50 protein-coding genes (1 of these 50 cut by a window edge) are annotated in these 57,671 nt (G+C 45.9%); 41 read left to right on the top strand and 9 right to left on the bottom strand.

Translation table 11 applies throughout. From position 1 onward, the window contains the following. The 3 genes in view from T408_RS0109315 to mgtE are tightly spaced (at most 2 nt apart) and all read left to right on the top strand, a layout consistent with a single transcriptional unit that may run on beyond the window. Positions 1 to 374: the end of an NAD kinase gene (locus T408_RS0109315; RefSeq protein WP_028119672.1), read on the top strand. It extends 460 nt beyond the left edge of the window; only the last 374 of its 834 coding nucleotides appear in the window; its start codon lies off the left edge, out of view; its stop codon occupies positions 372 to 374. A 2-nt stretch (positions 375 to 376) separates the two neighbouring features. Continuing rightward, positions 377 to 1,276 carry an RluA family pseudouridine synthase gene (locus T408_RS0109310; RefSeq protein ID WP_028119671.1) on the top strand — a complete coding sequence of 300 codons (900 nt, stop codon included), beginning with the start codon at positions 377 to 379 and terminating at the stop codon, positions 1,274 to 1,276. Beyond that, the gene (mgtE, locus tag T408_RS0109305; RefSeq protein ID WP_028119670.1) at positions 1,277 to 2,647 is read left to right on the top strand and encodes a magnesium transporter; all 1,371 of its coding nucleotides are present in this window, start codon (positions 1,277 to 1,279) and stop codon (positions 2,645 to 2,647) included. A 159-nt stretch (positions 2,648 to 2,806) separates the two neighbouring features. Here mgtE and T408_RS0109300 read toward each other — a convergent pair whose 3' ends face one another. Next, the gene (locus T408_RS0109300; protein ID WP_028119669.1) at positions 2,807 to 3,007 is read right to left on the bottom strand and encodes a helix-turn-helix transcriptional regulator; all 201 of its coding nucleotides are present in this window, start codon (positions 3,005 to 3,007) and stop codon (positions 2,807 to 2,809) included. A 264-nt stretch (positions 3,008 to 3,271) separates the two neighbouring features. Here T408_RS0109300 and T408_RS11880 point away from each other — a divergent pair, with 264 nt between their 5' ends. The 6 genes from T408_RS11880 to T408_RS0109270 all read left to right on the top strand — a co-directional run bounded on the left by T408_RS11880 (position 3,272) and on the right by T408_RS0109270 (position 9,479). Continuing rightward, positions 3,272 to 3,952 carry a DivIVA domain-containing protein gene (locus T408_RS11880; RefSeq protein ID WP_051444870.1) on the top strand — a complete coding sequence of 227 codons (681 nt, stop codon included), beginning with the start codon at positions 3,272 to 3,274 and terminating at the stop codon, positions 3,950 to 3,952. Positions 3,953 to 4,031: 79 nt separating this feature from the next. Beyond that, positions 4,032 to 5,615 carry a peptide chain release factor 3 gene (locus T408_RS0109290; RefSeq protein WP_028119668.1) on the top strand — a complete coding sequence of 528 codons (1,584 nt, stop codon included), beginning with the start codon at positions 4,032 to 4,034 and terminating at the stop codon, positions 5,613 to 5,615. A gap of 133 nt (positions 5,616 to 5,748) precedes the next feature. Beyond that, a complete protein-coding gene (locus T408_RS0109285; RefSeq protein WP_028119667.1) occupies positions 5,749 to 6,015 on the top strand; it encodes a phosphocarrier protein HPr in 267 nt (88 codons plus the stop codon). Continuing rightward, positions 6,015 to 7,751, top strand: coding sequence for a phosphoenolpyruvate--protein phosphotransferase (ptsP, locus tag T408_RS0109280; protein WP_028119666.1), 1,737 nt, complete (start codon positions 6,015 to 6,017; stop codon positions 7,749 to 7,751). Before T408_RS0109285 ends, ptsP begins: the two co-directional genes overlap by 1 nt. Before the next feature lie 177 nt (positions 7,752 to 7,928). Further along, a complete protein-coding gene (locus tag T408_RS0109275; protein WP_028119665.1) occupies positions 7,929 to 9,155 on the top strand; it encodes a glycosyltransferase family 4 protein in 1,227 nt (408 codons plus the stop codon). Between the two features lie 96 nt (positions 9,156 to 9,251). Further along, positions 9,252 to 9,479, top strand: coding sequence for a YkuJ family protein (locus tag T408_RS0109270; RefSeq protein WP_028119664.1), 228 nt, complete (start codon positions 9,252 to 9,254; stop codon positions 9,477 to 9,479). Here the strand turns inward: T408_RS0109270 and T408_RS12300 are convergent. Then, on the bottom strand, positions 9,476 to 9,607 hold the full coding sequence (locus T408_RS12300) for a hypothetical protein (RefSeq protein ID WP_268870443.1): 132 nt from the start codon (positions 9,605 to 9,607) through the stop codon (positions 9,476 to 9,478). The genes T408_RS0109270 and T408_RS12300 overlap by 4 nt on opposite strands. A gap of 156 nt (positions 9,608 to 9,763) precedes the next feature. Here T408_RS12300 and T408_RS0109265 point away from each other — a divergent pair, with 156 nt between their 5' ends. The 17 genes from T408_RS0109265 (at position 9,764) to eno (ending at position 24,688) form a co-directional block, all read left to right on the top strand. Beyond that, complete coding sequence (locus tag T408_RS0109265) at positions 9,764 to 10,288, top strand: YqeG family HAD IIIA-type phosphatase (RefSeq protein WP_028119663.1); 525 nt, start codon at positions 9,764 to 9,766, stop codon at positions 10,286 to 10,288. Then, on the top strand, positions 10,281 to 11,387 hold the full coding sequence (gene yqeH, locus T408_RS0109260) for a ribosome biogenesis GTPase YqeH (protein ID WP_028119662.1): 1,107 nt from the start codon (positions 10,281 to 10,283) through the stop codon (positions 11,385 to 11,387). Before T408_RS0109265 ends, yqeH begins: the two co-directional genes overlap by 8 nt. 20 nt (positions 11,388 to 11,407) lie before the next feature. Then, on the top strand, positions 11,408 to 11,725 hold the full coding sequence (locus T408_RS0109255) for a YhbY family RNA-binding protein (protein ID WP_028119661.1): 318 nt from the start codon (positions 11,408 to 11,410) through the stop codon (positions 11,723 to 11,725). A 14-nt stretch (positions 11,726 to 11,739) separates the two neighbouring features. Beyond that, positions 11,740 to 12,417 carry a nicotinate-nucleotide adenylyltransferase gene (locus T408_RS0109250; RefSeq protein ID WP_028119660.1) on the top strand — a complete coding sequence of 226 codons (678 nt, stop codon included), beginning with the start codon at positions 11,740 to 11,742 and terminating at the stop codon, positions 12,415 to 12,417. 10 nt (positions 12,418 to 12,427) lie between these two features. Continuing rightward, the gene (gene yqeK, locus T408_RS0109245) at positions 12,428 to 13,039 is read left to right on the top strand and encodes a bis(5'-nucleosyl)-tetraphosphatase (symmetrical) YqeK (protein ID WP_028119659.1); all 612 of its coding nucleotides are present in this window, start codon (positions 12,428 to 12,430) and stop codon (positions 13,037 to 13,039) included. Next, a complete protein-coding gene (gene rsfS / locus T408_RS0109240) occupies positions 13,036 to 13,401 on the top strand; it encodes a ribosome silencing factor (protein ID WP_028119658.1) in 366 nt (121 codons plus the stop codon). Before yqeK ends, rsfS begins: the two co-directional genes overlap by 4 nt. Further along, a complete protein-coding gene (locus T408_RS0109235) occupies positions 13,398 to 14,156 on the top strand; it encodes a class I SAM-dependent methyltransferase (protein WP_028119657.1) in 759 nt (252 codons plus the stop codon). Before rsfS ends, T408_RS0109235 begins: the two co-directional genes overlap by 4 nt. A gap of 6 nt (positions 14,157 to 14,162) precedes the next feature. Beyond that, on the top strand, positions 14,163 to 15,362 hold the full coding sequence (locus T408_RS11875; RefSeq protein WP_084544025.1) for a nucleotidyltransferase family protein: 1,200 nt from the start codon (positions 14,163 to 14,165) through the stop codon (positions 15,360 to 15,362). 67 nt (positions 15,363 to 15,429) lie between these two features. Beyond that, positions 15,430 to 15,990, top strand: a complete 561-nt coding sequence (locus T408_RS0109225; protein ID WP_028119656.1) for a YceD family protein — start codon at positions 15,430 to 15,432, stop codon at positions 15,988 to 15,990. 24 nt (positions 15,991 to 16,014) lie between these two features. Then, complete coding sequence (gene rpmF, locus T408_RS0109220; protein WP_028119655.1) at positions 16,015 to 16,185, top strand: 50S ribosomal protein L32; 171 nt, start codon at positions 16,015 to 16,017, stop codon at positions 16,183 to 16,185. Positions 16,186 to 16,700: 515 nt separating this feature from the next. Next, complete coding sequence (clpP, locus tag T408_RS0109215; RefSeq protein ID WP_028119654.1) at positions 16,701 to 17,309, top strand: ATP-dependent Clp endopeptidase proteolytic subunit ClpP; 609 nt, start codon at positions 16,701 to 16,703, stop codon at positions 17,307 to 17,309. A gap of 313 nt (positions 17,310 to 17,622) precedes the next feature. Further along, positions 17,623 to 18,672, top strand: coding sequence for a sugar-binding transcriptional regulator (locus tag T408_RS0109210; RefSeq protein WP_028119653.1), 1,050 nt, complete (start codon positions 17,623 to 17,625; stop codon positions 18,670 to 18,672). Positions 18,673 to 18,707: 35 nt separating this feature from the next. Further along, the gene (gene gap, locus T408_RS0109205) at positions 18,708 to 19,709 is read left to right on the top strand and encodes a type I glyceraldehyde-3-phosphate dehydrogenase (protein WP_028119652.1); all 1,002 of its coding nucleotides are present in this window, start codon (positions 18,708 to 18,710) and stop codon (positions 19,707 to 19,709) included. Between the two features lie 88 nt (positions 19,710 to 19,797). Then, positions 19,798 to 20,988, top strand: coding sequence for a phosphoglycerate kinase (locus T408_RS0109200; RefSeq protein ID WP_028119651.1), 1,191 nt, complete (start codon positions 19,798 to 19,800; stop codon positions 20,986 to 20,988). Positions 20,989 to 21,022: 34 nt separating this feature from the next. After that, complete coding sequence (tpiA, locus tag T408_RS0109195) at positions 21,023 to 21,781, top strand: triose-phosphate isomerase (protein ID WP_028119650.1); 759 nt, start codon at positions 21,023 to 21,025, stop codon at positions 21,779 to 21,781. Continuing rightward, positions 21,781 to 23,310, top strand: coding sequence for a 2,3-bisphosphoglycerate-independent phosphoglycerate mutase (gpmI, locus tag T408_RS0109190; protein ID WP_028119649.1), 1,530 nt, complete (start codon positions 21,781 to 21,783; stop codon positions 23,308 to 23,310). The genes tpiA and gpmI overlap by 1 nt, the downstream gene beginning before the upstream one ends. A gap of 76 nt (positions 23,311 to 23,386) precedes the next feature. After that, positions 23,387 to 24,688: a phosphopyruvate hydratase gene (eno, locus tag T408_RS0109185; RefSeq protein WP_028119648.1), complete on the top strand. Its 1,302-nt coding sequence runs from the start codon at positions 23,387 to 23,389 to the stop codon at positions 24,686 to 24,688. Between the two features lie 56 nt (positions 24,689 to 24,744). Here eno and T408_RS0109180 read toward each other — a convergent pair whose 3' ends face one another. Continuing rightward, positions 24,745 to 26,280, bottom strand: coding sequence for a C69 family dipeptidase (locus tag T408_RS0109180; RefSeq protein WP_028119647.1), 1,536 nt, complete (start codon positions 26,278 to 26,280; stop codon positions 24,745 to 24,747). 241 nt (positions 26,281 to 26,521) lie between these two features. Between T408_RS0109180 and T408_RS11425 the strand changes: the two genes are divergently transcribed. From T408_RS11425 to treC, 4 genes are all read left to right on the top strand, one after another. Beyond that, the gene (locus T408_RS11425; RefSeq protein ID WP_035420563.1) at positions 26,522 to 27,640 is read left to right on the top strand and encodes an alpha/beta fold hydrolase; all 1,119 of its coding nucleotides are present in this window, start codon (positions 26,522 to 26,524) and stop codon (positions 27,638 to 27,640) included. Between the two features lie 443 nt (positions 27,641 to 28,083). Beyond that, entirely contained in the window at positions 28,084 to 29,589 is a 1,506-nt protein-coding gene (locus tag T408_RS0109170; RefSeq protein ID WP_028119646.1) for a helix-turn-helix domain-containing protein, read from the top strand. 136 nt (positions 29,590 to 29,725) lie between these two features. Continuing rightward, the gene (treP, locus tag T408_RS0109165; RefSeq protein ID WP_028119645.1) at positions 29,726 to 31,234 is read left to right on the top strand and encodes a PTS system trehalose-specific EIIBC component; all 1,509 of its coding nucleotides are present in this window, start codon (positions 29,726 to 29,728) and stop codon (positions 31,232 to 31,234) included. A gap of 74 nt (positions 31,235 to 31,308) precedes the next feature. Beyond that, the gene (treC, locus tag T408_RS0109160) at positions 31,309 to 32,970 is read left to right on the top strand and encodes an alpha,alpha-phosphotrehalase (protein ID WP_028119644.1); all 1,662 of its coding nucleotides are present in this window, start codon (positions 31,309 to 31,311) and stop codon (positions 32,968 to 32,970) included. Positions 32,971 to 33,144: 174 nt separating this feature from the next. Here treC and treR read toward each other — a convergent pair whose 3' ends face one another. The 5 genes from treR to malQ form a co-directional block, all read right to left on the bottom strand. Then, the gene (treR, locus tag T408_RS0109155; RefSeq protein ID WP_028119643.1) at positions 33,145 to 33,864 is read right to left on the bottom strand and encodes a trehalose operon repressor; all 720 of its coding nucleotides are present in this window, start codon (positions 33,862 to 33,864) and stop codon (positions 33,145 to 33,147) included. Between the two features lie 250 nt (positions 33,865 to 34,114). Beyond that, a complete protein-coding gene (locus T408_RS0109150; protein ID WP_028119642.1) occupies positions 34,115 to 34,795 on the bottom strand; it encodes an ABC transporter ATP-binding protein in 681 nt (226 codons plus the stop codon). A gap of 9 nt (positions 34,796 to 34,804) precedes the next feature. Continuing rightward, the gene (locus T408_RS0109145; protein WP_028119641.1) at positions 34,805 to 35,872 is read right to left on the bottom strand and encodes an ABC transporter permease; all 1,068 of its coding nucleotides are present in this window, start codon (positions 35,870 to 35,872) and stop codon (positions 34,805 to 34,807) included. A gap of 370 nt (positions 35,873 to 36,242) precedes the next feature. Then, entirely contained in the window at positions 36,243 to 38,510 is a 2,268-nt protein-coding gene (glgP, locus tag T408_RS0109140) for a glycogen/starch/alpha-glucan family phosphorylase (protein WP_028119640.1), read from the bottom strand. Positions 38,511 to 38,528: 18 nt separating this feature from the next. Beyond that, positions 38,529 to 40,046, bottom strand: a complete 1,518-nt coding sequence (malQ, locus tag T408_RS0109135) for a 4-alpha-glucanotransferase (RefSeq protein WP_157060793.1) — start codon at positions 40,044 to 40,046, stop codon at positions 38,529 to 38,531. A gap of 115 nt (positions 40,047 to 40,161) precedes the next feature. Here malQ and T408_RS0109130 point away from each other — a divergent pair, with 115 nt between their 5' ends. The 5 genes from T408_RS0109130 to T408_RS11415 all read left to right on the top strand — a co-directional run bounded on the left by T408_RS0109130 (position 40,162) and on the right by T408_RS11415 (position 45,369). Beyond that, the gene (locus T408_RS0109130; RefSeq protein ID WP_028119638.1) at positions 40,162 to 41,175 is read left to right on the top strand and encodes a LacI family DNA-binding transcriptional regulator; all 1,014 of its coding nucleotides are present in this window, start codon (positions 40,162 to 40,164) and stop codon (positions 41,173 to 41,175) included. A gap of 171 nt (positions 41,176 to 41,346) precedes the next feature. Beyond that, positions 41,347 to 43,041 (top strand): PTS transporter subunit IIBC, encoded by a 1,695-nt coding sequence (locus T408_RS11420; RefSeq protein ID WP_407635823.1) that lies wholly within the window; start codon positions 41,347 to 41,349, stop codon positions 43,039 to 43,041. 68 nt (positions 43,042 to 43,109) lie between these two features. Next, a complete protein-coding gene (locus T408_RS0109120; protein WP_028119637.1) occupies positions 43,110 to 43,916 on the top strand; it encodes an endonuclease/exonuclease/phosphatase family protein in 807 nt (268 codons plus the stop codon). A 150-nt stretch (positions 43,917 to 44,066) separates the two neighbouring features. Continuing rightward, positions 44,067 to 45,038 (top strand): Rpn family recombination-promoting nuclease/putative transposase, encoded by a 972-nt coding sequence (locus T408_RS0109115; RefSeq protein ID WP_028119636.1) that lies wholly within the window; start codon positions 44,067 to 44,069, stop codon positions 45,036 to 45,038. Positions 45,039 to 45,120: 82 nt separating this feature from the next. Further along, positions 45,121 to 45,369, top strand: a complete 249-nt coding sequence (locus T408_RS11415) for an RpnC/YadD family protein (RefSeq protein WP_051444867.1) — start codon at positions 45,121 to 45,123, stop codon at positions 45,367 to 45,369. A gap of 76 nt (positions 45,370 to 45,445) precedes the next feature. On the opposite strand, the gene T408_RS0109105 is transcribed toward T408_RS11415, so the two are convergent. After that, a complete protein-coding gene (locus T408_RS0109105; RefSeq protein ID WP_028119635.1) occupies positions 45,446 to 45,937 on the bottom strand; it encodes a PTS sugar transporter subunit IIA in 492 nt (163 codons plus the stop codon). A gap of 105 nt (positions 45,938 to 46,042) precedes the next feature. On the opposite strand from T408_RS0109105, the gene nadC reads away from it, so the two are divergent. The 6 genes from nadC to T408_RS12165 form a co-directional block, all read left to right on the top strand. Continuing rightward, the gene (nadC, locus tag T408_RS0109100; protein WP_028119634.1) at positions 46,043 to 46,888 is read left to right on the top strand and encodes a carboxylating nicotinate-nucleotide diphosphorylase; all 846 of its coding nucleotides are present in this window, start codon (positions 46,043 to 46,045) and stop codon (positions 46,886 to 46,888) included. Between the two features lie 645 nt (positions 46,889 to 47,533). Continuing rightward, entirely contained in the window at positions 47,534 to 49,078 is a 1,545-nt protein-coding gene (locus tag T408_RS0109095) for a helix-turn-helix domain-containing protein (RefSeq protein WP_028119633.1), read from the top strand. 242 nt (positions 49,079 to 49,320) lie between these two features. Then, complete coding sequence (locus T408_RS0109090) at positions 49,321 to 50,868, top strand: helix-turn-helix domain-containing protein (protein WP_028119632.1); 1,548 nt, start codon at positions 49,321 to 49,323, stop codon at positions 50,866 to 50,868. Positions 50,869 to 51,049: 181 nt separating this feature from the next. Then, positions 51,050 to 51,634 (top strand): helix-turn-helix domain-containing protein, encoded by a 585-nt coding sequence (locus T408_RS0109085; RefSeq protein WP_028119631.1) that lies wholly within the window; start codon positions 51,050 to 51,052, stop codon positions 51,632 to 51,634. Positions 51,635 to 51,706: 72 nt separating this feature from the next. Continuing rightward, positions 51,707 to 52,594 (top strand): hypothetical protein, encoded by an 888-nt coding sequence (locus T408_RS0109080; RefSeq protein ID WP_028119630.1) that lies wholly within the window; start codon positions 51,707 to 51,709, stop codon positions 52,592 to 52,594. 281 nt (positions 52,595 to 52,875) lie between these two features. After that, positions 52,876 to 57,671, top strand: a 4,796-nt coding sequence (locus T408_RS12165) for a collagen-flanked surface repeat-containing protein (RefSeq protein ID WP_051444866.1), incomplete at its 3' end; no start/stop codon positions are given.

Here is a 57,671-nt window from a genome sequence, read left to right as displayed (position 1 = left end):
ATGGCTTGTGTATTTCCACACCGACCGGGTCAACGGGACTCAATAAGTCTCACGGTGGGGCTGTCATTCACCCCCGGGTTGAAGCGATCCAGTTAACCAAGATGGGGGCGATTAATAACCGGGTTTACCGGTCGATGAATTCACCCATGGTCATTCCCCGGGATGAGTGGTTTGTGATCAAGCCTACAGACCGGACCCGCTATGTAACTCTAGCTGTGGATAACTTTGTGGACCATCAAGTAGAGATAGCTAGTATTCGCCTTCAAATAGCGAGTGAGCGGATTCAATTTGCTAGCTTCCGCCATATGCACTATTGGGACCGGGTGGAAAATGCCTTTATCGGCAACAAAAAAGATGAATTAAAGAGGGATTAACTTTGAGATTTGATTGGACTTATAGAGGAGCCGAACCGATTGAGATTCGGCGTTTTCTTTTGGATTTAGATTTGCCTCGACGCTTTGTCGCTAATGTGAAGGCTCATGGTGGGGTGCGCTTGAATGATCAGTTTGCGACCGTCCGCTACGCTATCCATCCGGGTGACCGCTTGACCTTACTGGCGCCCGATGAAGAAGGGCATGATACCGTTCCAGCTTCCGACTTACCGATTGAGGTGGTCTATGAAGACCGGGACTTGTTGGTTGTCAATAAGCCCAGCGATTGCGTCTCGATTCCCTCGGTTCAATGCCCGGATATTTCGATGGCAAATCGGGTAAAGGGCTACTACCAACGCCAAGGTTACGCCGACCAAGTCATTCATATTGTTACGCGACTAGACCGAGATACAAGTGGACTGATGCTTCTAGCCAAACACCGCTTGGCTCATGCCTTACTAGACCGCCAGTTACGGGCTGGTAGGATTCACAAGTTCTACCAGGCCATCTCTAGTCGAAGTGATTGGGAGGCTAGGGGCTTTATTGATGCGCCCATTGCCCGTAGTAAGGATTCCTTGATCACCCGCCGGGTTCATCCTAGTGGTAAGTCGGCCCAGACCGAGTGGTGGTTGGAAGAAAGCCTGAAAGAGTCGGCGCTCTTACGTCTGCAACTTCATACGGGTCGGACCCACCAGATTCGGGTCCACCTAGCCCATCAAGGCGGTCCCTTAGTAGGGGATGACTTGTATGGTGGGCCCTTGTATCCCAAGTTGAACCGCCAGGCCTTGCATTGTTGCCGCCTGGTTTTGGAACAGCCTTTTACTGGCCAAGCTATGGATATTCAACTATCATTACCAGAGGACATGCAAGCCTGGGTGGACCAGGATAGAATAAAGGAGAATTAGATGGAATATAAGGAACAATCTCATGAAGAAATCCTCGATTTGCTGGTCAAGGCTCTGGAAGCGGAGGACTTGGAAGGATTTCGTGAAGTCTTTTTGAGCTTACACTTCTACGACCAAGGTCAAGCCTTTATGGCTTTGAACCAGGAAGAACGCGACCAGGCCTACCGTTACCTGTCGGCCAAGGAAGTGGCCGATATGCTGGACACCATGGAAGAAGAGCATGAAGAAGCCCTGGAAGAATACTTGGAAGAGATGAATGACCAATATGCTGCTGACGTCTTGGATAGTATGTATGTCGATAATGCAGTCGACTTGATGAACCAGTTGGAAGATCCGGACCTAGTATCTAAGTACTTACACTTGATGCCGGTGGAATCCGGCCGTAAGATCAGCCAATTGATGAATTACTTGGATGAGACAGCCGGGTCGATTATGACTACTGAGTATGTTGCCGTCCAGGCCACTTGGACCCTGGCCCAGGCTTATGATTATATTCGTCAACAAGCCAAACTAGCTGAGACCATTTATTATGTCTATGTGGTGGATTCACTGAACCGACTCTTGGGTGTGATTTCCTTAAGGGACTTGATTGTTAATGCTGAAGACAAGTTAATTGAAGAGATCATGTCGCCACGGGTGATTACGGTTCATGTCAATGATGACCAAGAAGAAGTCGCGCAAAAGGTTCAAGATTATGACTTGCTGGCGCTGCCGGTTGTGGGTTTTGACCGGGAACTGCAGGGAATTATCACTGTTGATGATATCTTGGACGTCATGCAAGAAGAAGCTGAGAGTGACTATTCCGGGTTGGCGGCCGTTGACGTTAGTGAGAGTCACCACCACCCCTTGTCGGCTGCCAAGAGTCGCTTGCCTTGGTTGATTACCTTATTGTTTCTAGGGATGGGGACCTCAACCTTGATTAGTCAATACGGGCAACTTATTGAGGAAGTCTCTGTTTTGTCGGCTTTTGTTACCTTGATTACTGGAACAGCGGGGAATGCTGGTACCCAATCCTTGGCGGTAGCGGTCCGCAAGTTGACCAACAAGGACGAAGGAGATCACTTCTTTGATTCGGTTGGCTTTGAGTTGATTACGGGCTTGATTACCGGCTTGGTAGTGGGGCTGGCGGTCTTTGGGATTGTGATTGTCTGGCAGGGCAACATGATTCTAGGTTTTACGATTGGGATTGCGATGATGTCAGCCATTGTTGTCGCCAACTTGGCCGGATCCTTGATTCCCAAGCTGATGGACCGTTTGGGCTTTGACCCAGCGGTAGCTTCGGGGCCCTTTATCTCGACGCTATCTGATTTGACTTCTGTTTTTATTTATTTTTCGATTGCCCAGTTTTTCCTCTCGGCCTTGATTGGCTAGGGTTTGTGCTCTCCTTGGTGGAGGGCTTTTTTGCTGTTTAAGAGTTTTAGGCGACAAAAAAGCGCACCCGCCATCAGCTAGGTGCGCTCGGCTGGACGGAGCCAGCGAATAATCGATCAATAATTGCTTGTCTATAAAGTTCTTGAACCTTGTGGAAAACTATTTTGGTTGATTAATGGAAAAGAACAAGTCGTGGATGCTCTCGTTGAGGGCGTCCGCTACTTTTTGGCAAATGGTTGGTGAAGGTTGAAACTTTTGGGTTTCAATCAAGTTAATCATTTGCGGGTTCAATCCAGTTTTTCGAGCAAGGTCAAGTTGAGAGATTTGCGCGGATTGGCGCTTTTCTTTCACTTTATTCATCTAACATCACTCCATAAATCAAAATAACTTGAAGCTAGTGCTCCTTGAAATAACTATCGTCAATCAGACTAAGCCCGAAACGGTATCAACCGCGTCGGACTTAATTATAATCTTTCTGTGTATCGATGGCAAAGTTTTTGTCCATGAATACGTTTTATTGATCCAGAGGGTCTTTTTGTCAGTTTTAGTGGTGTCGTGTTTACATTTATGAATTTTTTAAGTATAATTTAAGGACAGGTGTAGAATAGATAGGCAGGTGAAAAAATGAGCCAAGATACACAATTAAGTTTGAGCTTGTTTGGTTATAATCGCGGACAAGTCCATGAGTGGATGAACCAACAACAGACCAAGTATAATGAATTGGAAGCCAAGCTCAAAGAATTGGAAGCTCAAAGTGAGGCCTTGAGTGATCAAGTGGCCCACTATCAAGCGATGGAAGAGACCTTGAAGCAAAGTATTATCGATGCCCACGTTACTGGGGAGCAAATCATCGAGAAGTCTAACTTGGAAGCGGAGACGATTATTGACCAAGCGCAAGTCCAAGCGGCTGAATATAAGGAGAACTTTGCTACTTCTAGTCGGGACCTAGCGACCAATGGGACGCTCTTGAAGAATAGCTTGAAGCAGATGAAGGCAGAGATGCAAGAAGTCTTAGACCAATATCAAGCCATTCTAGATGGAACTGACTTTGACAAGATCTACCCGCAAAAGCAGATCACCCGCATGATCCAGCAAGTCGATGATTATGAAAGTGATAAATTAATCGATGAAGACTTGGAATTGGCCGAGCCCTTAGCTGCCAACAGCCTGAGTGAAGCCGAGAAGCAAGAATTGGAACGCTTGATCCAAGAAGTGATGGCTAATGAAGGGGCAGCCAAGGCGGAGACCCCAGCTGATGAAAAGAGTAAATTAGTCGACTTCAAACAAGCCAACGCTAGCAATTAAACAAGACAAGGCCGGATAATAGGCAACTGATTGATCAGTGACAGCTATTATCCGGTTTTTTGCCGAGAAAGGATACAGGATGCAAGAAACATTAGCAGATAAGATTAATAAACGTCGCACCTTCGCGATTATCTCCCACCCGGATGCGGGTAAGACGACGATTACTGAGCAGTTGCTTCTATATAGTGGGGCGATTCGCCAGGCCGGAACCGTTAAGGCCAAGGGCAAAAAATCCAACAAGTTCGCCAAGTCCGACTGGATGGATGTAGAGAAGGAGCGGGGAATTTCGGTTACCAGTTCCGTGATGCAGGTAGATTATGATGGCTACCAGGTTAACATCGTCGATACCCCAGGTCACGAGGACTTCTCGGAAGATACTTACCGGACCTTGATGGCGGTGGATGCGGCAGTGATGGTAATCGATTCCGGTAAGGGGATTGAGCCTCAGACCAAGCGACTTTTTGAGGTGGCGAGTCACCGAGGAATTCCGATCTTTACCTTTATGAATAAGTTGGACCGGGACGGCTTGGAACCTTTGGACCTAGTGGCTGAATTGGAAGAGGTTCTAGGCATTGATGCTTACCCGATGAATTGGCCCATGGGGATGGGGATGAACTTACTGGGACTCTATGACCTCTACAACCAGCGGGTAGAGTTACGCGGTAAGGGTGAAGATGAGGCTGAGGTCTATATTGACTTGGATGAGAATGGGGAAGTTGCTGGGGATTATGACTTTAAAGAGTCATCGATTTATACCCAGGCGATGGAAGACGCCCAACTCTTACACGAGGCAGGTAACGACTTTGACCGCGAACGGATTGCGGCAGGTCAACTGACTCCGGTCTTCTTTGGTTCGGCCTTGACCGGCTTTGGTGTTCAGACCTTCTTGGATGCCTTTGTTGACTTGGCGCCAAGTCCGAAGCCAACCGTGACGGCGGATGACCGGTTGATTGAACCTACAGATGACCAGTTCACCGGCTTTGTCTTTAAGATTCAAGCCAATATGAATCCCGCTCACCGCGACCGGATTGCCTTTATCCGGATCTGCTCGGGCGAATTCGAGAAGGGGATGAATGTCACCTTGGACCGGACGGGCAAGACCTTACGTCTAGCCCATACCACCCAATTCATGGCTGATACTAGAGAAGAAGCCACTGAAGCGGTAGCTGGTGATATCATTGGCCTTTATGATACGGGGACCATTCAGATTGGGGACACAATCTACTCAGGCAAGCCAGCGGTGACCTTCCCGCCCCTGCCTCAGTTTACGCCGGAACTCTTTATGAAGGTGACGCCTAAGAACGTGATGAAGCAGAAGTCCTTCCATAAGGGGATGGCCCAACTGGTTCAAGAAGGGGCCATTCAAGTCTACCGGACCTACCATACCGAGGATTATATCTTGGGAGCGGTCGGCCAGCTCCAGTTCGAAATCTTCCAACACCGGCTCTTGCATGAATACAATGCCGAAGTGGAGATGACGCCGATGGGATCTAAGATTGCCCGTTGGATTGATCCAGAGGACTTGGATCCGAAGATGTCTTCCAGCCGTAACCTTTTGGTTAAAGACCTTGAAGACCGGCCTGTCTTCTTGTTTGAAAATACCTTTGCAGAGAACTGGTTCAAGGACAAACATCCAGACATTGAATTGACCAGTTTATTATAATCGCTTGAGAATTTTCTCACGTGAAAATGAAAATTGATAGCTAAAGTATTGTCGAATAATTAAAAAAATGGTATTCTTATTGGTGTAAGGGTTTGCCTTCAAACTCTAATATATATTAAAAGGGGAATGTCACATGGAAAAGAAAGATTTTAACATTATTGCAGAAACAGGAATTCACGCTCGTCCAGCTACTTTGTTAGTTCAAACAGCGAGCAAGTTCAACTCTGACCTTAACTTAGAATACAAAGGTAAGTCAGTTAACTTAAAATCTATCATGGGCGTTATGTCATTAGGTGTAGGCCAAGGTGCAGACGTAACAATCACTGCTGAAGGTGATGATGAGAAAGAAGCCATCGAAGCAGTAACTGAAACTATGCAAAAAGAAGGTCTTTCAGAATAATGTCAGACAACTTCATTAAAGGTATTGCGGCCAGTGATGGTATTGCGATTGCACCCGTGTACCTATTAACTGAGCCAGATCTATCATTCGAGAAGCAAACGATTGAAGATGTTGATGGCGAAGTCACTCGTTTGGATGCTGCCCTTCAACAAGCAACTGAAGAGATTACAGCTATCCGTGCGATTGCGGCTGAATCTTTAGGGGAAGAAGAAGCCCAAGTCTTTGATGCTCACTTAATGTTCTTAGAAGACCCTGAGTTTACTGGTCAAATTCGCGACGTTGTCAAGAATGACTCAGTGAACGCAGAAGCAGCGATGCGCCAAGTGTCTGATATGTTTATTGCTATGTTCTCTGCCATGGAAGACAACCCATATATGCAAGAACGGGCAGCAGATATCAAGGACGTGTCTGAACGTGTCTTAGCTGCTTTACTAGGTGTTAAATTACCAAGTCCTGCCACTATTTCTGAAGAAGTGATTGTGGTCGCTTATGACTTAACACCAAGTGATACTGCTCAATTAAACAAGAAGTATGTCAAGGCCTTTGCTACAGATATTGGTGGCCGGACTTCTCACTCTGCTATTATGGCTCGTTCTTTGGAAATTCCTGCCATTGTCGGAACCAAGGAGATCACTAGCCAGGTTAAAGACGGCGACTTGATCATTGTAGATGCCTTAGACGGTACCGTAGTTGTTAATCCTAGCCAAGAACAAGTGGCTGAATACGAAGCTAAGAAGGATGCTTTTGCTAAGCAACAAGCTGAATGGGCTGAGTTAAAGGATGCGGATACGGTAACCGCTGATGGTAAGCATATTGAACTCGCTGCTAACATCGGAACACCTAAAGACGTTGAAGGTGTCTTAAATAATGGCGCTGAAGCGGTCGGTCTATACCGGACAGAATTCCTCTATATGGATTCAACCGACTTCCCAACCGAAGATGAACAATACGAAGCTTATAAGACCGTATTGGAATCCATGGAAGGTAAGTCAGTAGTTGTTCGGACCATGGATATTGGTGGCGATAAGGAATTACCTTACTTAGAGTTACCTGAAGAGATGAACCCATTCTTGGGCTACCGGGCAATCCGTATTTGCTTGGACCGTCAAGATATGTTCAAGACTCAATTACGTGCCTTGCTACGTGCATCTGTTCATGGCCAATTAAAGATCATGTTTCCAATGATCGCGACCTTGCAAGAATTTCGTCAAGCTAAGGCTATCTTAGAGGAAGTTAAGCAAGACTTGTTGACTCAAGGTCAAGAAGTTAGCGACTCCATTGAAGTAGGTATTATGATTGAGATTCCAGCGGCAGCTGTCTTGGCAGACCAATTCGCCAAGGAAGTTGACTTCTTCTCAATTGGTACCAACGACTTGATCCAATACTCAATGGCTTCAGACCGGATGAACGAGCGCGTTTCTTACTTATACCAACCTTACAACCCATCGATCTTACGTTTAATCAAGAACGTTATTGATGCTTCACATGCTGAAGGTAAGTGGACAGGTATGTGTGGGGAAATGGCCGGAGACCAGACAGCCGTTCCACTATTAGTGGGTATGGGCTTGGATGAGTTCTCTATGAGTGCATCTAGCGTCTTGAAGACCCGTAGTCTCATGCGCAAGCTAGATTCCAAAGAAATGGAAGCCTTAGCAGACAAAGCCTTAAACGAATGCACAACTGCTGAAGAAGTAGTGGCATTGGTTGAAGAAGCCGTTGCTAAAGCCAATCAATAATCAACAATTTAGGACATTGTCCATTTTGACCTGAAGTCGCGTTAGCGAGCTTCAGGTTTTTTTGATTTTATGGTTTTTACTGGGATGGGCGCGGGATTTTAAATTTTCGTGTTTAAATTCTGGGCCGACTCCCTTATAATAGATAGGAGAATGGGAAATCCGTGAAAGGAGGCAGTCATGAAGATTGGAATGTTTACCGATACCTACTTCCCGCAAATCAGTGGGGTATCCAGCTCCATCCAAACGCTCAAGGAACAACTAGAAGCACGTGGTCACCAAGTGATTATCTTTACCACTACGGACCCGGAAGCTGACGTCCAAAATGGTTTGGTCCGTCTACCCAGTGTGCCTTTTGCTAGCTTTGAAGAGCGGCGGATTGCCTACAGCGGCTTGGACCGTAGCTTGAAGATTGCCCGTCAACACCACCTGGACTTGATTCATACTCATACCGAATTCTCCTTGGGTCTGGCGGGCAAGTATATTGCCTCTCGCTTGGGGATTCCCTTGGTTCATACCTATCACACCATGTATGAGAATTATACGCATTATATTATGGATGGGACCTTAATTAGCGGTCAGCATGTCCGGGTTCTGACTAAGATGTTCTGCAACCATGTGGATGCGGTAATTGCGCCTAGCCAGATGACTCAGGACAAGTTGCTGGAATATGGGTTGACTAGTCCGATCCATATTATCCCGACCGGTGTTGAAGTGCCTGATTGGGATGAAGCTAGCTACCAAGCCAACCGTCGGCAGATGCGGGCCCAGTACGGCTTAGAAGAAGTTGATCAAGTTCTCCTCTCCGTCTCGCGCCTATCTAAGGAAAAGCAGATCGACCAGATCATCCAGATGTTTAGCCACTTGCAAGATCAAAGTAATTGTCACTTAGTGATCGCAGGGGACGGCCCGGCTAAGGAAGAATTAGTAGACCAGGTCTCTAGTCTGGGTCTAGAGCGAGTTCTCTTTATTGGTGCGGTGGACCATGATCAAATCGATCGCCTTTATCAGATGGCGGACTTGTATGTTAATGCCAGTGAGTCGGAATCTCAGGGCTTGACCTATCTGGAAGCTCTGGTTAATCGTCTGCCAGTGATTGCTAAGCGCAATGAATTCTTAGACGGACTGATCACCGATCCAGCGATGGGCCACTTGTATGAAGACTTCAGTGACTTTCCTCAAGCAGTCAAGAACGCCTTGGCCCGCTTAACTAGCCAGGAGGGGGCAACTATCGACCAGGATCGTCTCTATCAGTTATCTTCTGACCGTTTTGGAGACCAGGTGGAGAGTCTCTACCTGGATCTAATCCAACACCCTGATAAGCGTCAACCGAGTCCAGCTGACCGCGTACAAGCTCATCTGGTGGCCCTCATCCGCAACACCCTCATCGGCAAAAAAGACGAATAAATCAAGGATATTTTCTTGCTTTTTGAGATGAGTTTGTTAAGATATACCACGAGACTTATAAGAGTTATGAAGACTACAAAAAAGGAGCACGTCTATATGAAATCTTCTGTATTAATTGGAATTATTAATCGCCTGGAAGCGATGACTCATGCTGAAGAAGAAGCGGAAGTTCGTCGTTTTGAACTAGAAGGCGTTGAGAAATGCCAAGTAACCTACTTCCCTAAGGAAGAGTCGTTTGAAATCAAGGAGAGTGCAACAGGTCAGTCTTATCGCTTTGACGACATTGACTTAGTCGCCATTGATATTTACGAATTATTGGCTTAATCAGATAGATCTTGGACACCCGACTGGCTGGATGAGGCTGGTTGGGTGTTTTTTGATTTTAGCTGATAGGGTGATGGTAGCTGTTCTTGCATTCCATCTAGAATCGCTGGGTGAATGTGAGTAGTCAAGTGAGAATCCGCCTTGACTCTGGTCTAGTAAGTGTCATGGCAGGCCTAGTATGGTATAATAAGAACGATAAATTCTTTTCTAGTCTGTCCTTGATGGGGGCTAGAAGGGGCATTGGCCACTAGGCCTATTGAATTGATAATAGGACGGAGAATAGAATGAAGAATTATATAACGCCGACATGGACGATCAACTCGCCTTATGATCTAACGCCTCAAGACCTACTGGCTCGAGGTATTCAAGCGGTGATTGTCGACTTGGATAATACCTTGTTGGCTTGGAATCAATATGAACACACCCAAGAGATGATGGACTGGGTGGAAGGAATCCGCCAAGAAGGGATCGGGATCTACCTCTTATCCAATAATAATTATGACCGGGTGATGAAGGTAGCTCAACCCTTGGACTTGGACTTTAGCTCAGGGGCCTTGAAGCCCAGACGTAAGTACTTCAAGTATGCCCTTGATGAATTAGCGGTTGATCCAGAATCAGTGGTTGTCATCGGCGACCAGATTATCACCGATGTCATCGGAGCTAACCGCAACCATCTCAAGAGCATCTTGGTAAAGCCGATGGTACCACATGACAATATCTATACTTGGTTTAACCGAACCATTGAGAAACTTGCCTTCAAGATTGTAGGCATCAATCCAAAAGAAGACTGGGGGAATACGCTTGACTAGAGCACATTATCAATGTATTGGCTGCGGCACACAAATCCAGACTGAAGACCCTAAGCAAGCCGGTTATCTACCAGCTTCCGCCTTGGCCAAAGGCTTAGAAAAAGGGGAATTCTACTGCCAACGTTGCTTTAGACTGAGAAATTATAATGAACTACAAGATTTGGACTTAGATGAAGATGTCTTCTTGGACCGCTTGTCACAAATTGCCTATGACGAGGCCTTTATTATTAATGTGATCGATATCTTTGATGTGGAGGGGTCGGTTATTTCAGGTCTTCACCGCTTTATCGGCTCCCAACCCTTTATTGTCGTAGCCAACAAGGTCGACCTCTTGCCTAAGGCTGTCAAGCTGAGCCGGGTCAAGCATTGGCTCCAGCATGAACTGGCCCAATATGGCCTTAAGCCCCAAGAGATTATCTTGGCTAGCGCTAAGAAGCCGGGCAGCCTAGAAGCCCTGACCCAAATCATCGAAAAACAAATTCAAAGCCGGAATGTCTATATTGTAGGAGTCACGAATGTCGGAAAGTCGACCTTAATTAATCAACTAATCCAACACTATGGAGGCGACCGGGAGATTATTACGACTTCCAATCATCCGGGAACCACCTTGGACTTGATTGAGATTCCACTGACCGAAGACCATGCGATTATTGATACGCCTGGTATCATTCGCTCCAGTCAACTGGCCCATTACTTGAATCGGGAGGATTTACAAGCCGTTTTGCCTAAGAAGACCTTTAAGCCTAAGACCTTTCAGTTGAATCCAGGGCAGACGATCTTTGTAGGAGGCTTGGCTCGGATCGACTTCACTCAAGGTGACCGTTCGGCCTTGACCTTCTATATGGCCAACGACTTGTATATGCACCGAACGAAGACTGAGCGCGCGGATGAAGTCTACCAGAAGCATGCCGGTGACTTGTTGAGCCCGCCAAGTCAGGCGGTTCCTAGTGACCAATGGGTCAAACAGTCCATCCGCCTCAATGGCCAAGAAGACGTGGCGATTTCTGGCTTAGGCTGGTTAACGTCCAATCAGGCGGTTGACTTAGATGTATGGACCTATCAAGGCGTGTCAGTGAGTAAGCGCGCGTCAATTATTTAGCCTTAGAAAGGATGAACTATTTGCAACTATCAAAAGCACAAAAGAAATATTTACGTAAAGTTTCCCACAAAGAACGGCCACTTTTTCAGATTGGTAAGCAAGGCTTAACGGAAGCCTTCCGCCAACAGCTAGAATCAGCCATTGACAAGCGGGAATTAATTAAGATTACCCTGCTACAAAACAGCGACGAAGAAGTCAATGAAGTAGCCCAAGTGATTGCCGATGACCTGGATTGCCTGATTGTTCAAACCATCGGATCAACGGCGGTCTTCTACCGTCCATCTAGCAAGGAGAAGAACCGGGTCTTGAGCCGGGAATTAGCGAAGATCAAAGGATAAAGGAGTAGAAAGCCATGGTTAAGATCCAAGAAACAGCCACTAGCCTACTATCAGAAGACTTGTTTGAAGCGGTCAACTTGACCCAAATGGCTAAAAAACCCAGCCCATTTGAACGCCACCGGATTGGGATACTAGGAGGAACCTTTAACCCACCCCACCTGGGTCATCTCTTGATTGCTGAACAGGTGGGTTGTCAGTTGGAATTAGATGAAGTGTGGTTTATGCCGACAGCTAAGCCCCCTCACGCTCCGGGTAAGAAGACCATTGCTTCCAGACACCGGCTAGAGATGACACAATTAGCCATCGCTTCCAACGACCTATTCAAGTTACAGCCTTACGAGATCCAGCGAGGAGGTACCAACTATACGGTGGATACCATGCGCCATTTTGTGGAGGTTTATCCTCAGTCTGATTTTTACTTTATTATTGGTCAGGACAGTGCCAATGACCTGCCAACTTGGCGGGGTGTGGATGAATTAGTTCAGCTCTGTCAGCTGGTGGGCGTTCAAAGGCCAGGACAAGCACCCTATGAGGGGCCTTATCCTATTTTGTGGGTGGATACGCCGACGGTGGACTTATCTTCCAGCGAGATTCGCCTGCGGGTCTACTTGGAGCAGTCGATTCGCTACCAGGTGCCTCGCCAGGTTGAAGACTATATTTATCAGCATGATCTCTATCATTTAGATATTTAGGAGGGTTAGTATGGACTATCAATTTGACTTGATTCAAGTAAGCCGGCAAGAACTGATTGAGAGTCTGGAAGTGGTCTTGTCGCCCAAGCGGTTCCAGCATGTCTTGCGAGTGGAGGAGACCGCTCTAGCTATGGCTGACGGACCTGATGTCAGCCCCATTGACCGGGAACGCTTATCAATTGCGGCCTTGATGCACGACTACGCCAAGGAATTACCCAGCCGGGAGATGCTGTCCTTGGCCCGGGCTTCCAGTGGGGACCCAGACTTGAGTCAAGGCGGCCACGGGGTCTGGCATGGCCCAGCAGCGGCTACTATTGCCCGCGACCAGTTGGGTTGTTCGGACTTGTTGATTCTAGAAGCCATCCGCGACCATACTACGGGTAATTTTGCGATGTCTTGGCAGAGTCAGGTGATTTTTGTCGCAGATTATATTGAGCCGGGTCGCCAGTTCGAATCGGCCCAACGAGCGCGCGACTATGTCAAAGCGGGACGCTTGGAAGCGGCGGTTCTGGAGAAGATGGTTGGGTCAATGGCTTCCATGGTCCAAAAACACCAGGCACTCTATCCCTTAAGTGTTGCCATCTATAATGAATGGACTCAAAAATTAAAGGAGAATGTATGAGAGAAGAAATTTTAAAACAAGTTGAAATTATCGTTAAGGCGGCGGATGACCGTCTCGGCCAACATATTATGGTCTTGGATGTGACCCAAGTGACTCCGATTGCGGATTACTTTATTATTATGGACGCCAAAAACGACCGCCAGCTACAAGCGGTAGTCACAGCTGTTAAGGATGCTGCTGATGAGCATGATATTCCGGTTAAGCATATTGAAGGTAAGGACAGTGGTCGTTGGATCCTGGTTGACCTAGGAGATATTATCGTCCACGTCTTCCATTATGAAGAGCGGGCCCATTACAACTTGGAAAATATTTGGGCGGACGCTCCCTTGGTGGACATCTCAGACTGGATTCAAGAAGCATGAGTTTCAAGGATATCGCTCCCGTCTATGACCGCTTCAACGACTTGTCTGTCTATGAATATTGGTTAGACTTCACCTTATCCTCCTTGGATCATGAGCCTGAATCCGTCTTGGACCTAGCTTGTGGGACGGGTTGGTTTAGCCAGTTGTTGGCTCCCTTTGTAGGCCAGGTGACGGGTGTGGATATTGATGAAGGGATGTTAGAAGTGGCCCGGCAGGAATTGGGTCAAGTAGGCAAAGTCTCCTTCTTAGCTGGAGATATGACAGCCTTAGACCTAGCTAGTGACCAGTATGACTTGGTGGTCTGCTTCTTGGATTCCTTGTGCTTTCTAGAGTCCTTAGACCAAGTTCAAAAGGCGCTAGCTGAAGCCTACCGGGTCTTGAAGCCGGGAGGGTGCTTCTTGTTTGACGTTTGGACACCAGATTATTTGTTGGAGGCCTTTAGCGATTTTTCTTATTTTGACCAGGATGAGTCAGCGGCTCTCTTGTGGGAGTCGACGAGTGATTATTGGGAAGATAGTCCGGGGGCTGTTCAAGCGGTTCACCATTTAACCGTCTATGAAAAGATGGCAGGCTCTCCTTATTATCAACGACTTCAAGCGGACTTGCGTGAGCGGACCTATCCCTTGACTGCTTACTTGGAGGCGATGATTCAGGCGGGCTTTGACCAGGAGGCTCTGCAAATATTAGTGGACTATGGTCAAACGCCTTACCAGGGACAGGCCAGCGACCGGTGGTTTGTCCGTGCTTATAAGTAGGAGGGGATGCTTGTGACGGTTGTCGGTCTGATTACGGAATACAATCCCTTCCACTTAGGCCACCTGGCCCAGCTACAAGCTATTCGCGACCAGTTAAACCCGGAGGTCTTAGTGGTCTTGATGAGTGGGAATGTTGTCCAAAGGGGTGACTTTGCGGTCTTAGACAAGTGGGCCCGGGCTCGCTTGGCCCTGGATGCAGGGGCGGACCTGGTGGTGGAACAGGCCCTAACGGCCACCCTGCAATCGGCTGATTATTTTGCTAGTCGGAATGTCCAGTCGATGTCTCAATTAGGGGTTGACTGTCTAGTCTTTGGTAGCGAAGTGGCCGGGACTCAAGATCTAGAGGCTCTGGCTCAGCTGGAAGCGGGCCACCAAGCTCTTTTTGACCGGTGCTTGCAGACGCTCCTTAAGCAGGGCTTAAGCTATGCGAGTAGCTACCAGCAGGCTCTAGCGGGTCTGCCGGGCTATCAGGATCTAGGCTTTGATCCTAGCCAACCCAACCATTTGTTGAATATTCAATATTATAAGAGTAACCAAAAGTTGGCCCGTCCTATGAAGCTCTATAGCTTGCCTCGCTATCAAAGGGACGGCCAAGGCCGGGAAATTCTAAGCGGCAGTCAAATCCGTCAACAGCTGCAACAAAATGGAGGAGAGCTGGAGAGGCTTCAAGGGCTACCGGGAATGACTCTTCAAGCACTTGCAGGCCAGTTCCAGCCTTCAATTAGTGCTTACTTTCCTTATTTGAAGTATCAGTGCCTTGTCTTAGGGCCTAAAGGCTTAGCCCAGATTCAGGGCATGAAGGAAGGCTTTGAAGTGAAGGTCTATCAGGAGATCAGCCAGGCTCAGACTTTTCAAGACTTGGAGGATCGCTTAACTTCTAAGCGTTGGAGCCGGGCCAGCATCCGGCGCTTATTGATGATGGTCTTGTTAGGGATCAGCCAAGCTGATTGGGAAGAGGAATTAAGGCGACAAGAAGAAGCTCCCCTCTTACGTTTATTGGCCTTTAGCCCTGAGGGGCGGGCTTACCTGAACCAGCAGCGCGACCACTTGGGGGTGATCTTGATGAGTAATTACCGCCAGAACCTGGTGGATCGCTACGTCTTGACGATCAAGGCCAGTCAGATTCAAGATTTACTGAGTGACCAGGCTCTTTTGGATAGAGAGTATAGAGGATATCCCCAGACGCGGAAAAGTCTGGAAAATTAGATTAAGAATATTGACAAGATTTGAATTATTGCCTATAATTAATCTTGTCGTTTTAGAGGTGATAAAGATGAAATGGACGATTCGTGAAATTAAAGAACATCCAGAAGATGTTGTCAGCTTCCAGCATGATCTTGAAGTTGATGAAGAATTGATGAATCGTAATGACCAGATCCTGGCAGTTGATTCGGTTTCAATTGCTGGATACTTCACTCTTGTAGATGCTTCGGTGTATCTGCATGGGGAAGTTGATGCGACAGTCACTGTACCATCCACTCGTAGTCTAAAACCCGTAACCATCCATTTGTCAGTACCAGTCAAGGAGCGGTATGTCTATGAAGAAGACGACCATCCAGAGGATCTTCTATCAGAAGAGACGACCTTGGTGTTGACACATGATTATATTGATTTAGATGAAGTAGCCATCGATTCCATTCTCTTGAATATTCCGAATCGAGTTTTGGCTGAAGGTGAAGAAGCGGGAGACTTTCCATCTGGAGATGATTGGACAGTAATTACTGAAGAAGATTTGGCCCTTCAACGTGAAGCAGCCAAAGAAAATACAGTCGATCCACGCTTTCAAGCCTTGAAGACGCTATTGGATGATTCCACCGATTCATCCAAGGAATGACCAGACCAACAGGAGGTGTAAGTAATGGCAGTACCAAAGAGAAAAACATCAAAAGCAGCTAAGAGAAAACGTCGTACGCATAAGAAATTACAAATCCCAGGAATGACAGCATGCCCACAATGTGGTGAGTTCAAACTCAGCCACCGTGTATGCCCATCTTGCGGATACTACGATGGAAAACAAGTAACTGAATAAGTCTTGTCCAAGCAATCCCGATCCATATCAAATGGGCCGGGATTTTTTGTTTCGATGGGTCTATTAGGTGTGAAACTAATTTGGTATCTAAATGTCTTGGTCTATTAGGTGTGAAACTAATTTGGCATCTAAATGTCTTGGTCTATTGGGTGTGAAACTAATTTGGTATCTAAATGAGTTGATCTATTAGGTGCGAAATAAATTTGGTATCTAAATGAGTTGATCTATTAGGTGCGAAAAAATTTTGGCATCTAAATAATTTGGTCTATTAGGTGCGAAATAAGTTTGGTATCTAAATGAGTTGATCTATTGGGTGCGAAAAAATTTTGACATCTAAATGAATTGATCTATTAGCTACGAAACCAATTTGGTATCTAAATAGTTCAGTCTATTGACCACAAAATAAATTTGGTACCTAAATGCCTCCCTCTTTTTTCTAACGAGTGATCCTTCTACTTGACCTTCTTTGACCATATCGTTATAATGAATAAGAATTAAAGCATAGGAGGTTATGTATGTTAGTACCTACAGTTATTGAACAGACGTCCCGTGGGGAACGTGCTTATGATATTTATTCTCGCTTATTAATTGACCGTATTATTATGCTGAGTGGGGAAGTGAATGACCAAATGGCCAACAGTGTCATTGCTCAGCTCTTATTCCTAGACGCTCAAGACCCTGAAAAAGATATCTACATCTATATCAACAGCCCAGGTGGCTCAGTGACCGCTGGTATGGCTATCTATGATACCATGCAGTTTGTGAATGCGGATGTGGTAACGATTGTGACCGGTCTAGCTGCTTCAATGGGTTCAATTCTATTGATTGGGGGAGCTAAGGGTAAACGCTTCGCCTTACCGAATTCCGAAGTTCTAATCCACCAACCACTAGGTGGGGTTCAAGGGCAAGCATCAGAAATTGAGATCACCGCCAAGCATATCTTATTAACAAAAGAGCGTCTCAAGGGCGTGCTAGCTGAACGATCAGGCCAAGATCCAGAAAAAGTGGAAAAAGATATGGACCGTGACTACTGGATGACAGCTGAGGAAGCCAAAGAATACGGTATCATCGATGAGATCATGGTCTCTTCCAAGAAGCTCAAGGAAGAAGCTAGTAAAAAATAAAATATAAATTAAATTTCATCAGACCTAGTCTTCAAGACTGGGTCTTTTTTTGTTGATTGTGCACTAAGGCTGAAAAACTTACTATTCCATTTCCATAAATAAGGCATAACAAAAGGGATATAATGAAAATTTATCAGATGGACAAAAAGCGCCCAACAAAAATAAGATCTAAGGGAATTAAAAAGCCCGATTTGTTTGAATAATACTTAAAGTCATGATATTATATAATATATGGACGGATGATGTAATTGAACCGAGCGCTGACCCGGATGGGTTGGAACTGGACATTGTTCGACCATGAAGGGGGAAGACGATGAAGGATGTTTTTTCTCTTTTGCAAGCAGTTGTACCAGATGTTGATGAGGTCTTTAATAAGCGTTTAAGAATTATGTTCACTTTAGCTGAATCCAAGAGCCGGATTGGCCGTCAGATGTTGGCTAAGGAAGTTCAGATGACTGAGCGAAGTTTACGGACCAATATCGACTATCTTAAAGGCAGTCATATTGTGGATACAACCCGTCAGGGAATCCAGTTGACTGATTATGGTCGGAGGCTTTTGACAACGATACAAGATGAACTCGTAGGGAGCCCAGAATCTTATCGACTCTATGACTTGGAGCATCAACTACGAGACTACTTGGGGATTGCCCATTGTGTGGTGGTTCCGGGTAATGCTGAAGAAGATAGTCTTGTCTATCAATTGATGGGCCGGGCCGTTCAACAGCTCTTAATTCGTCACTTGAAGTTAGGTGAGTGTGTCGTGGCAGTGACTGGTGGTTCAACACTAGCTAATATCGCGACCGCCTTTAGTCCAGACTTATCTTATAAGCGGGACCTAACTTTTGTACCCACAAGGGGCGGATTTGGGGGAACTGTAGAGATTCAATCCAATTCAGTTGGCGGTTTGATGGCCGAGCGGACACGATCTAATTATGTGCCCCTCTTTATGCCCGAGAACTTAGCGATTGAGACTTCAGAACTCTTACTGAAGGATCCATCAATTGCTCGGGCGATTGAGATGAGTCGGCAGGCAGATTGTCTCTTATTAAGTGTAGGTCAAGCAGAAGTGATGGCTCAAAGACGGGACATCACGGATGATCAACAACAAGCTGTGATTAATCAAGAAGCGGTAGGTGAAGCTTTTGGGACCTTCTATGACTTGGAAGGTAATCCGGTGGTTACTTACCCGCGTATTGGCTTGCAGTTAGCTGACTTGGAACATATTCCACTTATCATTACCGTTGTCGGTGGGGCTAGTAAGGCCCAAGCTATTAAAGGTTTCTACCAATTAATCCCCAGTAGGGGTTGGTTGGTCTGCGATGCAAGCTTAGCAAATATGGTTTTAAATGGGGGAACCCTTTAGAATAATTTTATATCCTTAAGGAGGAGATTTACTTTATGACAGTAAAAGTAGGTATTAATGGTTTTGGACGTATTGGGCGTTTAGCATTCCGTCGTATTCAAGACGTTGAAGGAATTGAAGTTGTAGCAATCAACGACTTAACAGATCCTGATATGTTAGCACACTTATTAAAATACGATACAACTCAAGGACGCTTCGAAGGCGAAGTTGAAGTTGAAGAAGGTGCCTTCAAAGTTAACGGTAAAGAAGTTAAAGTATACAGCCAACCTAATCCAAACGAAATCCCATGGGGTGACTTAGGGGTTGAAATCGTTCTAGAAGCAACTGGTTTCTTCACATCTAAAGAAAAAGCTGAGCTTCACTTACAAGGTGGCGCTAAGAAAGTGGTTATCACTGCTCCAGGTGGATCAGATGTACCAACTATCGTTTACAACACTAACCATGACATCCTAACAGGAGACGAAACAGTTATCTCTGGTGCTTCATGTACAACTAACTGTCTAGCTCCTCTAGCAGCAGCTTTAGACAAGCACTTTGGAATCAAACAAGGTCTAATGTCTACAATCCACGCTTACACTGGGGACCAAAACACCCTTGACGCACCACACCGTAAAGGTGACAAACGTCGTGCGCGTGCAGCTGCTGAAAACATTATCCCTAACACAACAGGTGCTGCTAAGGCAGTAGGTCAAGTATTACCACACTTAAATGGTAAATTAGACGGATCTGCACAACGTGTACCAGTTGCTACAGGTTCAATTACAGAATTCTATGCAATCTTAGAAAAAGACGTTACAGTTGAAGAAGTTAACGCTGCAATGAAGGAAGAAGCTAACGAATCATTTGGTTACAATGAAGATCCAATCGTTTCTTCTGATATCGTAGGAATGAGCTTTGGTTCATTATTCGATGCTACATTGACAAACGTTCAAGAAGTTGACGGTAAGCAATTAGTTAAGACTGCTTCTTGGTATGATAACGAAATGTCATACACTGCTCAATTAGTTCGTACATTAGAGTACTTCGCTAAGCTATAATTTGATAGTAGTTTAGAACGTCTATCCAGACGAGGCGGGGAGACAGGCGTTGTCTTCCCGCTATTTCTTTAAGAAAAGGAGAATGAATATGACCAAAAAAACAGTCAGAGACTTAGATGTAGCAGGTAAAACAGTCCTAGTTCGTGTGGACTATAACGTACCGATGGAAGATGGTCAGATTACGGATGATAACCGTATCGTTGCTTCATTAGAAACATTAAACTACTTGATTGACCAAGACGCTAAGCTAGTCTTGTTTGCTCATATGGGTAAAGTAAAGACTGAAGAAGATAAGGTAGCTAACGACCTACGTCCAGTGGCAGAGCACTTAAGCAAGTTATTGGATAAGGAAGTTGTTTTCTCACCTGAAACACGTGGGGAAGAATTAGAAGCTAAGGTTAAAGCCCTTCAAGCAGGCGATGTCTTGCTTGTTCAAAATACGCGTTACGAAGATATTGATGGCAAGAAAGAATCTGGTAATGATCCAGAACTTGGTAAGTACTGGGCTAGCCTAGGTGACGTTTTTGTTAACGATGCCTTCGGTACGGCTCACCGTGCTCACGCTTCTAACGTTGGAATTGCTTCTAACTTAGATTCTGGTGTTGGCTTCTTGATCGAAAAAGAATTAAAATTCTTCGGTGAAGCCGTTGATAATCCTAAGCGTCCATTTGTAGCGATTGTCGGAGGAGCTAAGGTTTCTGATAAGATCAAAGTGATCGAAAAATTATTAGAAAAAGCCGATAAAGTCTTAATTGGTGGGGGAATGGCCTATACTTTCTTGAAGTCTCAAGGAAAAGAAATTGGTAACTCTCTCGTTGAAGACGACCGTCTAGAGTTAGCAGCTGATTTATTAGCTAAGTCTGGAGATAAGTTAGTCTTACCAGTGGATATCACAGTAGCGGATGACTTCTCTAATGATGCTAACACGCAAATCGTTTCTGTGGATGAGATTCCTGCGGAATGGGAAGGTCTAGATTGCGGACCGAAGACCGTTGAACTATACAGCGAAATCTTAGCCGATGCCAAGACTGTTGTCTGGAATGGCCCAATGGGTGTATCTGAAATTCCAGCCTTTGCTCATGGAACGATTGGTGTATGTAAGGCCATCGCTAAATTAGACGATGCTACAACCATTGTTGGTGGGGGAGACTCTGCAGCTGCTGTTAGCAAGTTAGGCTTCGAAGATGAATTCAGCCACATCTCAACCGGTGGTGGTGCTTCACTTAAATACTTAGAAGGGGCAGAACTTCCAGGTATTGAAGCGATTGCTGATAAATAATTTTGCTAGGTCAATAATTAAAAGGAGAGATTAGATGTCACGTAAACCAATTATTGCGGGTAACTGGAAGATGAACAAGACAGCTAGCGAAGCGAAAGCTTTTGTAGAGGCTGTTAAAGACAAGCTTCCAAGTGCGGACAAGGTAGATTCAGTGGTGGGATCTCCTGCCCTTTTCCTAGAGACAATTAAGAAGGAAGCCGAAGGATCTGTTCTTCAAGCTGCCGCTCAAAACTGCTTCTGGGAAGATGAAGGAGCTTATACGGGTGAGACTAGTCCTAAGGCATTAGCTGACTTAGGGGTTGAATACGTTATTATCGGCCACTCTGAACGCCGTGAATACTTCGGTGAAACAGACGAAGAGATCAATAAGAAAGCACATGCCATCTTCAAGAATGGAATGACACCTATTATTTGTTGTGGTGAAACCCTTGAACAGCAAGAAGCGGGGGAAACTCAAGACTTCGTATCTGGTCAAGTTAAGGCTGCCTTGGAAGGTCTAAGTGAAGACCAAATTGCGAGCCTTGTGATTGCTTATGAGCCAATCTGGGCAATTGGAACGGGTAAATCTTCTTCAGCTGAACTAGCTAACGAGACTTGTGGCGTGGTTCGTGCAACTGTTGCGGAAGTAGCTGGTCAAGAATTGGCTGACAAGGTTCGTATTCAATACGGTGGATCTGTTAAACCAGAAAACATTGCTGAATACATGGCTCAAGAAAACATTGACGGAGCCTTAGTTGGTGGCGCTAGCTTACAAGCGGATTCATTCTTAGCTCTTTTGGAGGCGATTAATTAATGAGTAAAGCACCTGTTGCTTTAATAATATTAGATGGTTTTGCTATTCGGGATGAAGTAAAAGGGAACGCTGTCAAAGCAGCCAACAAGCCTAACTTCGACCGCTACTGGGCGGAATTTCCGCACAATCAATTGCGGGCCGATGGTGAACACGTAGGACTTCCAGAAGGTCAGATGGGGAACTCTGAAGTGGGGCATATGAATATTGGTGCGGGTCGGATTGTCTATCAATCCCTTTCCCGAATCAATAATGCCATCAAGGATGGATCTATCTATGAAGCGCCTGAGTTAGTTAAGGCCATTGACCGTGCCAAGGAATCAGGTAAGGCCCTTCACTTAATGGGCTTGGTGTCTGATGGTGGGGTTCACTCTCACTATGAACACCTCTTTGCCCTGGTTCGGATGGCTAAAGAACGCGGCTTAGACCGGGTCTTCATCCATGCCTTCTTAGATGGCCGTGATGTAGGTCCTTCTACCGCAGCTGGCTTTGTTCAAGACTTGCAAGATGTCTTGGATGAAGTGGGTGTTGGTAAGATTGCTTCTGTATCAGGTCGTTATTACGCCATGGACCGAGACAACCGTTGGGAACGGGTTCAACAAGCCTATGACGCGATTGTTCGTGGCCGTGGCCATGCGATCAGCGATGCGGTGGCTGGAATCAAGGATTCTTATGAGAAGGAAGTCTATGATGAATTCGTCGTACCTTTCTATATCGAAGAAGACGGCCAGCCGGTTGGAACCATTGAAGATGGCGACTCCGTAGTCTTCTTCAACTTCCGTCCAGACCGGGCTATCCAATTGTCTAAGGCTATTAGCCAACCGGAATTTGATGGTTTTGACGTTTCAGACCGTCCTGAAGACTTATACTTTGTGACCTTCACGCCTTATAGCGATGAAGTGCACGGTGATATTGTCTTCAAGAAGCAAGACTTGGTTAATACCATTGGTGAAGTCTTAGCCAAGGCTGGTAAGACTCAATTGCGGATCGCCGAAACAGAGAAGTATCCACACGTGACCTTCTTCATGTCAGGGGGCCGTCACGAGGAATTCGAAGGCGAAGAGCGTATCTTGATCCCTTCACCAAAGGTAGCCACCTATGACTTAAAACCAGAAATGTCTGCCTACGAAGTCAAGGATGCCTTGGTTGATAAGATCAATGAAGATACCATTGATGCCATCATCTTAAACTTCGCCAATCCAGATATGGTCGGGCACTCTGGTATGTTAGAACCAACCGTCAAGGCTATTGAAGCCGTGGATGAGTGTCTAGGTGAAGTGGTGGACTTGATCTTAGCTAAGGGTGGTGCAGCTATTATTACTGCTGACCACGGTAACTCAGATGAAGTGGTAGACCTAGAAGGTAACCCAATGACCGCTCACACAACCAACCCAGTTCCGGTCATTGTGACCAAAGAAGGTGTTGAATTGCGCGACGGCGGTATCTTAGCAGACCTAGCTCCAACCATGCTTGATCTACTAGGAGTTGACCAACCAGAAGAGATGACCGGTCAATCCATCATCAAACACTAATTGTTTCCAAATGTTTTTGCAATAACAGTCAAAAAAGCTTACAATGTAAGCAAACAGATAAAGGAGAAATAAAACTATGCCATTAATTACAAATGTTTATGCTCGTGAAGTATTGGACTCTCGCGGTAACCCAACAGTTGAAGTAGAAATCACAACTGATAGCGGTGCTTTTGGACGTGGAATCGTTCCTTCAGGTGCTTCTACAGGTGAACACGAAGCAGTTGAGTTACGTGATGGCGACAAAGACCGTTACTTAGGTAAGGGTGTAACGAAGGCAGTTGATAATGTTAACGAAGTCATTGCAGATGCTATTATCGGCCTTGATGTTCGTAACCAATTAGTGATCGACAAGATCATGATCGAATTAGACGGAACTGAAAACAAAGGTAAATTAGGAGCTAACGCTATTCTAGCGGTATCAATTGCTGCTGCTCGTGCTGCTGCTGATTACTCTGGTGTTCCTCTATACCACTACTTAGGTGGATTCAACACGAAAGTATTGCCTACACCAATGATGAACATTGTTAACGGTGGATCTCACTCAAGCGCTCCAATCGCTTTCCAAGAGTTCATGATCATGCCAGTTGGCGCTCCTACATTCAAGGAAGCTCTACGTTGGGGTGCAGAAGTATTCCACAACCTTGCTAAGATCCTTAAGGGACGTGGCTTGAATACAGCTGTTGGTGATGAAGGTGGATACGCTCCTGAATTCGATGGAACAGAAGACGCGATCGAAACAATCTTAGAAGCAATCCGTCAAGCAGGCCTAGAACCAGGTAAAGACGTTCGTTTAGCCCTTGACTGTGCCGCTTCAGAATTCTATGAAGATGGTGTATACGACTACACTAAATTCGAAGGTGAAGCTGGAGCTAAACGCAACTCTCAAGAACAAGCTGAATACCTTGCTGAATTAGTTGAAAAGTACCCAATCATCTCTATTGAAGATGGTATGGACGAAAATGACTGGGAAGGCTTTAAAGTCTTAACAGACCTAATCGGTGACAAGGTTCAATTAGTTGGGGACGACCTATTCGTAACTAACACTGACTACCTAGCACGTGGTATCAAAGAAGGCGTTGCTAACTCAATCCTAATCAAAGTTAACCAAATCGGTACTTTAACGGAAACCTTTGACGCGATTGAAATGGCTAAAGAAGCTGGTTACACAGCTGTTGTTTCTCACCGTTCAGGTGAAACAGAAGATTCAACCATTGCTGACATTGCGGTAGCAACAAACGCAGGTCAAATCAAGACTGGTTCACTTTCTCGTACTGACCGTATGGCTAAATACAATCAATTACTTCGCATCGAAGATGAATTAGGTGAATTAGCTCAGTACAACGGACTTGAAAGCTTCTACAACTTAGCTGATAAGTAATATTAATCGAATATAAATGAATAGACCAGGCAGGTGACTGCCTGGTCTATTTTTATCTATTCCCCGTTCTCTCCTAATAAATCTTTTCTCAACTGCACTACCTTTTCAAACACTGCTTGAGCGTATTGATTGCTGGTTTCGGTGAGCCATTGGAGGGCTGCTTGGGGATCTTCTTGGTACTTCTTCTTGATTTCTTGGCGCATGGATTCGTAGTCGGCGATACCCTTAGCTTCCATGTCCTTGATTTTGTCTTGGATGGGTTGGCGCATTTGCACTTCATCAGCCACCATGGCATTGAAGATTTCATGTGCATTCCAATAGAAGGAATCGGGATGAAATTGACGGGCGGATTCAACTTGATAAGCTGGAATGGTCTCTTGCATGCCAGCAAAAAATGGCAGGTAAGGGGAGGTTGTCGGGCTAGCCATCGCTAACCACATAGCTCCTGGAATTTCCTGGGGCATATCCGAATGGAGTTGGAAGATATGTCCTTGCATGGTGCCACTATTACCAATGGGATGCAGGGATTTTTTAGCTTTTTCGGGGTCTTGGTCGGCGCCAAAAGACTTGGGATTGTCAGAGGGTGTATAGTCCAATCCTTGAAAGCGATTACGCTGGAAAGCCATTAAATCTTTGATGGTTAGTTTATGGTTAACTGTTTTCATTTCTCTTAAAAATGGTAGGGTCTTGATATCGCGGTAATGCTTGATTAATTCTTCTTTGTTTAAGTTCTCCTTGAGAGGATTATCAGCCTCGGGATCTAATTGATAAACACCTGCCCAATAGCGGCTGATGGTATCAGTAGACACTTCGGTGGCATAAGAGGAAGCTACTTGGATGCGTCCCTCTTGGTCCGTTACTAGGCTATTAGCTTGTTTAGCTGTTTTGATGAGATCTTTTGAAGCGCTGTATTGATCAGGTTTGTCTAAGTCTATATCTTGGATAAACAAAGAATTAGGAAAGACAGCATATTTATCTTTAGGCATCTTCATTGCCACATATTGGTGGCCAGAGAGGACTTCCATATACCAAGCCTGGTCTTTATCAGCAATCATTAAGCCCATTCCTTCAGAGGCTCCCTGCTCCTTTAAGCTTGTATCAAGCAGCTCAAAGGCTTCTTCTACTGAAGTGGCCTGGCCCAGTAAATAATTAGTAATCATGGTTTCATTTAAGCCGTCTTTGAGGAAGGGGTCGACCTGTTGGATTTTACGATTGGTATAAGTTGTCACGGTTGCATCAATGGCTAAGCCTTTTTCGTTGAATCCAGCCGATTGATACAGGCCAATATGGGGTTGTGATTCTAATTCATCCGGAAGCGCCATATACTGGAGAGAGTCACGCTTAGCGGTGTAGTTAAAGATATTATTAGTAGCTGGATTCGTTACTGTCTCACCTTTTTTTACTTGTCCTCTTGGAAAAATTTTAAAGCGTTGGTTATGGTATTGTTCCAGATCAACGGTTCGAGCAAACATGGTACTGCCATCATTGGTGAGGTCACTGCCAACATAGACTCCCGTACAAGCTTGGGCCATGGGAGCTATCAGGAGTCCCCACAGGCAAGCGGCTGCTAGCATTAATTTATGTTTTTTCATGATGTTTCTCCTTTATTCTACTATTGGATTAGAAGTTGTGGCTAAAAAGTATCACGTAAGCTTAATAGAAGCAATGAATAATCAATGAAAAGATTCATAAAAATCAAGCAGTTGGAGCCTTCTTTCACAATGAGATTCGTAGTTTAGTCGTTAAAAATTCTTAAATCGCTTACATGTTATTCACACGTCTTTGTTTAGAATTAGCTATAATGAAGCCAGTAAAAGAAAGCGAGGAACCTATATGACCTATAAGCGATTAGTTACAGCCCTCATGTTGGGCCTTAGTGTGGCCGGTGTGTCCAGCCACGCGGGTCCAGCCTTGGCTGAAGAGATGTCTGTTGAAGCCCAAGGAAACGCAGTGGTCTCTGAGGAGGCAGCTGTAACAAGCGAACCGACAGCAAGTCAAGCAGGCCAAGAAAGTGAAGCGACTGGCGAAGCTATGCAAGCTCCTGCTGGAGCAATTGTCACCAGTGAGCAAGCACCGAGTGCTGATCCGGTTGACCCAGAAGATTTGGCAGAGATCAAGGATTATGGCCATAAGCTTACTGTTAAAGGCAAGCAAATGAATGTCTATGAAGCGGGTGATAAAAGCAAACCAACCCTGCTTTTTATGCCGGGAATGAGTGAATACAGCCAAGTCTTAACTCATAAGAATTTGATCGACCGATTAGCAAAGAAATACCATGTAGTAGTTGTAGAACCTTTCGGTTATGGACTAAGCGATATGACCGATGAGCCGAGAACCACTGAAAATATTGTCTCCGAATTAAATGAGTCAATTGAGCAATTAGGCTTAGACAAGGTCACCCTAGTGGCGCACTCCATGTCGGGTATTTACGCTGCCCAATATGCTAAATACCACCCCGAAAAAGTGGCGGGTGTTATCGGTATTGACTCCAGTACGCCGATGATGAACGGTGGTCAAGAAGTGACATTTATGGCAGCTGGTAGCGAAGATATTCGTTCAGAGTTGCAGTATCTGCCAACAATTCCTGATGTGGATGCTGATGTCAACGAACAATACAAGGCCCTAGCTTACATATTAGCAGGAAACTCAACTGTTACCGATGAAATCCAGCGATCCAACCAAAACTTAAAAGATGCTGAAAGCTTAAAAATACCAAAACAAGTACCAGCGATGTACTTATTGGCAGAAGACTCGGCTCGTGATATGGAAATGCGCCGGGAAGGAATACCACAAATCACCGAATCATGGGAAGACCAACACAAGTCTCTATCCGAAGATCCAGAAAACGTTCAAGTTCATACTCTAGAAGGGGATCATTTACTGTACTTGACTCAATATGAGGAAATGGCCCGTTTGATTGATGAGTTTGTCCAAGCGCATGTGACCGCTTAGCTAGCTGACTAGTGTCGTCACTATAATTTTTCTTACAGTTTGAACTGATCCCCTAAAGTGGTCGCTCTGAGCCTAACTTTAGGGGGTCTGTTTATTTTGTGAGGGTGTGTTTAGGATTACCTGTGTCTAGTTTTTTAATTTTTTATAAGGACGAATGAATTCAATCTGACCTTTCTCAGCTGATTTATCAATTTTATCACTTTTTAATAGTGTGAGAGCAGTCCATAAATTATTGAGAAGGATGATATAGATTAGATAAGTTTAATATAAAGATTATTAAGTTGTTCGGTTCATAGAATATAAATAATAAGACCAGTTGTATAACTTGACTTGGGGGCTAAACTAAGGGATACTCATAGCTTCAGTGTTAATGTTTTATTGAGGTATAGGGAATATGCTATAATTAAGACTAGTGATGATTAGTGAGGGAGGGGAGTGACTAGATGATCCGATTACTTTCAAGCAAGGACCGGCGACAGTTAGAGATAATTAATGTTTTCCGTAAGGAGCCGCACGCTTATTATACTTATCAAGACCTAGCGAACTTGTTAGGGTGTGCCAAGGGAACCATCATGACGGATTTAACCGATATCCGCCGGCTTTTTGGTGATCAGGTAACCATCTTGCAATCTGGGGCCGGGGTGAACTTGGAGTTCCACCGTGACGTACCCGATAGCTTTTATTTTAGACGCTTTAGCCAGCAGTCGATCAACTTCCGCATTCTCAATGAATTGCTCTACCATACGGGTCAACCCGTCGAGTCAGTGAGTCAGAAGCTCTTCGTCTCGCGCAGTTCCATCTATCGGGCAGTCAAGCAGATCAATGACTTTGCTAGAGCTATTGATCTGGACCTGGAAGTAACTACTTCACCACTGGGGATTAAGGGGTCAGAATTATTGGTACGCTTGGCGGGTCCATTCTTTATTACCCACTTCTATTCGGTGGTTGATTGGCCTTTCCAACATATTAGCTTGGAGGAAGCTATCCGACTCTACCAATTAATGGCTAGTCAATCGCCCTATCTGAAGGTTTTCACCTCGAATCCCTTGGTCTATATTCAAATCGCCTTCAACTTTGAAAGTTATGTATTAGGTTTTAAGTTGGATTCGCAGGAGTGGACCATTTCTAATCAGAAGTTGCAGGCCCTATTAGAAGGGCAGGACTTGTTTGCTAATTTAACGGCTCAGGACCGCGACTATCCCTTGATGGAAGTGATCCCTCAAGTGGTGCCGGGTCTGGTGGGGGATTCGACCATGATTAATATCGACCAATTAGAGCGTAATTATCAAGACCAACCTGAGGCTCTACAAGCGATTGCTAACTTTCAATTGGAGATGAAGAGACTCAAGAGAGCTTATGACTTCCAGGTAGTTGATGAGTCCGATATGCAGTTGATTGCCTTGACGATCTATAACTTGTGCCGGATTGTCCATGGAACCATTAATATTATTGTCGATGATCCGATTGCCCATGAGAGTAACTTAGTGGAAGAAATCGGGGAGATCAATCCTACCTATCTAAGGGACGTACAAGTGGCAATCGAGACCTTTGTCCATGAATTAGGAGTCACTATGCCACGAGAAGAGCATATTACCCAAACGCTGGTCTTCTATTACTTGTTGATCTGGCCAAATACAATCAAGGAATTGAGTAAAGATCGGGTCATCGACCTTTTAATCTATACCGGTAATTATCATTATGATTTGGAATACAAGGCTGCCCTTGAACCGACGATCAAGAACTTTGTCAATGTCCACGTCCAACATCAGCCCTTGAACTGGCAAGAATTATCCCGGGATAATCCTTATCAGATCATTATGTCTAGTTATTATCTACCTGAATCGATTCCTAGTCGGGTCTACTATATTAAGGCCATGCCTGATGCCGAGACCTATTCTTGGATCTACCAGGCCGCCCAAGAAATCTTAGGCCCCGATGATTACTTATAAACCGACTGATTGCTGACCCTTTACGGGGCCAGCTTTTTTCTTTGTCAGGGAAGTTCTTCTTGCTATGTAAGCGAATACATGATAAACTTTAGTCAAACTTGTCTAGACAAGCGTCTATCATTAAGGAGGAGAGAGTATGGGGAAGTTTGATCAAGATGCCAAAGAGCTCTTGCGGTTAGTCGGAGGCGACGATAATATTCAAGCGGTCACTCATTGTGCCACGCGGATGCGCTTTGCCTTGAAGGATAATGACCAAGCAGATATTGAAGGGATTGAGTCCCTGAAGTCGGTGAAGGGGACTTTCACTCAAGCCGGTCAATTCCAAGTGATTGTTGGTAATGATGTGGCGGATTTCTATCAAGATTTCGCCAAGTATTCGAGTGCGAGTGCCGGTTCCAAAGAAGACGTCAAGCAGGCTGCTGAAAGCAACCAAGTCTGGTGGCAGCGCCTGATGGCTTTCTTGGCTGAGGTGTTTGCGCCTATTATTCCAGCTATTATTTGTGGGGGATTGATTCTAGGCTTTCGTAATATTTTAGAAGGGGTCGGCTTTTCTGCCTTGGGTCAACAAGTAGTTGACGGGGTCGCCCAAGTAACGGCGGAAGGAGAACCAATCTGGAACCGGATTGTTGATGTTTCACCCTTCTGGGCAGGGGTTAACTCTTTCTTATGGTTACCAGGTGAAGCGATTTTCCACTTCTTACCAGTCGGGATTACTTGGTCGGTGACGCGTAAGTTAGGGACCACTCAGATCCTAGGGATTGTCCTAGGGATTACCCTGGTCTCACCGCAACTCTTGAACGCTTATGGGGCAGCAGGGGCTCTTGCTAGTGGGGAGGTGCCTCAGTGGGACTTTGGCTTCTTCCAATTAGATATGATTGGCTATCAAGCTCAAGTCTTACCGGCTATGTTTGCTGGAGTGGCCTTGTCCTACTTGGAACGCTTCTGGCGCCGGGTGGTTCCAGAGTATTTATCGATGATTCTGGTTCCCTTCCTCTCGCTTCTACCAGCGGTGATCCTAGCTCATACTGTACTGGGTCCAGTGGGCTGGTGGTTGGGTGACTTGATTTCCAAGGTGGTGCTAGCTGGCCTAGAAGGTTCCTTCAAGTGGGCCTTTGGCTTTATCTTTGGGGCCCTTTATTCCCCATTAGTTATTACGGGACTGCACCATATGACCAATGCCATCGACAGTCAGTTGATTGCCGATACAGGAACCACTGGCTTGTGGCCGATGATTGCCTTGTCAAATATTGCCCAAGGATCTGCCGTTCTAGCTGTCTGGTGGTTGACCCGCCAAGACGCTGAAGAAAGCCAGATTACCATTCCTTCAGCCATTTCTGCTTATTTGGGAGTCACGGAACCGGCCATGTTCGGGGTAACCTTGAAGTATGTCTATCCCTTTGTGGCAGCTATGATTGGGTCCGGTCTAGCGGGTCTAATCTCAACGACCTTTGGTATCCAGTCTAATTCGATCGGGGTCGGAGGCCTACCCGGCTTCCTGGTGATCCACTTGGATTCAATGGCCATGTTCTTTGTTGCTATGGCGGTAGCTTTAGTGGTCCCTTTTGTCTTAACGCTTGCCTTCTATAAGGCTGGCTTCTTAACGGACAAGGGGATTGACTTCAAGATTCCATTCTTTAATAAATAATTGACGCTTAGATTGATTGAGGCCCGAACCAGCAGACGCGCTTGGCTCGGGCCTTGCTTCGAGGAGGAAAGAATATGACAAAAGAAACAATGACCATCTACCAGGCTTATCCTAAGTCTTTTAAAGATACAACCGGCGATGGGATGGGGGATATCCAAGGGGTTATCCAAAGTTTGGATTACTTGGAGCGCTTGGGGATTGATATGATCTGGCTGAACCCCTTCTACCCATCTCCCCAGTATGATAATGGCTATGATATTAGTGATTACACGGCGGTTGACCCCCGTTATGGGACCCTGGAAGATGTAGACCAATTGATCCAGGAAGCGGATAAGCGGGGCATTGGGATTATGCTAGACATGGTCTTAAATCATTGCTCCACCTACCATGACTGGTTCCAAAAAGCCCTAGCTGGCGATAAATACTACCAAGACTTCTTTTATTTGAAGCCGGCTAAGCCGGATGGTAGCCTGCCGACTAATTGGGAGTCCAAGTTTGGTGGGCCTGCTTGGGAGCCTTTTGGGGAGACGGACCTCTATTACTTAAGGCTCTACGACCTGCATCAGGCTGACCTGAATTGGCATAACCCCCATGTTCGCCAGGCTCTCTATGAAGTGGTTCGTTTCTGGTTGGACCGAGGGGTCAAAGGCTTGCGCTTTGATGTTTTGAATGTGATTGGTAAGGTTGACTTTGTCGATAGTCAAGAGCCCGGCAGTGCCCAGGAGAAGGCCCTCTATACGGATACGCCGATCGTCCATGAGTGGGTTCAGGAGTTGAAGCGAGAGACCTTTGGACAATATGAAGGGATTGTCACTGTCGGCGAGATGTCCTCAACCAGTGTCGCTGAGGGGATCAAGTACACGGCTCCCCAACGCGAGGAATTGGATATGATCTTCAGCTTCCACCACCTTAAGGTAGACTACCAAGAAGGGGACAAGTGGACGCAGATGCCTTTTGACTTCCTGGAATTAAAGCGGATCTTGGATGAATGGCAAGTGGGGATGTCCAGAGAGGGAGGGTGGAATGCTCTCTTCTGGAACAACCATGACCAACCCAGAGCCAACAGTCGCTTCGGGGATGTGGTTAACTATCCTTATGAGACGGCGACCATGCTAGCAACGGCCATTCACTTGATGCGAGGAACGCCTTATGTTTACCAGGGAGAAGAGATTGGGATGACCAACCCTGATTATTCTACCATTGAGGCTTTCCAAGACATTGAGACCTTGAACAATTACCAGATTCTCTTGGACAAGGGAGTCAGCGAGTCTGAAGCATTGGCGATTATCCAAGCCAAGTCTCGTGACAATTCCAGAAGCCCGATGCAGTGGTCCGCTGGAGCCCACGCGGGCTTCACCACCGGTCAGCCCTGGCTAGCAGTTGCTGATAATTATTCAACTATTAATGTTGAGCAAGCCTTAGCCGAAGAAGACGGCATCTTTGCCTACTACCAGAACCTAATCCAGTTGCGTAAGGACTATCCGGTGATCAGCCAAGGGTCTTACCGTAGCCTCTTCCTAGACCACCCATCAATCATGGGCTACATTCGAGAAGACGAGAACCAGCAATTACTCCTGCTAGCTAACTTCTACGGCGACCCTGTTCAGGTTGACCTGAGTGACTTCCAAGTCGACTTGGCTTGGCGTAAATTGATTGGGAATGGACCAGTAGAAGATTTAACGGATAGGCTTGAGTTGGAACCGTATGAAGTTGTAGCTTTTATCAGGGAAAAATAAGCTCGGTTAGAAAAAGCGAGAATTTGCCAGTATAACTAAAAAATTAAGCAAAAGAATAACACTCCTTAAGGTTAGTAGAGTGACCCCCTAAAGTAGGACCAAGAAATCCAACTTTAGGGGGTCAGTTCATTTTATCTAACTTTAAGGAGTATTTTTGATATCGGTTTGACTATCTTAATACTTGCGTCGCCGGGCGAATTCCTTGAAGGAGAAGTGATCCAGGGCGTGGTGAGAAGTGGTGTATTGGAAGAAGCGGTTGTCGGTTAGGTAGACATAGCTGATTACGTCCATGACATAGTCGGTAGCTGTTAGCTTCATGGCAGCTTGGGAATAGCTATCTGCTGTCTGGGCCTTGAATTCCTTGAGGGCATAGGCAATATCCAGCCCTAGGTCGCCTTCAAAGTAGTCATAAATCGAATCTTCAGCCCGGTCATTGGGGATAGATTCAACGATGGTCTGGCGAATATAATCTTCATCGACAATCACCACCTGCCCCTCTTGGCTTCGGCTCCTAACAAGGTGGATGAATTTATCACCGGGGCTCACACTGGGGACCTGGTCCAGGATAAAGGAAGGCGCATCAACGACTTCATTCACTAAGACTTGGGTCTGGGTCTGGACGCCTTGATGAGCTTGGACCTCCTTGTAGCTAACCAGGCCACTGACCGGCAAGTTATTGGTGTGTCCCCAGTCTAGCACCACGGAACCATAGCCTTGTTGCTTATGGATCGCTCCTTGGTCGGTTAGAATGCGCAAGGCCCGGCGGATGGTCTCACGGGAGACTTGATAGTGATCAGCCAGCTGGTGTTCGCTAGGTAAGACTTGGCCAGCGGGATAGGTCCGGTCTTGAATCTTCGCTTGAATATCTTGGGCAATACGTTCGAATTTGTGCATCCAATCACTCCTTTCTGACAATACCAGTATTATAACATGTCTGGACTTGAAGAGAAACGATCGACACACATGGGCCGACAGGATTATCTTATTGCAAAAAAAGATGAGCCTATCAAATGCTCATCTCTCTGGCTTGATTATTTGGATTGGTTCTCGTAAGAACAAGTGGATGATTGCAGTTCCAATTGAAATCTGCTGACTCACTTGTAATAAAAATATAACAAGCCAGTTTTTATTCGGCTTCATCACCCTAGTCCTTATTCATCTGGTATGGTGATAAGTGACCGTCCACCATTTGGTAGACCCGGTCACAAGATTCGATCAAACGTAAGTCATGGGTGACCATGATAATGGCTTTTTGGTGGTTTTTAGCTTGTTGGCTGAGAATATCCACCACTTCGTAAGCCTTTTGCGTATCCAAACTAGCGGTTGGTTCATCAGCCAAGATAATCGCGGGGTTATTGTAGAGGGCACGTGCAATTGCGACCCGTTGTCTTTCACCACCAGATAGGTCTTCAGGATACTTATCCACTAAGTCACTAACACCTAGTTCCTCCAATAGGGCCGGACCATCCGCTTTAGCGCTTCGCGGATCCACCCGGTCCACTAATTCTAATTGTTGGCCCACCTTAAGAAAGGGGATTAGGTTAGACGCTTGCAAGATAAAGCCAATTTGTTGAAAACGGGCTTGCGAACGCTTCTTATCCGGCAGAGAATAAAAGTCTTGACCATCAATGAAGACTTGCCCAGAACTTGGCGTTTGCAGACCGCCCATAATCGTTAGCAAGGTCGACTTACCTGATCCGGAAGGGCCGATAATAGCGACAAATTCCCCAGCTGACACTTCTAAGTCAACCGGATGAAGGGCTTGAATTTCTTTGGAACCATCTTTAAATTTTTTGCTGATGGCTTTTAATTGGATTGCTGACATAGACGCCTCCTAACTAATGGCGGACAAGGGATCGATCTTGACAATGGATCGAACCGAGAAGAGTCCGGCTACAATGGCGATGAAAATTAGGGCAAGCGAGGTTCCTAGTAAGAAAGCCACATTATTCTGATAAGGAACCGCAACGGGAAGCAAGTAAGAAGAGCCCAGGGTCGCTAGTAAAGCTAAGACCACTCCGGTAAGGGCCAGAATAAAGGTTTGGGCAATCACCGACTTGGAAATAAAGCCTGAAGAGATTCCTTGAGCCTTCATTACACCAAAGACTGCCTGCTTCTGCATAGTGAGGACATAGATAAAAATACCCACTACAACTGCCGCAATTAATACCAAGAAGCCAATCATAAAGGCAAAGGTCATATTTTGAGCGGCGTAACCCGGTAAGGATTGGATAAAGTCTTGAATCGGAACAGTACTTAAGCTTTCAGGTACTTGCTGGACCTGGCCTTGAACAACAATCGCATTTACTAAGTTCGCTGATGGGCTTCCAGAAGGACCTGCGATCAACGATTGATAATCTGTTAATCTCATATAGATAACAGGCCCGACGCTGTATTTGGCTTGGTCGGTAAAGCCGGAGATAGTGACTGCCTGGTCAGTGTTTGATAATTGAATCTGATCGCCTACTTGATAGCCTAATTCATCCTTCATTGAGCGGTCAACCACAACATCGTTGACTTGCTGAGGGGCATGGCCTTCAATCAAGTTAGGCGTTAGAAAGCTGCCTTCCTCAACACCAAAAATCGTCACACTTTCCTTGGCTTGAGGGTCGTCAGTCGGGCTAGCTATCGCTTGACTTTGAGCGAGCAAGGCTTGATTGTCCGCTTGGACTTCTTCTGCTAGCGAAGCGTCAAAGCGCGACAAGGTCAAACGCTGGTCACTAGCTTCATCCATGAGGACATAATCCGCTTGCCATTTATCGACGGCCATGCGATTCTCCTGGGCAAGACCATAGGCTAGACCTGTTAAGAAAAACACCAAATAGGCAATCAAAAAGATCAAACTGGTAACCAAGATATATCTCAACTTGTCATGCCTAATTTCATTGAAGGCTAAAAACATAATTTTGCTCCTATCTTTTGGAATGAGCCAATTGTACCCTTACAGCGCTTGATTGTCTTGTCGAATGCTCATCAGCGAGTGGTTCTAGTTATCAATAAACAATCGAAAAATCAGGCACTTTTTTACAAACTAGCTTGCTATACAAGTAGCGATGTCTGCTAGTCTGATTGAGTGCCCGATTTTTTCGCTCGGCTTTACTTCATGTTGTTCTTGTAGTTTCGATAAAACAATCTGAATTATTTTGCTCGTTCAAGGAAGAGTCATCCGTCCACTGAACCAAGACCTTCGCTATTTACCTAGTGTGAAATAGGGATCAGCGATCAACAAATACATTGATCAATCGAAACGCTTATGTATAGAAGACAATGACTTAGTCTCTAGTATGCCAGATGTCCTCTTCGTATTGCTGGATGGTCCGGTCACTGGAGAAGTAGCCGGCCTTAGCGATGTTGACGAGGGTCTTTTGGTACCAAGAGCGACTGTCTTGGTAGGCTAGGTAGGCTTCTTCCTTGCATTGGATAAAGTCTTCCAGGTCAATGAGAGCCATGAACCAGTCCTTGGTGGTGATATCTTGGTGCAAGCGTTCCAAGCGGTCGGCTTGGCCGATAGCCATCATTTCTGGGCCAACAATAAAGTCGACTAAAGGTTGGATGGCTGGGCGTTGGTAGTAAGCCTGAGCATCATAGTCGCCACTGGCGTAGAGGTCGACGATTTCCTGGCTGGACTTACCAAAGATAAAGATATTGTCCTCACCGACGAGGTTGGCAATCTCCACATTGGCGCCGTCCAAAGTACAGACGGTCAAGGCTCCATTAAGCATGAACTTCATGTTACCTGTTCCGCTGGCTTCCTTGGAAGCTAGGGAGATTTGTTCAGAGATATCCGCAGCGGTTACCAGTTTTTCACAGGCGGTGACGTTATAGTTCTCGACCATAATGACTTGCAGGTAAGGACTGACGTCTGGGTCCTTGGCAATCAGTTCAGATAAGTTCAAGATCAGATGGATAATATCTTGGGCGATAATATAAGCAGGGGCTGCCTTACCACCAAAGATAATCGTAATCGGGCTGGTTGGTAGGTTACCGGCCTTGATGTCCAAGTATTTATGGATAATATACAAGGCCAGCATTTGTTGGCGCTTGTATTCATGGAATCGCTTGATTTGAACATCGATAATAGCATTCTCATGCAGGGTGACGCCTTGGTTATCATACAAGAACTCTTTAAGGGCTTCCTTGTTGCTCTCTTTGATTTGCTTGATTTGTTCCAAGGTGTCCAGGTCATCCTGGTAGTCCAAGAGTCCAGTAAAGTCATGGTCAAGCCGCCAATTATTGCTTAACTTGTCGTCAAATAAGTCGCACAAGCCAGGATTAGCTGCCATCAACCAGCGACGGAAGGTGATTCCGTTGGTCTTGTTGTTGAATTTATCTGGGTAGATTAGATAAAAATCATGCAACTCACTATCCTTGAGAATGTCGGTATGAAGGGCTGCAACCCCGTTGACACTCTTGGAGAAGTGAATAGCAATATGAGCCATATGCGCCCGGTCATCCGCGTCGATCACTTGAACGGCTGCTTGGTCTGGGAACTTGGCTTGAATGACTTGGTCTAATTGACGGATAATCGCAGCAATCTCAGGGATCACCGCTTCAATATAAGCCATTGGCCATTTTTCCAAGGCTTCGGCTAGGATGGTATGGTTGGTGAAGGCCACGGTCTTGGTGACTGCCTCCAAGGCTTCTTCAAAGCTTAAGTCATGGTTTTGGGTTAAGAGGCGGATAAATTCAGGAATAATGAAGGCTGGGTGGGTGTCGTTGATTTGAACTACGGCATACTCATCCAAGTCCTTCAAGTTGCTACCCTTGGCTAGGGATTCATCGATAATGAGTTGAGCGGCGTTGGAGACCATGAAGTATTGTTGGTAGATCCGCAACAATTCACCAGCTTGGTCAGAGTCATCTGGATATAAGAAGAGGGTCAAGTTCTTCTTGATGGCCTCCTTGTCAAAGTGGATCGACTCGCCTTCAATGATCGCCTCATCCACACTATCCAAGTCAAAAAGACGCAGGCGGTTCTTACTTGCCTGTTGGTAGCCCGGGACATCAATCTCATAAAGCGTCGACTTCAAGGTAAAATCCTTGAAGGGAACCGGATAAGAGATAGTGCTCGGCTTCAACCAAGTCGGCTGGTCCAACCAAGCATCAGGTCGGCTGGCTTGTTGGTTGTCCTTGAAGACCTGACGGAAAAGTCCGAAGTGGTAGTTCAAACCGACCCCGTCACCATTGATTTCCAGACTAGCAATAGAGTCGAGGAAGCAGGCCGCCAAGCGTCCCAGTCCGCCGTTACCTAGTGAGGGTTCTTTCTCAGCTTTTTCAACGTCGTGAAGGGACTGGCCGTTAGCTTCCAGGACGGCTTGGACCTCATCGTAGCAACCCAAGTTCAGTAAGTTACTGGTTAACAATTTACCGATTAGGAATTCGGCTGAGATATAGTAGAGCTTGCGCTTGGACTGGTTGAGGGGTTGGGCTTGGGTCTGGTCTTGGACAAAGTCTAAGAGAACCTTGTAGACTTCTTGATCCGATAAGTCCTTCAAGGGACGGTCAAAAGTAGCGAGGGCTAATTCTTCAATTCGATGCATAATAATCTCCTTCTATTTCTATGATTCTTCAACTAATTGGGGATTCACACGGAAATAAGTCTCGGTGATTTGTGTTAATTCTTCTTGAACGGCTTGGGGAACTTGAGGCCGGCTCATCCGCCACTGCCAGTTACAACCAATGGTTGAGGGCTGGTTCATCCGGGCTTCATTGCCAAGGTCCAATAAGTCTTGCATGGTATAGATGACCACCTGACTGACACTGGCAGCCAGGCCTTGGTTTAAAACTTGGCTGGGTGCTTGGCCAGGCCGTCGGTTGAGGTAGCGGTCGACTTGGTCTCGTTGGTCTTGGTTGGCCGTATCTTCCCACCAACCGCGAGCCGTCTCATTGTCGTGGTTCCCGACATAGGCAATGCTGTTGACCGGGTAGTGGTGGGGGAGGTCGGTGGAATCCGAATCCCCTTCAAAGCCAAATTGCAAGATCTTCATGCCAGGATAACCGGTCGCATCCCGCATAGCAATCACTTCATCGGTCATAAAGCCTAAGTCTTCGGCAATAATCGGCAGGTCGCCAAGGGCTTTTTGTAGGGCTTGGAACAAGTCTAAACCAGGGCCCTTGACCCAATGGCCTTCAGCGGCTGTCTGGGCGTCCGCTGGTACCTCCCAGTAGGACTCAAAGCCACGGAAGTGGTCAATCCGCAAGACATCGTAGAGTTCTAAGCTGGCCTGGATCCGGTCGATCCACCAAGCGTAGCCTGTCTGCTTCATATAGTCCCAGTCGTAGATCGGGTTCCCCCAGAATTGGCCGTCGGCTGTAAAGTTATCCGGAGGCGTCCCAGCTAGAGCAACTGCCCGCCCCTTGGCGTCGGTCTTAAATAAGTCCCGGTCTAACCACATCTCTACGCTGTCGTAAGCTACATAGATGGGCATGTCGCCGATGATCTGAATGCCGGATCGGTTGGCATAGGCCTTCAAGGCCTGCCACTGTTGGAAAAACCAAAATTGCGTGACCTGATGGTAGTAGATGACCTCTGCTTCTTGCTTCAAGAGCTCTTGGACTTCTTTAGTTGTCGGATCTTGGTAGGCTTGGGGCCACTGGGTCCATGACTTCAAGTCGAAGGCCTCCTTGACCGCCATGTAGTGGCAGAAGGGGTCTAGCCAGCTTGCTTGTTCTTGGATAAAGTCGGCTAGCGCTTCTTGGTCCTTGCTACTAGCTTGGGCTTGGAAGCTCTGGACCGCCTTTTCAAGAAGGGGGCGGCGGACTTGGAAGATCCGGTGATAGTCTACTTGGTCTGCTCGCTCTTGGAAGGGGATAGCTTCTAGGTCGGTTGCTTGAAGCCAGCCTGCTTGAACCAGCGCTTCCAGGTCAATCAGATGGGTATTACCAGCAAAAGCTGAAAAAGATTGATAGGGGGAGTCGCCATAGGACGTGGTCGTCAAGGGCAAGATCTGCCAATAAGTCTGCTTGCTGTTACGTAAAAAGTCGACAAACTGATAGGCTTCCTGACCGAAACTACCGATGCCGTAGCGATTCGCTAGAGAGCTAATGTGCATGAGCACACCACTTGTACGCTGCATAATGAAACCTCCTTTGTATTTTCGGACTCATTATAGACCAAGATCAAAATTAACGCAAACGTTTTCGTATATTTTTCGGACAAATTAAGTTATAATCATGGGTGAGGTGATAGATATGGCGGTAACCATTAAGGACGTAGCCAAAAAAGCAGGGGTGGCCCCTTCCACGGTCTCGCGCGTGATCGCAGACCACCCATCCATCAGACAGAAAACCAAAGACCATGTCCGCCAAGTGATGGCGGAACTCCAATATTATCCCAACTTCAACGCCCGGCAACTGGTCAACCAGCGGTCCCGGACGGTTGGGATTGTCTTGCCGCCAGCTAGCGACGCCTTCTACCAGAGTCCCTTCTTTCCAACGGCTCTGCGGGGGATTAATGAGGCGGCCAGTCGCCAGCAATATTCCTTGCTCTTAACTACTGGAGAGGACACTCAGGCGCGACTAGAGAACGTTAAGGGGATGATCTACGGCAAGCAGGTGGAAGGGCTGATCTTCCTCTATGCTGCTGAGGGGGACCCGATCTTAGAGTTAGCCATGGAGACTAGCTTCCCCTTTGTCGTGATCGGGAATGTGGCTGGACTGGCCATGAACTGTGTAGATAACGACAACTTGCAGATTGCCAAAGAGGCGACCGAATACTTGTGGCAAGAGGGGGCCCGGCGGATTGCCTTTATCGGCGGGGACCAGAAGCTCCAAGTGATCCAAAAGCGGATCCAAGGTGTGGACCAGGCCCTCAAAAAGCATGGCCAAAGCCTTGAGCCAGATGCTATCTATAATGACTTACCTTTCTTAGCCAATGCCGGTTATGACTTGATGCAGGACTTGATTCAAGCGGACTTGTACGACGCTTTGGTTATTAGTGACCAGTTAGTAGCCGAAGGAGCCTACCATGCGGTCCTAGAACAAGGCCTAGTGGACCGTTACCAATTGATAACCTTCAAGGCCTACTCCGACCACCAGGCCATGACCTACTTGCATTATCCCTATTTTGACTTACATTCCCAACAACTAGGAGACCAGGCCATGGAGATCTTATTGGAGAGCTTACAGGCCAAGGAAGAATCCAGCAGCCAACGCTATGTCTACGAGCTTGTCGCCAGCGACCTGGTACGGCCAGACCGGCATTAAGTGAATCGGTATTATAGCCACAAGACCCTCTAGGTCTTGTCTTTTTTTTAGAAAGTATTTTTAGAAAACGCTTTACTTTTTGAAATTGAGGTGCTATACTCATTTCGTAAAGCAAACGTTTGCACTAGCTTTAAAATAAATTAGAGTAAAAGAGGAATGAGCATGAATAAGATAAAGCGGATCTTCTCCTTTGATTTCTTGCAACAATTTGGTAAGGCCTTGATGGTTGTGATTGCGGTCATGCCAGCAGCAGGTCTGATGATTAGTATCGGTAAGTCACTGCCACTGATTAACCCTGATTGGGCATGGCTCTTGGCCATGAGTGGCGTCATTGAAAACATTGGTTGGGCGATTATTGGTAACTTGCACTTATTATTTGCGGTGGCGATTGGTGGCTCCTGGGCCAAGGAGCGAGCCGGTGGGGCTTTTGCTGCGGTAACAGCCTTCATCTTGATCAACCGGATTACCGGGGCCATCTTCCAAGTCTCTGGTGAGATGCTAGCAGACGCTGAAGCGGTGACACGGACCTTGTTTGGTCAAGCCATTCCGGTGAATGGTTATTTTGTGGATGTTTTGGGTGCTCCGGCCTTGAACTTAGGGGTTTTTGTTGGGATCATCGCTGGTTTCCTAGGAGCTAATGCCTACAATAAATATTACAACTACCGCAAACTACCAGATGCCTTGTCTTTCTTTAATGGTAAACGGTTTGTGCCTTTTGTGGTGATTGGGTGGAGTATTCTGGTTTCCTTGGTGTTGGCTCTTGTCTGGCCGGTTGTTCAAACGGGGATTAATTCCTTTGGTCAGTGGATTGCTAGTTCACAAGACACCGCACCGATCTTGGCGCCTTTCTTGTTTGGTACCTTGGAGCGTCTCTTGCTACCATTTGGTCTTCACCATATGTTAACCATCCCGATCAACTATACCCAGTTAGGCGGAACCTACGAGGTCTTAACCGGGGTTCAAGCCGGTCAACAGGTCTTAGGTCAGGACCCACTCTGGTTGGCTTGGGCGTCCGACTTGATGAACTTAAGAGCGGCAGGGGATGTCGATAAGGTCAACTACTTGGTTGAAAACTTTGTGCCAGCCCGTTTCAAGGTCGGACAAATGATTGGTTCTATGGGTATCTTGATGGGGATGACCTTGGCCATGTACCGGAATGTGGATAAAGACAAGTTGCACCGCTATAAATCAATGTTTACCTCTGCGGCTATTGCGGTCTTCTTGACCGGGGTTACTGAACCTTTAGAATTCATGTTTATGTTTGCGGCTATTCCATTGTATGTGGTCTACGCAGTGATTCAGGGGATCGCCTTTGCGATGGCGGATATGATCAACTTGCGCGTTCACTCTTTTGGGGTGATTGAGCTCTTGACTCGGACGCCCTTGATCGTTAAGGTAGGCTTAACTGGTGACTTGATCAACTTCGTTATCTGCTGTCTAGTTTTTGCGGTAGTGACTTATTTTATCGCAAGCTTCATGATCCAACGCTTCGGCTATGCAACACCGGGTCGTATGGGTAATTACGAAAGCGATGAAGCGACCACTGAATCAGCTGACAAGCAGCCAGTAGCAGCTGGACCGGCAGCCAGTGGCGACGCCCAAGTGGATCAGATTATCCGTCTATTAGGTGGATCAGCCAACATTGATAATGTGGATGCTTGTATGACTCGCTTGCGGGTAACGGTCAAGGATACGGACCTCGTCGGTAGTCCAGACCAATGGAAACAAGCAGGCGCCATGGGCTTAATTATCCGCGAACAAGGGATTCAGGCAGTCTACGGACCTAAGGCTGACGGCCTCAAAAATGACGTCCAAGATGCCCTTGACCGCGGAGTGGTCCTAGAAGCTATTGACAAAGAAGATTAGACTTATACAATAAATAAGACAGTAAAATTAAGGCGGGGCGGGTGACCCCGCCTTTTAGGAGGATAAGGATGAAGTTACTAAGCTTGAATGTTCATGCTTGGATCGAAGAGGATGCCCAAGCCAAATTAAATCAACTGATCGACCACCTTATGGCTGAAGATTATGATTGGATTGCCTTGCAAGAAGTCAACCAGACCATCGGGGCACCAGAAGCCCAGTCCTTGAAAGGATTTATCCCGACAGCTGACCAGCAACAGATTCTAGCCGATAATTATGCTTGGTGCCTGGTTCAAGCCTTAAACGCTCAAGGCCAGTCTTATTATTGGGCCTGGGCTTACAACCATATCGGCTATGACCGCTATCAAGAAGGGGTGGCCTTACTAAGTAAGCAACCTTTTCAAGCGGACCGGGTCCTGCTCAGTGAACGAGACGATCCTAGCGACTACCGGACCCGGGCAGCCCTGGTGGGGTCAAGAGACGGTATTCAAGTGGCCTCTTGTCACTTGTCTTGGTGGCAGGAGGAAGGCGGCTTCCAGGCTGAGTGGCATAGCTTAGCTAATCACTTGGAAGACTTCCAGTCGCCGACACTCTTGCTGGGGGACTTCAATGCCCCGGCTCACTTGCGCGACCAATCCTATGACTTGGCCACGGAACGGTTACAGGATGCCTATATTCAAGCAGATAACCGGACCGGGTCTTCAACCGTGCCTTCAGGGATTGATGGCTGGTCCGACACCGAGATTGCCCAACGCATTGACCTGGTTTTAACCACGCCAGACTTTCATATTTATGACTACCAGTCAGTGCTCGATGGTATCCACGGTCCAATCGTCAGCGACCATTACGGAATTCAGGTAACCCTCGATTCATTGTAAGCTAGGCCTTGATTCATGTTTAACTTAGTTAGCCAGCCAGTCCGCAAGATAGGCTGGCTATTTTTTCGCTTAAAATAATGTAAATCGCGATATTATGTGTATTTATTAAGTAGAGGGTGATTGGACGTGATATAATGAGAGGAGAAGAGCGTGCGATTTACAGCAACGGATGATTTGATTTTTAAAAAGGTTTTCACAGAAAATGGCAATGAAAGAATCTTAAAGAAGTTTATCGAGACCGTCTTAGGGCGAACTTTCGCCAGGATTCAGGTAGGGAATCCCTACACGGTTAAGGCTTACCAGGCGCAATTTGAGGCGCTCAAGGAAAAGGGACGCCTAAAGGCCTTGTTGGTGACCATTGTGGATATTAAGGCTTGGACCCAAGAAGGAGAAGTGGTCTTGGTGGAGATGCAAAGGCAGGCGACGCCCTATTACTTCGAACGGGCCTTATTGTATGCCTGTCAAGCCTACAGCGAGAATTACGGTCGGATCCACCAGGCTGAGGGTAATAAGTATGCGAATTTGAAGGCGGTCTACCAGATTAATGTTACCCAGTTCAACTTGTTTGGTCGGGGCAGTCAAGCCTTGGAGCCGGTTGAGTTCTATGCTTCCAACTACCATGAGCCAATTAATCACTTGTGGCAACAAACGAGTTCGCGGGGGCAGAAACGGGACTTGCAGGCGATCTACTTGTATTTTTTTAGTTTGGTGAGTGACCAATTTGCCCAAGGGCAAGAGGACTTGAAGGCCTGGCAGAGCTTCTTCTTGACCAATCAAGTGCCAGCAGATGCGCCGGCTGAACTCCAGGCGGCCAGTCGTATTGTTAGCCAGATCAATGTTGAGAAAGGGGAAGAATACGAGATGTTAAGCGAATTAGAAAAAATTGAAGATGACCTCAACTGGACCGAATGGGCCTGGACGGAGTATGGACGTCAGGAGGGACGGCATGAAGGTTTGATAGAAGGCCGTCTGGAGGGAGAGAAGTTGGGTCAAGAGAGAGGTCGAGTGGAGGGTCGCCAATCCTTGATTCGTGAGCTTTATGATAATGGGATGGACTTGTCTGCCTTGTCTCAGTTTACTAAGCTTTCTGAAGCGGACTTACGGGATTTGTTGAATAGTTAGCCCAGTCTTAGCTGGGTAATGATGGGGTGCGGCCAGCCACATTGTTAGCCAGATCAATGCTGAGAAGGGGGAAGAATACGAGATGTTAAGCGAATTAGAAAAAATTGAAGATGACCTCAACTGGACGGAATGGGCCTGGACGGAGTATGGACGTCAGGAGGGCCTAGCAGAAGGAGAGAAGTTGGGTCTAGAGAAGGGTGAGCGATTGGGTCAAGAGAGAGGACGCCAATCCTTGATTCGTGAGCTTTATGATAATGGGATGGACTTGTCTGCCTTGTCTCAGTTTACCAAGCTTTCTGAAGCGGATTTAAGGGATATATTAGAGGATTAGGTCTTCTTAGATAAACAAAATCGCAAGCGCTCCATCGGTGGGTGCTTGCGATTTTTAATTGATACCTGTTGCTTTTTTATTTGGCTTGAACGGTTCCGACCGCTTGGCCTGGAGTGACCGCTTGTGGCGACTCTAGGTCTAGGGATTCGACTTGGTCCATATTGGTGAAGATGACCACGAAGGTGGTGTCCTTGCCTGCTTGAGTAATGGCTTCCAGGTCAGCCTGGCCGAGTGTGTCGCCTGCTTGGACTTGCTGGCCTTCGGATACGGTGAGGTCAAAGGGGGCTCCTTCTAGCTCCACAGTGTCGAAGCCGAGGTGGATGAGAATTTCTAAGCCCTTATCGCTTTCAAGGCCGATGGCGTGCTTGGTTGGGAAGATGTTCTTAACGGTCCCGGTCACTGGCGAGTAGATGGCGCCATTTTCTGGTTGAACGGCAAACCCGTCTCCCATCATCTTCTGGGCAAAAATCGGATCGCTGACACTAGCAAGATCCACCAACTGGCCCTGGCAGACGGCTACGAGTTGTGTGGGGGTGTCGTCTTTTTTCTTCTTGAAGAAGTTAAACATGCAAATCACTCCTTAATAATTGTCTTCGATAAGCTTATCATAGCAGTTTTGTAAACGGATTAAAAGTCTAAGCTATGCTATAATGGTCCAAAAGGATGTGATTAAATGTTAATTGATAATAAAGAACTGGATCAATTGATCCAAGGCGCGCTGGCTGAAGATGTTCCCTATGGGGACCTGGCGACTGAGGCTATTTTCCAAGGACAGCGGGGGCAGGTGGATCTCATAGCCAAACAAGCAGGTGTTATTTGTGGTCTTCCGATCTTCCAACGGGTCTTTACCTACTTGGAAGAAGGCGCTCGTCTGGATTATCAGGTTCAAGAAGGCGACCAGATCCGTCCCGGTCAAGTGTTTTTGACGGTAGAGGCCTCGGTGAACACGCTTCTAACCGGGGAGCGGGTGGCCCTAAACTTCCTGCAACGCCTATCAGGGATTGCGACTGCAACCCGCATTTTTGTCGATGCCCTGGACGGTAGCCGGACCAAGCTGATGGATACCCGCAAGACCACACCCGGCTTGCGTCGCTTAGAAAAATACGCCGTCCGAGTAGGGGGTGGTTACAACCACCGCTACTCCTTATCTGACTTGATTATGCTGAAGGACAATCATATCCAAGCGGCTGGCGGGATCCTCCAAGCTGTCCAAGCGGTTCGCCAGCTAGACCCGCATATCCATAAGATTGAAGTGGAAGTGGAGTCCATGGACATGGTCCGCCAAGCCGTTGAAGCTGAAGCAGACATTATTATGCTGGACAATATGACCCCTGACCAGATGGAGGAAGCCATCGCCTACATTGACGGCCGGGCCATTATCGAAGGCTCAGGTAACATGCGAGCTGATAACGTAGCGGATTACAAGGACTTGGGGTTAGACTACATTTCCTCTGGAGCCATCACCCATTCAGCAGGCATCCTCGACCTGAGCATGAAGAACTTGCGAGTGATTGATTAAAACACAGAAACCACCTATTGCCTTGCCGGCGGTGGGTGGTTTTGGTATGAGATGAGTTTGGTATCTAATAGGGGCGTTCATTTGGTTATGAAATAAATTTGGCGTCTAAAAGCCGGGTTCATTTGGGTACGAAATAAATTTGGTATCTAAAAGTCACTTTCATTTGGGTGTGAAAATAATTTGGCATCTAAAAGTCGTCTTCATTTGGGTGTGAAAATAATTTGGTGTCTAATAGGGGCGTTCATTTTGATATGAAAATAATTTCGTATCTAAAAGCCGCTCCCAATTGGGTACGAAATAAATTTGGCGTCTAAAAAGTCGGGTTCAATTGGGTGTGAAAATAATTTGGCGTCTAAATGTCACTTTCATTTGGGTGTGAAAATAATTTGGCATCTAAAAGTCGTCTTCATTTGGGTGTGAAAAGAATTTGGTATCTAAAAGTCACTCCCATTTAGGCATGAAACAAATTTCGCATCTAAAAGCCACCCCCATTTAGCTGTGAAATATTTTTCGTATCTAATAGGATTTTATTCGTCTATCAAGATTTTGAGAATTGGATGCAAAAATTATTTTAGGTCAAAAACAAATGGAAAAGTTTGGTAAAATATTCTATACTAGAAATTTTGTTAAGTGAGGGGTTATTTTATGATCAGGCTACTTTCATCGAAAAATCGGCGGCAGTTCCACTTAATTAATATCTACCGCAATCAGCGGGGCTTGTACTTGACCTTGCAGGACTTAGCAGATCGGTTAGATTGTGCCAAGGGGACGATTATTTCGGACTTGAAGGAGATTCAGCGTTTGTTTCCTGATGAGATTGAGGTCTCCCAGACAGGGACTGGGGTGACCATGACTTTTCCGGAGGTGTTACCGGAGAGTTTTTATTTCCGGCGTTTTAGTCGGCAGTCCTTGAATTTCCGATTGTTGATTGACTTGTACCACCACGGCGACCAGCCGATTGAGGAGGTGGGCAAGCGTTTGTATGTGTCTAGGAGTTCCTTGTACCGGGCGGCTGAGCAGATTACGGACTTTCTCCAGGAGATTGGCCTGGATCTGTGGGCGATCACTTCGCCGATTGGTTTGCGGGGGGAAGAGACGTGTATTCGTGTGGCGACGCCATTTTTGTTTACGCATTATTATTCGGATGTGGAATGGCCCTTCCAGTTGATTAGTCGGGATGAGGCGGTTCGCTTGTATGAGATTATCTCGGCTAATTCGCCTTACTTGCAGTTGTTTGCTTCTAATCCTTTGGTCTATTTGCAGATTGCGATCAATTTCGAGCGCTATGCGATTGGCTATAAGTTAGCTTCGGATGATTGGACGATCACCAATGAACACTTGTCCCACTTGCTTCAAGGGCAGGACCTCTTCGTCAACTTCCAAGCTCAGGGCAAGGAATATCCGCTCTTGGAGTTGGTGCCTCAGATTGTACCGGGTCTGGTTAACTTGGATCCGATCTTGAATGATCAACAATTGGCTACCAGCCAAGAAATTCCTCAAGAGACCAAGCAGGCAATTAATTCCTTCAAAAATCAGATGCAACAGCTCAAGGACCACTACGGCCTAACGAGTGCTGATGATCAGGATATCAACTTGATTGCCCTGACGATCTACAATCTCTTGACTGCTTGTAAGGATCCGGTGAATGTTATTATTGATGACCCGGTCACCCACCAGCGCGACTTGGTCCAGGAGGTGGCCTATGTCAACCCGACATATGTAGCGGATGTTCAAAAAGTGATACGCAACTTCATGACCCATCTATCTGTTCAGGTGGAGCATCCGGAGTGCTTCTTGGAGCTCTTAATGTTCTACTACCTGGTGATCTGGCCCAATACCACCCAAGAATTGAACCATGATAAACTAATTGACCTCTTCTTGTATACGGGTAATTATAATTATGATCTGGAATATAAGTCTTACTTGACCTCTGTGATCCATAATTATGTTCGGATTCATGTGGCTGATGGCTTACTGGATTGGTCCAAGGTCTTGGATGAGAACCGCTATCAGATCATTATGTCTAGCTATCATATCCCAGCAGCTCCGGGCCGATATATCTACCATATTCAATCCATGCCTGATGTCTCAACTTACGCCTGGCTCTATGAGACCATCCGCAAGATCAATGACAGCGACACGTCCATGATTGACCCGATGCCGGCTGCTAATCGGATTCGCTTGGTGTAGGTGCTGGTAAGCACCGATCACCCAGACGCTTTATCTTCCAAAACGAGCGACCGCTTACTTGTTTTAGTAAGCGGTTTTTTGCCTTTGATTGGCTAGTTGTTCGCCGCATAAATCCTATAAAAGCAGGACCAGCCACTTGAATGAAATTTCATTTTATTTCAAGATTTGATATTTCTGGTCAAAATAAAAAGTTGATCTATGCTAGAATAATAATCTATATAAGTAGCAAAGGAGCGCACAGGATGGAGAGATTACTAGCCTCAAAGGACCAACGCCAGTTAGACTTAATCAAAATATACCGTGACCAGGCAGACTTGTACCTGACTCACCAAGAACTAGCTGATCGATTAGACTGTGCCAAGGGAACAATTCTGACGGACTTGGCTGATATTGAAAAATTATTTGCAGATAAGATCGAGATCTGCCAATCAGGGGCGGGTGTCACGTTTAAGTTTGGTGAGAAATTACCGACCAATTTCTATTTCAAGCGTTTCAGCCAGCAGTCCGTTAACTTTCGCTTGTTGGTGGAGTTATTTAGAGAGTCTGATCTATCCATTGAAGAGATGAGTCAGCGCTTATTTGTGAGTCGTAGTTCCATCTACCGAGCGGTCAAACAAATAAATCGATTCCTTCAAGTCATGAACTTGAACTTAGAATTGACCACTTCACCGGTTGGTATTCGAGGCGATGAGCGTGACATTCGTTTAGCTTGTCCTTTCCTAATGAATCACTTTTATTGTGATACTTACTGGCCATTTGAGACCATCAGTCGCCAAGAAGTGGTGGAATTATTTGAGATTGTCTCCGCTAATTCTCGCTATCTGCAAATGTTTGCTTCCAACCCACTGCTCTATTTACAGTTGGGAGTGAATTTCGAACGTTATGCCAAGGGCTATAAGCTTGAAGTCAGCCAGTGGCCGATTAGTAACCGCAAGCTAGCTGTCCTGATGGAAGGACAGGAATTATTTGCTAATTTTGTCGCTCAAGAGCAAGAGTATCCTCTAATGGAGGTGATCCCGCAAGTGGTTCCAGGTCTACTCTCCAGTAAGACTTTGCTCAACCGCCACCACCTCCTATCCAGCAAGTCTTTGAATTCAGAGATTCAAGAAAGTATCAATCGGTTTGAAGCACGGATGTTCACCATCAAGCAAGACTACCAATTCCAAGCGGTCCAAGAAAGTGATATTCAACTGATTGCCCTAGCCATTTATAACCTATGTACCCTATCCCACCGTCAGCTCAATATTATCATGGCCGATGCGGTCGCCCACCAGAGTAACCTGATTCAGGAAGTCGCTTGTATCAATCCCCAGTTCGTTCTTGATATCCAATCAGCCATCCAATCCTTCATGGATGACTTGGGAGTGGAACTTCCTTATCATGATGAGATTATGGAATCCCTCTTGTTTTACTTTGTTGTCTTGTGGCCGGATACGATTCTTGAACTCAACAAAATCAAGAAGATCGACTTGCTGCTTTATACGGGTAATTATAATTATGACTTGGAATATAAGGCTATTCTTGACCCCATTGTTCATAACTACGTGACAGTCCATGTCATTGATTCCTTAATTGATTGGAAGGAAATTCTAGCCGATCATAAATACCAGATCATTATGTCTAGTTATTATGTTGAGGCGACAGCTGACTACCATGTCTTCCATATCCAGTCTATGCCGGATGTTAATACCTTCTTGTGGATCTACGAGACTGTCCGCAAGATCAATGATTCCGATACTTCGATTGTCAGACAGTTCATGCCGTCCAAGATCCAATTCTCACTAGAATGAGTGCTAATAGAGTGACTCTAAGTATCCAATCGGATACTTTTTTTGTAGGCTATATAGTTAGCTTGGATAAAAAATCCGGAAATTTCTTAAACGCGCGATTAAAGAACATCCGGTTATCATCTTTTTTGATATGATATTCCTTGGATAGAAGGAAACCTGTTTAGTTAGGGGAATCAGAAAAATGATCAGACTGTTAGGAACAAAAGATCGACGTCAGTTTAACTTAATTAACTTGTATCGTCGTAACAAAGGGATCTATTTAACTCATCAAGAATTGGCGGACCGATTAGATTGTGCAAAAGGAACCATTGTGTCGGATCTGAACGATATCAAGCGGTTATTTCCAGAAGAGATTCAAATCTCACAATCTGGCACTGGGATAACGATCGAATTTAGGGATTTCTTGCCTGAGAGTTTCTACTTTCGACGTTTCAGTCGTCAATCCTTGAACTATCGCTTATTGATCGACTTGTTTGAACACGGTGACCAACCCATTGAAGAGATTAGCAAGCGCCTCTATGTCAGTCGTAGTTCCATTTACCGAGCGGTCAATCAAATCAATAAATTCTTAAAGCAGATTGATATTAACCTTGTCGCTATCACGGCGCCAGTGGGGCTAAGAGGCGATGAGATTAGCGTTCGCGTAGCGGCTCCATTCCTGTTTACTCATTACTTTGCTGATGTGGAGTGGCCTTTTAGGATGATTAGCCAGGACGAGGCAGTTGAGATTTTTCAGTTAATTTCATCGCACTCTTCCTATCTGTAATTATTTGCCTCGAATCCTCTGGTCTACTTACAAATTGCGGTTAATTTCGAACGATATGCCATGGGATATAAGTTGAGTTCTGAAGAATGGACGATCACCAATGATCAATTATCCACTCTTCTTCAGGGACAGGATCCCTTTACAAACTTTATTGTTCAAGGTAGGGAATATCCGATTATGGAGATGGTTCCGCAAGTCGTTTCTGGTCTAATTAACCCACTCACTTTGCTTAATCAAGAATCAGTGGCTACCAGTCAAGATGTTAGTTCGCTAGCACGAGCCAGTATCGCAGACTTTAAGAAGCAGATTCAAGCGGTCCGAGACCAGTATCAATTATGGAGTGCCAGAGATGAAGATATGGATCTCATTGCCTTAACCATCTATAACTTATTAGTGGCCGAACATCAGTCATTAAATATTATTGTCGATGATCCCGTTACCCACCAAAGTGATCTGGTTCAAGAAGTCGCTTATATTGATCCGGAATTTATTGTCAGTATCCAAGATTGCATTCGCAGTTTTATGGATCAATTAGGGATCAAGGTCCCTAAACAAGATAGTGTCTTAGAGTTATTGGTCTTCTATTTGATTGCGATCTGGCCGAATATGATTGAAGAGTTGAACCATGACAAGATGATTGACCTCTTCCTCTATACCGGTAATTATAACTACGACTTAAAATATAAGTCTTACCTAGAACCAGCCATTCACAATTATGTTCGTATTCACGTCCAGGACGGCCTAGCTAAATGGCCAGATCTATTAGAAGAAAATAAATACCAAATTATTCTTTCCAGTTACTATGTACCCCCGGCAGCTGACCGGTATGTCTATAACATCCAAGCCATGCCAGATGTCGAAACCATTACTTGGCTCTATCAGACCATCCGAAAAATTAACGATGATGATATTTCAGAAATTGACCAGAATGTATCGAACCGAGGCATCAGACTAGTCTAAGGACTAGTCTTATTTTTATGGGAAAAAGGGGTGGTGAAAGAGGTTGATCATTTTATTGTAGAAGGTTAATAATATTTGCAATCTATAGATTTATAATTTTCTAAATGGTCAAAATTAGGAATCGCTTCCTATCAAAGATATCTCAAAGTTTGAGCTGAATATTAAATTCTGAAAGAAGATTATCTTGCTTACTATGATAGGATGTCAGACAAGAAACCCTAAAACGGTGTATATATAGCTGTTTTGTTGATTCTAATTTATCAAGTACGAAGGAGAACGATATGTTAGGTAAAAATAATCATCAAGCCCGAATAGAAAAATCGGGAGATAAAGTCTATCGATATGCGATCAAAAGATTAACGATAGGGGTCGCTTCTGTTGCGGTAGTAGCGGGGATTCAATTCAGTGGTCTGTCAACCATTGCGATGGCCAGTGAATCAATGGATACAGCCACCAGCGATCCAGTGGCCTTACCAAATCTTGAAACATCTGTTCCGACTGAAGGAGCACCAGCAAACGCTCCTTCTCAATCCTCTGAATCAAAAGTCGAATCTGAAGTAAAACCAGATAATGATGAATTGGAAGCACCCCATTCAATAACTAACGAATCAAGTCTTGACTCTAGTGTTACTACTTTAGATAACCAAACTGAAAACACACATCCAACACCCCAGGAGTCTAATTTAGACCAGCCAGATGAGTCTTCAAGACCTTCAGAAGTTGAATCTACTAACAGCCAGATCGTTGAAGAAAAGCGTCCAACCTCACTTCCTCAAGTGTCACCCACTCAAAGAGACCAGGTGAGACCTCAAGTTAACCAGCCAACGGTAACAAGCTATCAAGCAAGTCCAGCTGAAGCAACTGGTCAAGAGGATTCTTTTGATCAATTCACTCACCGCGTGCTACAAGCAACCCAACCTAAGGACGTAATTCGTGAAGAATTAGTCAAGGTCTATGACGCTCACGATGTTGAAGGGATTTTGAACTTTATCTCCTTGACCGATGTTCACTCACCTGAACATCTACGAGAAGAGATTGTTAAAGCAGGAGCACTTTATGCTGATAAAAATCGTTCTTTTGCACACGTATTTGCAAGTCTACCAGCTAATCAGAATGTTAATAATTTAATTAACGTTTATAAAGCAAAACTTAGCGCCAATCGAATGGATCCCAATAGTTCTGGTTCTGCACGTCTTTCAGGTGAATTCGTTGTTAAAGGAGATGTTGAAGCAGGAGATTATTTTACCTTCACAGTACCAAACGAATTATCATTAAATGGTGGAGTTGATTATTCCAGAAATAATTATCTATCCGGTGACCGTAATTTAACCGGAATCAATGGTGAAATAGTAGCTACAGGTGTCTATGATACTCAAACAAAAGTATTGACCTACACTTTTACTGATTATGTAAATAATAAGAAAAATATAGTTGGCGCTTTCGATTTAGCAGTTTTTACCGATCGAGAAAATACTCCTAATAGTAAAACATTTGATGCGAGTTTTAATTTGGCTGGTGAAATCTATACTGAGCCATTTACAATCGACTATCGAAGTCCAGCTGTATCTAATCCATATGGTGTTGGCGTATCTGCAATGTTGACAAATATTGATAATACTGGAGCGAATAATTATCAGCAAATTATTTATGTCAATCCAAAGTCAAATCAATTAACGAATACATATGTTAGTTTGTACCCTAGTCAATTTGATGGACAAAAATCTAGCGGAAATATTTCGGCTACTGCATCTAATATTCGGGTTTATCAAGTACCTTATGGGACTCGTTTAAATGACAGTTATCATGTTGACACTTCTACATTGACACGTGTTAATGTAAAACCACAGTACGGCGTTACAAGTGGTGTTCCCTACGCCACCTTATATTTTGGTAATATTAATCGGCCTTATGTAGTAATATTAGATAGTAAATTTGAAGGGAAAATTGGCTCTGATACTATCGCGCCATTGAAACATCGTGTGAGAATTTCAGCAAATAATTCAACTTATGACTGGAATAGTAATTTTGTTTTACGTAAGTCCTCCGGTAGCGCAGTTGGTGTTGAAAAGCCAGGAGCTTTTATCGCAACTCATCAATATCAAACTATCGATGATAAGGGGACTTTAGTATCAGTTGATGAAGAAGTTGTAGAAACACCACAAACTGGTAACTCTACAGAAAGATACATAACTCAGAAAGTCGATCGTGAGGGGTACGAATTTATTAGAGTGGTTAACCCTATTAACGATCCAAATTATTCAACAGATGGTTCGCCAACTTTTGGTGCCTTTAAACCAGGAGTCACGAAAGAAGTGACCTATGTCTATCAACGTGTCGAAAAACAAGATCTTTATGAAATGACCGTTGAGGATTCAAGCTTCAAGACACAGTTTCTTTACAATGATCAATTACAACCCGGAGAAATAACTAAAATTCAAGAAGGCATGGACGAACGTGTGCGTGTTCTCTACAAACACATTGATCCTGCGACAACACCAAACTTTACACCTAGCAACTTTGTCCAAATGCGTGGTCAGTACTGGCAGGAAGTATCGCGTGAAGTAGTTCAAGAAGCGCGAGATGAAATCTTTGAATATAATATTGAAACTATTACCGAAACAAAGACCAATCCAGATGGTAGTGTGACAATTATCTATAATAGTGGACGTGAAGTTCATATTCCGGCTCCTAAACCAGCAGAACCAGCGCAGCCACTATTACCTAAAGAACCAATTGTTGAAACTGAGCGAGTGACCGACACCCATCCAGAAACAGGTGAACAAGTTCGTGGAACTCGTGTGACTATCCGGGTCTACAATCCGAACACTGATCAATTTGATAAGGAAGAGATTCGCTTCATTCCGGATGGTAAAGCAGGCACTGATGGTAATGATGGCGGGCAAGGTGAAAAAGGTGAAGATGGTAAATCATCCCGTGTTGTAGTTGAGTCAGGTACTAACGATGCAGGCGACCAAGGCCAATGGATCAAGACTTACTTTGATAAAAATGGCGACGGTCAGTTCACTGAGGATGAAGTAGTATCTCGTGAATTCGTTCGTGATGGTAAAGATGGCCAAGACGGAACTGATGGTAGAGATGGTTTAACGCCTGAAGCGACTGTCACCGATAACGGTGATGGTACGCATACGGTAACGATCCGTACCCCGCACCGCGACCCACAGACTGGTGAAGTGAGTTACACGGAGACTAAGACTGTGATCAAAGATGGCGAAGACGGCCAGTCACCAAAAGCCGAGGTTAAAGACAATGGCGATGGCACCCATACTGTGACTGTAACGAATCCAGATGGCACGTCTACTGAAACGACGATTCGTGACGGTCAGGACGGATCTGATGGTCAAGACGGCAAAGATGGTTTAACGCCCGAAGTGACCGTGACTGATAATGGCGACGGCACGCATACGGTAACGATCCGTACCCCATACCGAGACCCACAAACGGGAGAAGTGACTTACACTGAAACTAAGACGGTAATCAAAGACGGTGAAGACGGCCAATCACCGAAGGCCGAGGTCAAAGATAACGGCGATGGTACCCATACCGTGACCGTCACCAATCCAGATGGCACAACCCTTGAAACGACGATACGTGATGGAAAAGATGGAGCCGACGGCCAGGATGGTCAAGACGGTCAGGATGGCTCAACGCCCGAAGCGATTGTCACCGATAACCCCGACGGTACCCATACATTAACAATCCGCACCCCACACCGTGATCCACAAACGGGAGAAGTAACTTACACGGAAACTAAGACCGTGATCAAAGACGGTGAAGACGGCCAGTCACCAAAAGCCGAGGTCAAAGACAACGGCGATGGCACCCATACCGTAACTGTAACGAACCCAGATGGCACGATCACAGAAACGACGATACGTGATGGTAGGGATGGTGCTGATGGTCAGGATGGCTTAACACCCGAAGCAATTGTGACTGATAACGGCGATGGTACGCATACGTTAACCATCCGTACGCCACACCGCGACCCACAGACTGGTGAAGTGAGTTACACGGAAACTAAGACGGTGATCAAAGACGGTGAAGACGGCCAATCATCGAAGGCCAAGGTCAAAGACAATGGCGACGGTACGCACACTGTGACCGTCACCAACTCAGATGGCACGACTACAGAAACAATGATTCGTGATGGAAAAGATGGAGCCGACGGCCAGGACGGCCAAGACGGCCAAGATGGCCTAACGCCCGAAGCAACTGTGACTGATAATGGTGACGGCACACATACGGTAACGATCCGTACCCCGCACCGCGATCCGCAAACGGGTGAAGTAACTTATACGGAGACTAAGACGGTGATCAAAGACGGTGAAGACGGCCAGTCACCGAAGGCCGAGGTCAAAGACAACGGCGATGGCACCCATACCGTGACTGTGACGAATCCAGATGGTACGACCACCGAAACCACTATCCGCGATGGCCAAGATGGCCAAGACGGAACCGACGGCCAAGATGGTTTAACACCCGAAGCAGCTGTGACTGATAATGGCGACGGCACGCACACGGTAACGATCCGTACCCCGCAACGTGATCCACAGACTGGTGAAGTGGTTTACAATGAAACTAGGACCGTGATCAAAGATGGCGAAGACGGCCAATCACCGAAAGCCGAAGTCAAAGACAACGGTGATGGCACCCATACTGTGACTGTAACGAATCCAGATGGCACGACTACAGAAACAACGATACGTGACGGTCAAGACGGTCAAGATGGTAAGGACGGTCAAGATGGCCTAACGCCTGAAGCGACCGTGACTGACAACGGCGACGGCACGCACACGGTAACGGTCCGCACGCCGCAACGTGACCCACAAACGGGTGAAGTAACTTACACGGAAACTAAGACCGTAATCAAAGATGGTGAAGACGGCCAATCACCGAAGGCTGAAGTCAGAGACAACGGCGACGGTACGCATACCGTAACTGTAACGAACCCCGATGGCACGACCACAGAAACGATGATAAGTGATGGTCAGGACGGTCAAGATGGTGCTGATGGCAAAGATGGTCTAACGCCCGAAGCGACCGTGACTGATAATGGTGA

This window comes from Hutsoniella sourekii ATCC 700629 (genome assembly GCF_000518205.1).
Lineage (GTDB): Bacteria > Bacillota > Bacilli > Lactobacillales > Aerococcaceae > Hutsoniella > Hutsoniella sourekii.
The sequence above is the reverse complement of the archived record's forward strand: the minus strand, read 5'-3'. Positions and strand labels throughout refer to the sequence as shown.

Excerpts from the sequence above, each read along its gene's own strand:
- clpP (WP_028119654.1), top strand. The coding sequence starts at position 16,701 with ATGTTAGTACCTACAGTTATTGAACAGACGTCCCGTGGGGAACGTGCT.
- treC (WP_028119644.1), top strand. The coding sequence starts at position 31,309 with ATGACAAAAGAAACAATGACCATCTACCAGGCTTATCCTAAGTCTTTT.
- T408_RS0109270 (WP_028119664.1), top strand. The coding sequence starts at position 9,252 with ATGAAATCTTCTGTATTAATTGGAATTATTAATCGCCTGGAAGCGATG.
- T408_RS0109120 (WP_028119637.1), top strand. The coding sequence starts at position 43,110 with ATGAAGTTACTAAGCTTGAATGTTCATGCTTGGATCGAAGAGGATGCC.
- T408_RS0109180 (WP_028119647.1), bottom strand. The coding sequence starts at position 26,280 with ATGAAAAAACATAAATTAATGCTAGCAGCCGCTTGCCTGTGGGGACTC.
- rsfS (WP_028119658.1), top strand. The coding sequence starts at position 13,036 with ATGAGAGAAGAAATTTTAAAACAAGTTGAAATTATCGTTAAGGCGGCG.
- T408_RS0109275 (WP_028119665.1), top strand. The coding sequence starts at position 7,929 with ATGAAGATTGGAATGTTTACCGATACCTACTTCCCGCAAATCAGTGGG.
- T408_RS0109290 (WP_028119668.1), top strand. The coding sequence starts at position 4,032 with ATGCAAGAAACATTAGCAGATAAGATTAATAAACGTCGCACCTTCGCG.
- tpiA (WP_028119650.1), top strand. The coding sequence starts at position 21,023 with ATGTCACGTAAACCAATTATTGCGGGTAACTGGAAGATGAACAAGACA.
- T408_RS0109105 (WP_028119635.1), bottom strand. The coding sequence starts at position 45,937 with ATGTTTAACTTCTTCAAGAAGAAAAAAGACGACACCCCCACACAACTC.
- glgP (WP_028119640.1), bottom strand. The coding sequence starts at position 38,510 with ATGCATCGAATTGAAGAATTAGCCCTCGCTACTTTTGACCGTCCCTTG.
- T408_RS11415 (WP_051444867.1), top strand. The coding sequence starts at position 45,121 with ATGTTAAGCGAATTAGAAAAAATTGAAGATGACCTCAACTGGACGGAA.
- T408_RS0109235 (WP_028119657.1), top strand. The coding sequence starts at position 13,398 with ATGAGTTTCAAGGATATCGCTCCCGTCTATGACCGCTTCAACGACTTG.
- T408_RS11880 (WP_051444870.1), top strand. The coding sequence starts at position 3,272 with ATGAGCCAAGATACACAATTAAGTTTGAGCTTGTTTGGTTATAATCGC.
- ptsP (WP_028119666.1), top strand. The coding sequence starts at position 6,015 with ATGTCAGACAACTTCATTAAAGGTATTGCGGCCAGTGATGGTATTGCG.
- T408_RS11425 (WP_035420563.1), top strand. The coding sequence starts at position 26,522 with ATGACCTATAAGCGATTAGTTACAGCCCTCATGTTGGGCCTTAGTGTG.
- rpmF (WP_028119655.1), top strand. The coding sequence starts at position 16,015 with ATGGCAGTACCAAAGAGAAAAACATCAAAAGCAGCTAAGAGAAAACGT.
- T408_RS0109095 (WP_028119633.1), top strand. The coding sequence starts at position 47,534 with ATGATCAGGCTACTTTCATCGAAAAATCGGCGGCAGTTCCACTTAATT.
- T408_RS0109085 (WP_028119631.1), top strand. The coding sequence starts at position 51,050 with ATGATCAGACTGTTAGGAACAAAAGATCGACGTCAGTTTAACTTAATT.
- T408_RS0109225 (WP_028119656.1), top strand. The coding sequence starts at position 15,430 with ATGAAATGGACGATTCGTGAAATTAAAGAACATCCAGAAGATGTTGTC.
- T408_RS0109170 (WP_028119646.1), top strand. The coding sequence starts at position 28,084 with ATGATCCGATTACTTTCAAGCAAGGACCGGCGACAGTTAGAGATAATT.
- T408_RS0109285 (WP_028119667.1), top strand. The coding sequence starts at position 5,749 with ATGGAAAAGAAAGATTTTAACATTATTGCAGAAACAGGAATTCACGCT.
- T408_RS0109130 (WP_028119638.1), top strand. The coding sequence starts at position 40,162 with ATGGCGGTAACCATTAAGGACGTAGCCAAAAAAGCAGGGGTGGCCCCT.
- T408_RS0109265 (WP_028119663.1), top strand. The coding sequence starts at position 9,764 with ATGAAGAATTATATAACGCCGACATGGACGATCAACTCGCCTTATGAT.
- treP (WP_028119645.1), top strand. The coding sequence starts at position 29,726 with ATGGGGAAGTTTGATCAAGATGCCAAAGAGCTCTTGCGGTTAGTCGGA.
- malQ (WP_157060793.1), bottom strand. The coding sequence starts at position 40,046 with ATGCAGCGTACAAGTGGTGTGCTCATGCACATTAGCTCTCTAGCGAAT.
- T408_RS0109200 (WP_028119651.1), top strand. The coding sequence starts at position 19,798 with ATGACCAAAAAAACAGTCAGAGACTTAGATGTAGCAGGTAAAACAGTC.
- T408_RS0109210 (WP_028119653.1), top strand. The coding sequence starts at position 17,623 with ATGAAGGATGTTTTTTCTCTTTTGCAAGCAGTTGTACCAGATGTTGAT.
- T408_RS0109145 (WP_028119641.1), bottom strand. The coding sequence starts at position 35,872 with ATGTTTTTAGCCTTCAATGAAATTAGGCATGACAAGTTGAGATATATC.
- nadC (WP_028119634.1), top strand. The coding sequence starts at position 46,043 with ATGTTAATTGATAATAAAGAACTGGATCAATTGATCCAAGGCGCGCTG.
- yqeK (WP_028119659.1), top strand. The coding sequence starts at position 12,428 with ATGGACTATCAATTTGACTTGATTCAAGTAAGCCGGCAAGAACTGATT.
- T408_RS11875 (WP_084544025.1), top strand. The coding sequence starts at position 14,163 with ATGCTTGTGACGGTTGTCGGTCTGATTACGGAATACAATCCCTTCCAC.
- eno (WP_028119648.1), top strand. The coding sequence starts at position 23,387 with ATGCCATTAATTACAAATGTTTATGCTCGTGAAGTATTGGACTCTCGC.
- T408_RS0109250 (WP_028119660.1), top strand. The coding sequence starts at position 11,740 with ATGGTTAAGATCCAAGAAACAGCCACTAGCCTACTATCAGAAGACTTG.
- treR (WP_028119643.1), bottom strand. The coding sequence starts at position 33,864 with ATGCACAAATTCGAACGTATTGCCCAAGATATTCAAGCGAAGATTCAA.
- T408_RS0109090 (WP_028119632.1), top strand. The coding sequence starts at position 49,321 with ATGGAGAGATTACTAGCCTCAAAGGACCAACGCCAGTTAGACTTAATC.
- mgtE (WP_028119670.1), top strand. The coding sequence starts at position 1,277 with ATGGAATATAAGGAACAATCTCATGAAGAAATCCTCGATTTGCTGGTC.
- gap (WP_028119652.1), top strand. The coding sequence starts at position 18,708 with ATGACAGTAAAAGTAGGTATTAATGGTTTTGGACGTATTGGGCGTTTA.
- gpmI (WP_028119649.1), top strand. The coding sequence starts at position 21,781 with ATGAGTAAAGCACCTGTTGCTTTAATAATATTAGATGGTTTTGCTATT.
- T408_RS0109150 (WP_028119642.1), bottom strand. The coding sequence starts at position 34,795 with ATGTCAGCAATCCAATTAAAAGCCATCAGCAAAAAATTTAAAGATGGT.
- T408_RS0109300 (WP_028119669.1), bottom strand. The coding sequence starts at position 3,007 with ATGAATAAAGTGAAAGAAAAGCGCCAATCCGCGCAAATCTCTCAACTT.